At 45.7% G+C, this 46021-nt stretch carries 47 protein-coding genes; 8 read left to right on the plus strand and 39 right to left on the minus strand.

The window, feature by feature from the left end:
* On the plus strand, positions 1 to 1490 hold a 1490-nt coding region (locus Q0E49_RS01995), incomplete at its 5' end, for a sodium:proton antiporter (RefSeq protein ID WP_295746175.1).
* A 54-nt stretch (positions 1491 to 1544) separates the two neighbouring features.
* Here Q0E49_RS01995 and Q0E49_RS02000 read toward each other — a convergent pair.
* Positions 1545 to 2501: an alpha/beta hydrolase gene (locus Q0E49_RS02000; protein WP_295746177.1), complete on the minus strand. Its 957-nt coding sequence runs from the start codon at positions 2499 to 2501 to the stop codon at positions 1545 to 1547.
* Between the two features lie 87 nt (positions 2502 to 2588).
* Here Q0E49_RS02000 and Q0E49_RS02005 point away from each other — a divergent pair, with 87 nt between their 5' ends.
* From Q0E49_RS02005 to Q0E49_RS02015, 3 genes are all read left to right on the plus strand, one after another.
* Complete coding sequence (locus Q0E49_RS02005; protein WP_295746178.1) at positions 2589 to 3005, plus strand: helix-turn-helix transcriptional regulator; 417 nt, start codon at positions 2589 to 2591, stop codon at positions 3003 to 3005.
* 2 nt (positions 3006 to 3007) lie between these two features.
* The gene (locus Q0E49_RS02010) at positions 3008 to 3862 is read left to right on the plus strand and encodes an SAM-dependent methyltransferase (protein WP_295746180.1); all 855 of its coding nucleotides are present in this window, start codon (positions 3008 to 3010) and stop codon (positions 3860 to 3862) included.
* 315 nt (positions 3863 to 4177) lie between these two features.
* On the plus strand, positions 4178 to 5008 hold the full coding sequence (locus tag Q0E49_RS02015) for an Rpn family recombination-promoting nuclease/putative transposase (protein WP_295746182.1): 831 nt from the start codon (positions 4178 to 4180) through the stop codon (positions 5006 to 5008).
* Positions 5009 to 5314: 306 nt separating this feature from the next.
* On the opposite strand, the gene Q0E49_RS02020 is transcribed toward Q0E49_RS02015, so the two are convergent.
* Genes Q0E49_RS02020 through Q0E49_RS02030 form a run of 3 tightly spaced genes read right to left on the minus strand, consistent with a single transcriptional unit; the run spans position 5315 to position 7387 of the window.
* A complete protein-coding gene (locus tag Q0E49_RS02020; RefSeq protein ID WP_295746184.1) occupies positions 5315 to 5860 on the minus strand; it encodes a hypothetical protein in 546 nt (181 codons plus the stop codon).
* Positions 5841 to 6254: a hypothetical protein gene (locus Q0E49_RS02025; RefSeq protein ID WP_295746186.1), complete on the minus strand. Its 414-nt coding sequence runs from the start codon at positions 6252 to 6254 to the stop codon at positions 5841 to 5843. The genes Q0E49_RS02020 and Q0E49_RS02025 overlap by 20 nt, the downstream gene beginning before the upstream one ends.
* A gap of 11 nt (positions 6255 to 6265) precedes the next feature.
* Positions 6266 to 7387: a L,D-transpeptidase family protein gene (locus Q0E49_RS02030; protein WP_295746188.1), complete on the minus strand. Its 1122-nt coding sequence runs from the start codon at positions 7385 to 7387 to the stop codon at positions 6266 to 6268.
* A gap of 102 nt (positions 7388 to 7489) precedes the next feature.
* Between Q0E49_RS02030 and Q0E49_RS02035 the strand changes: the two genes are divergently transcribed.
* Entirely contained in the window at positions 7490 to 7939 is a 450-nt protein-coding gene (locus Q0E49_RS02035; protein WP_295746190.1) for a universal stress protein, read from the plus strand.
* A gap of 67 nt (positions 7940 to 8006) precedes the next feature.
* Here the strand turns inward: Q0E49_RS02035 and ptsP are convergent, their stop codons facing one another.
* The 8 genes from ptsP to ulaG all read right to left on the minus strand — a co-directional run bounded on the left by ptsP (position 8007) and on the right by ulaG (position 15689).
* Positions 8007 to 9728 carry a phosphoenolpyruvate--protein phosphotransferase gene (ptsP, locus tag Q0E49_RS02040; protein ID WP_295746192.1) on the minus strand — a complete coding sequence of 574 codons (1722 nt, stop codon included), beginning with the start codon at positions 9726 to 9728 and terminating at the stop codon, positions 8007 to 8009.
* Positions 9729 to 9824: 96 nt separating this feature from the next.
* On the minus strand, positions 9825 to 10556 hold the full coding sequence (locus Q0E49_RS02045; RefSeq protein WP_295746194.1) for an L-ribulose-5-phosphate 4-epimerase: 732 nt from the start codon (positions 10554 to 10556) through the stop codon (positions 9825 to 9827).
* A 13-nt stretch (positions 10557 to 10569) separates the two neighbouring features.
* The gene (locus Q0E49_RS02050; protein ID WP_295746195.1) at positions 10570 to 11454 is read right to left on the minus strand and encodes an L-ribulose-5-phosphate 3-epimerase; all 885 of its coding nucleotides are present in this window, start codon (positions 11452 to 11454) and stop codon (positions 10570 to 10572) included.
* A gap of 98 nt (positions 11455 to 11552) precedes the next feature.
* On the minus strand, positions 11553 to 12191 hold the full coding sequence (locus Q0E49_RS02055; RefSeq protein WP_295746197.1) for a 3-keto-L-gulonate-6-phosphate decarboxylase UlaD: 639 nt from the start codon (positions 12189 to 12191) through the stop codon (positions 11553 to 11555).
* A 31-nt stretch (positions 12192 to 12222) separates the two neighbouring features.
* Positions 12223 to 12525: a PTS sugar transporter subunit IIB gene (locus Q0E49_RS02060; protein WP_295746199.1), complete on the minus strand. Its 303-nt coding sequence runs from the start codon at positions 12523 to 12525 to the stop codon at positions 12223 to 12225.
* Between the two features lie 32 nt (positions 12526 to 12557).
* Complete coding sequence (locus Q0E49_RS02065; RefSeq protein WP_295746257.1) at positions 12558 to 14054, minus strand: PTS ascorbate transporter subunit IIC; 1497 nt, start codon at positions 14052 to 14054, stop codon at positions 12558 to 12560.
* Between the two features lie 25 nt (positions 14055 to 14079).
* Positions 14080 to 14538, minus strand: a complete 459-nt coding sequence (locus Q0E49_RS02070; RefSeq protein ID WP_295746201.1) for a PTS sugar transporter subunit IIA — start codon at positions 14536 to 14538, stop codon at positions 14080 to 14082.
* 77 nt (positions 14539 to 14615) lie between these two features.
* Entirely contained in the window at positions 14616 to 15689 is a 1074-nt protein-coding gene (gene ulaG, locus Q0E49_RS02075; protein WP_102281875.1) for an L-ascorbate 6-phosphate lactonase, read from the minus strand.
* A gap of 233 nt (positions 15690 to 15922) precedes the next feature.
* On the opposite strand from ulaG, the gene Q0E49_RS02080 reads away from it, so the two are divergent.
* Entirely contained in the window at positions 15923 to 16687 is a 765-nt protein-coding gene (locus Q0E49_RS02080) for a DeoR/GlpR family DNA-binding transcription regulator (RefSeq protein WP_295746204.1), read from the plus strand.
* A gap of 124 nt (positions 16688 to 16811) precedes the next feature.
* Here Q0E49_RS02080 and Q0E49_RS02085 read toward each other — a convergent pair whose 3' ends face one another.
* The 17 genes from Q0E49_RS02085 to Q0E49_RS02165 form a co-directional block, all read right to left on the minus strand.
* Positions 16812 to 17543, minus strand: coding sequence for an L-ribulose-5-phosphate 4-epimerase (locus Q0E49_RS02085; RefSeq protein ID WP_295746206.1), 732 nt, complete (start codon positions 17541 to 17543; stop codon positions 16812 to 16814).
* 35 nt (positions 17544 to 17578) lie between these two features.
* Entirely contained in the window at positions 17579 to 17848 is a 270-nt protein-coding gene (locus tag Q0E49_RS02090; protein ID WP_295746208.1) for a hypothetical protein, read from the minus strand.
* Entirely contained in the window at positions 17848 to 19971 is a 2124-nt protein-coding gene (locus tag Q0E49_RS02095) for a PTS sugar transporter subunit IIA (protein ID WP_295746210.1), read from the minus strand. The genes Q0E49_RS02090 and Q0E49_RS02095 overlap by 1 nt, the downstream gene beginning before the upstream one ends.
* A gap of 148 nt (positions 19972 to 20119) precedes the next feature.
* The gene (locus Q0E49_RS02100; protein WP_295746212.1) at positions 20120 to 20413 is read right to left on the minus strand and encodes a PTS sugar transporter subunit IIB; all 294 of its coding nucleotides are present in this window, start codon (positions 20411 to 20413) and stop codon (positions 20120 to 20122) included.
* Between the two features lie 36 nt (positions 20414 to 20449).
* Positions 20450 to 21847, minus strand: a complete 1398-nt coding sequence (locus tag Q0E49_RS02105; RefSeq protein ID WP_295746214.1) for a PTS transporter subunit IIC — start codon at positions 21845 to 21847, stop codon at positions 20450 to 20452.
* A gap of 13 nt (positions 21848 to 21860) precedes the next feature.
* Positions 21861 to 22316, minus strand: coding sequence for a PTS sugar transporter subunit IIA (locus Q0E49_RS02110; RefSeq protein WP_295746216.1), 456 nt, complete (start codon positions 22314 to 22316; stop codon positions 21861 to 21863).
* 308 nt (positions 22317 to 22624) lie between these two features.
* Complete coding sequence (locus Q0E49_RS02115; protein ID WP_295746217.1) at positions 22625 to 23869, minus strand: NADH-dependent oxidoreductase; 1245 nt, start codon at positions 23867 to 23869, stop codon at positions 22625 to 22627.
* A 265-nt stretch (positions 23870 to 24134) separates the two neighbouring features.
* Complete coding sequence (locus Q0E49_RS02120; RefSeq protein ID WP_295746218.1) at positions 24135 to 24968, minus strand: PTS system mannose/fructose/sorbose family transporter subunit IID; 834 nt, start codon at positions 24966 to 24968, stop codon at positions 24135 to 24137.
* Complete coding sequence (locus tag Q0E49_RS02125; protein ID WP_295746219.1) at positions 24965 to 25783, minus strand: PTS sugar transporter subunit IIC; 819 nt, start codon at positions 25781 to 25783, stop codon at positions 24965 to 24967. The genes Q0E49_RS02120 and Q0E49_RS02125 overlap by 4 nt, the downstream gene beginning before the upstream one ends.
* Positions 25784 to 25797: 14 nt before the next feature.
* The gene (locus Q0E49_RS02130; protein WP_295746221.1) at positions 25798 to 26298 is read right to left on the minus strand and encodes a PTS sugar transporter subunit IIB; all 501 of its coding nucleotides are present in this window, start codon (positions 26296 to 26298) and stop codon (positions 25798 to 25800) included.
* Positions 26299 to 26316: 18 nt separating this feature from the next.
* On the minus strand, positions 26317 to 26742 hold the full coding sequence (locus tag Q0E49_RS02135) for a PTS sugar transporter subunit IIA (RefSeq protein WP_295746222.1): 426 nt from the start codon (positions 26740 to 26742) through the stop codon (positions 26317 to 26319).
* A gap of 179 nt (positions 26743 to 26921) precedes the next feature.
* Positions 26922 to 27593, minus strand: coding sequence for a histidine phosphatase family protein (locus tag Q0E49_RS02140; protein ID WP_295746224.1), 672 nt, complete (start codon positions 27591 to 27593; stop codon positions 26922 to 26924).
* Positions 27594 to 27711: 118 nt separating this feature from the next.
* Positions 27712 to 28686 (minus strand): type I phosphomannose isomerase catalytic subunit, encoded by a 975-nt coding sequence (locus Q0E49_RS02145; protein WP_295746225.1) that lies wholly within the window; start codon positions 28684 to 28686, stop codon positions 27712 to 27714.
* Positions 28687 to 28749: 63 nt separating this feature from the next.
* Positions 28750 to 30741: a transketolase gene (gene tkt / locus Q0E49_RS02150; RefSeq protein WP_295746227.1), complete on the minus strand. Its 1992-nt coding sequence runs from the start codon at positions 30739 to 30741 to the stop codon at positions 28750 to 28752.
* Between the two features lie 34 nt (positions 30742 to 30775).
* The gene (locus Q0E49_RS02155; RefSeq protein ID WP_295746229.1) at positions 30776 to 32143 is read right to left on the minus strand and encodes a PTS ascorbate transporter subunit IIC; all 1368 of its coding nucleotides are present in this window, start codon (positions 32141 to 32143) and stop codon (positions 30776 to 30778) included.
* Positions 32144 to 32160: 17 nt separating this feature from the next.
* Positions 32161 to 32451 carry a PTS sugar transporter subunit IIB gene (locus Q0E49_RS02160; RefSeq protein WP_295746231.1) on the minus strand — a complete coding sequence of 97 codons (291 nt, stop codon included), beginning with the start codon at positions 32449 to 32451 and terminating at the stop codon, positions 32161 to 32163.
* 1 nt (position 32452) lies between these two features.
* A complete protein-coding gene (locus Q0E49_RS02165) occupies positions 32453 to 34519 on the minus strand; it encodes a BglG family transcription antiterminator (RefSeq protein WP_295746233.1) in 2067 nt (688 codons plus the stop codon).
* Between the two features lie 290 nt (positions 34520 to 34809).
* Between Q0E49_RS02165 and deoC the strand changes: the two genes are divergently transcribed.
* A complete protein-coding gene (gene deoC / locus Q0E49_RS02170) occupies positions 34810 to 35463 on the plus strand; it encodes a deoxyribose-phosphate aldolase (protein ID WP_295746234.1) in 654 nt (217 codons plus the stop codon).
* 171 nt (positions 35464 to 35634) lie between these two features.
* Here the strand turns inward: deoC and Q0E49_RS02175 are convergent, their stop codons facing one another.
* From Q0E49_RS02175 to Q0E49_RS02190, 4 genes are read right to left on the minus strand one after another with little or no spacing between them, the layout of a single operon-like run.
* A complete protein-coding gene (locus Q0E49_RS02175) occupies positions 35635 to 36267 on the minus strand; it encodes a ketohydroxyglutarate aldolase (protein WP_295746236.1) in 633 nt (210 codons plus the stop codon).
* A 16-nt stretch (positions 36268 to 36283) separates the two neighbouring features.
* Positions 36284 to 37543 (minus strand): PTS ascorbate transporter subunit IIC, encoded by a 1260-nt coding sequence (locus tag Q0E49_RS02180; protein ID WP_295746237.1) that lies wholly within the window; start codon positions 37541 to 37543, stop codon positions 36284 to 36286.
* A gap of 15 nt (positions 37544 to 37558) precedes the next feature.
* Complete coding sequence (locus Q0E49_RS02185) at positions 37559 to 37837, minus strand: PTS sugar transporter subunit IIB (RefSeq protein ID WP_102279865.1); 279 nt, start codon at positions 37835 to 37837, stop codon at positions 37559 to 37561.
* A 17-nt stretch (positions 37838 to 37854) separates the two neighbouring features.
* A complete protein-coding gene (locus Q0E49_RS02190; RefSeq protein ID WP_295746241.1) occupies positions 37855 to 38289 on the minus strand; it encodes a PTS sugar transporter subunit IIA in 435 nt (144 codons plus the stop codon).
* A 125-nt stretch (positions 38290 to 38414) separates the two neighbouring features.
* Between Q0E49_RS02190 and Q0E49_RS02195 the strand changes: the two genes are divergently transcribed.
* A complete protein-coding gene (locus tag Q0E49_RS02195; protein ID WP_295746243.1) occupies positions 38415 to 40481 on the plus strand; it encodes a PRD domain-containing protein in 2067 nt (688 codons plus the stop codon).
* Positions 40482 to 40535: 54 nt separating this feature from the next.
* Here the strand turns inward: Q0E49_RS02195 and Q0E49_RS02200 are convergent, their stop codons facing one another.
* The 6 genes from Q0E49_RS02200 to Q0E49_RS02225 all read right to left on the minus strand — a co-directional run bounded on the left by Q0E49_RS02200 (position 40536) and on the right by Q0E49_RS02225 (position 45822).
* The gene (locus tag Q0E49_RS02200) at positions 40536 to 41837 is read right to left on the minus strand and encodes a class II D-tagatose-bisphosphate aldolase, non-catalytic subunit (protein ID WP_295746245.1); all 1302 of its coding nucleotides are present in this window, start codon (positions 41835 to 41837) and stop codon (positions 40536 to 40538) included.
* A 25-nt stretch (positions 41838 to 41862) separates the two neighbouring features.
* A complete protein-coding gene (locus tag Q0E49_RS02205) occupies positions 41863 to 42171 on the minus strand; it encodes a PTS fructose-like transporter subunit IIB (protein WP_295746247.1) in 309 nt (102 codons plus the stop codon).
* 13 nt (positions 42172 to 42184) lie between these two features.
* Entirely contained in the window at positions 42185 to 43255 is a 1071-nt protein-coding gene (locus Q0E49_RS02210; protein ID WP_295746249.1) for a fructose-specific PTS transporter subunit EIIC, read from the minus strand.
* Entirely contained in the window at positions 43248 to 43721 is a 474-nt protein-coding gene (locus tag Q0E49_RS02215) for a PTS sugar transporter subunit IIA (protein ID WP_295746251.1), read from the minus strand. Before Q0E49_RS02215 ends, Q0E49_RS02210 begins: the two co-directional genes overlap by 8 nt.
* Complete coding sequence (locus Q0E49_RS02220) at positions 43702 to 44157, minus strand: PTS sugar transporter subunit IIA (RefSeq protein ID WP_295746253.1); 456 nt, start codon at positions 44155 to 44157, stop codon at positions 43702 to 43704. The genes Q0E49_RS02215 and Q0E49_RS02220 overlap by 20 nt, the downstream gene beginning before the upstream one ends.
* A gap of 165 nt (positions 44158 to 44322) precedes the next feature.
* The gene (locus tag Q0E49_RS02225; RefSeq protein WP_295746255.1) at positions 44323 to 45822 is read right to left on the minus strand and encodes a PRD domain-containing protein; all 1500 of its coding nucleotides are present in this window, start codon (positions 45820 to 45822) and stop codon (positions 44323 to 44325) included.
* Positions 45823 to 46021: the final 199 nt, after the last annotated feature.

Below are 46021 nucleotides of genomic sequence, written 5' to 3' on the forward strand. Positions count from 1 at the left end.
CCTCTGGGCTAGTCCTCTTCAACCTGGCAGTGGCGACGCTGGTTAACGGTGACTTCTCCCTGGTTAACGGAGTAGCAACCTTTCTCTACGTCTTCTTTGGGGGAATCGTCGTGGGACTCCTCTTGGGAGCACTGATCGTCAATCTCCGGTTATGGATGCTGCAAGAACACGCCGCCATCTCCAATGTCGACTTACCAATCAACCTCCTGACCCCGATCGTTGTCTACTTTGCCGCCGAAGAAGTTCACGTTTCCGGCATCATCGCCGTCGTCGCCGCCGGGATTGCCCACAGTATCTGGTACGAACGTCTCCACCTGACATCGTCGGAACTACAAATTGCCAGTCACAGTACCTGGCACCTGGTCACTGATATCCTCAACGGATTAGTCTTTGCCCTACTAGGGGTGACCCTGCCGGACATCTTTCATGGTGTCTCAGCTGCGTCATTCATGCGGGTATTGGTCATTGCCGTCCTGGTTTACGCAGTCATGACCCTCCTCCGTTACCTCTGGGCCCGGACAAACATCGTTCAGCTGCGCTCGGATAACGATCAGGCGAGGAAGGAAGCCCTCCTGCTGGCTATCGGTGGGGTCCACGGAACAATTGCGCTGGCGATGGCCTTTTCAATGCCAGCCACAATTAGCGGCACCCCCCTGCCCTACCGTAACCAGTACATTTTGATCACCACCGTGGTGATCTTTATCAGTCTCCTCGTCGGAACCTTCTGTTTTCCAGTGCTGCTCCCACAAAAAAAGCTCGGTTACAGCCAAGGCGATTTCAACGCCCACCTCGTGGCCAGCGTCTCTGCTGCGATGGATTACGTCCAACACTACGCAGCTGATTACAGCGGCGAGGTTGCGCTGGTTCAAAACAACCTCAGCAGCCAGCTGCGCGACCACGTCCACATTGACCACCGCAAGTTTGAAGAGCTAATGGATGGGGCCCAAAAAGTAGAGTTAGCAACCGTTGACCAACTTCATGACCAGCAAGAAATTGATGACGAGCAAGCGGAACTATATAACCACTACTTCGCCAAAATGATTGCCTTCAACCACCGTAACGTGATGCGCAATTACTTTGCCTTCCTCTGGCACGGCATTCAACGACGACGGAAAAGACGAGAAATCAAGAAAAAAATTCCCGAAGGGGAGTTGAAAGCCCACCTGCTCGATAATCGGGAGGCCTTCTGCATGATCGTCCAACAGGTTAACAAAGCCGTTGACGACTACCTCGACCAGCAGGCTACCGCTGACAACCGCGACGAAATCCGTAACATCAAGCAGGTCTATGCCAACCGCATTCAGATGTTCAACCGGCAACGTAACATCAACGCTGACGTCCTCAACCGGCTCTTCCTTGATTCTTTCCGGGAGGAACACGACTACGTCAACGAGCAACTGGCTGCCGGTAAGATCAACCGCGACCTCGCCAACGCCTTAAATAAGCAAATCTCTACCGACGAACTTGTCTTCATGCAGTCAACGGAATAAACTACCTTCCTTCTGGATAACAAAAGCGAGCCAAAATACTGGCTCGCTTTTTTGTTAATGAACGTAGCGGTCAAGGAACCGTTGAATGTGCTGGCGGTACTGCCGCGGCTGAGTTTGGAAGGACTTCGCGTGCTGGGCACCCTTAACCACCCACAGTTGTTTAGGACCGCGCGTTGCCCGGTAATTCTGGTAGACCATCCTGGTCGGGACAAAGGTATCATCGGCCCCGTGGATAAAGAGCATCGGTCGCCGGTTATGGTGCAGTGACTCGACTGCGCTGGCTTCACCAAGATAAAAGCCGTTGAGAACACGGTTATAGAGACTCATTGTCTTCTCCAGCGGCCAGGACACCACTCCTGGCAGGTGGTACAGGTCACGGGCCTCATGGGTGATCTCGTTCATCACGGTATCGTACCCGCAGTCTTCAATAAAGGCTTTCACCTGTGGTGGTAGCTTGGTGCCGCTGGTCATCATCGTCGTCGCCCCACCCATGCTGACACCAAACATGACAATTTGTGAACCCTTGCCGTTATGTTGAATAATCTGCCGAATCCAACGCTGCTGGTCGCGCCGCTCTGGCCAACCATAGCCGATCAAGCGGCCCTCACTTTGCCCGTGCGCCCGGGCATCAGGTAAGAGCACGTTGTATCCCATTTGGTGAAACATCGCCGCATAGGCGCCCATCGATTCCTTCCGGTTCATAAAGCCATGACAGATCAGCGCCGTTTTGTTCGTTGGTCGTGCTGCGGGAACGTAGTCGGCTACCAGCCGGTCCCGGTCGTTGGCCGCCATGATGGTCCAGTCCTGCTTATGGGCATCTTGAAACCACTTTTCTTCGCGGTAGAGCCGGTCATGCTTGCTGATTGGCCGGTTTTTGATAAAAGTTTTCGGGCTGCGAACGATCGCCACGTGGAAAAAGTAGGCAGCACCGCCTAAGTCTGCAACCAAGAGGATTCTCACCACCCACAGCAGCAGGTTGCGCCAAAAATGACTTTTCTTCCCTTGTTTCATTAACAATTCCCCGTTCTCTCAATGATGGTTGATATTTTAACACGTTTAATTAAATGGTAAAATAATAGTTATAAGGAAGGTGAGGACATGTTTCCTGAAAGATTACGGGCACTGCGCCGCGGAGAAAGGATTACCCTCAAAGAGCTGGCAACAGCCTTAAACGAAAATTTAGGACCAGGAGAGCGTCCCAACACCGCCTCCCAGATTGGCAACTGGGAGCGTGGCATTCGGACCCCCAACTACATTGAGGCGCGCAAGCTCGCTGAGTACTTTGATGTCAGCCTTGACTACCTAACGGGTAAGTCGGACCGTGATGACTATGACCTCGGTAAACTCTTTTTCTCCGGTAAGGACCTTTCGTTTAATGGCAAAAACCTCACCAGTGAAGACCGTTACGAAATTTTCCAGTTAATCGATGGCTACATGAAAGGCCGCGAAAACCGCAAGGATACTGACAAGTTCTATGGCCGTCAGGGCGAATTGAACCTGAATTTTAAGAACTAATCATGAAGCTACAAAAGAAAAAACAACTCGCAAAACGCCTAAAAAAAAGCCACCGCCAAACTCGGCAGGCACCTTATATCGAAAAACTAACCAGCTACGGTCAACTCTTCGCGGACGTTCCGGAAGTCAAGTTTCTGATTAACAACGTCCTGGAAAGCGACCACCTGATTAAAAACGGCCTCTTACCCCAGCAATTGCCACAACTATTACTACCAGATGACATCCAGGACCGTCTTTACCGGCAGCTGGCCAGTAAATACCCGGCGGGTAATCCAGCTGGCGACAAACTCTGGGACCGGTACACCGCGGCCTTGCCGAAAGTGGACCGTCTCCTGCGCAATTACCGCGACTACCTCGAAGAAACCTACGGAATGTGGTCGTACACCAACGCCCCCTTTATCGCTGCCTTAAGTGATTACCTGGCGGGTCAGCCAGTCCTTGAGATCATGGCTGGCAATGGCTACATTTCTCGTGGTCTCCGCCAACATAACCCCCACCAGCACGTTATCACCACCGATAGCAAGGCCTGGGTCGACGAAAACCAGACTGGCCGTCACCCGGTAACAACGGTCGAAAAGTGTGATGCCCTGGCTGCTATTAAAAGGTACGGTCACGAAGTCCGCTTTGTTATCATGTCCTGGTCGCCAGACAAGGTTGAAATCGACTGGCAGGTTCTTCAGCTGATCAGGCAGGGCTTTCCCCACCCGCAGTTGCTGGTAGTTGGTGAAAAGAATGGCGCCACTAACTCCGCTCGCTTCTGGAAGGAAGCAACTCTCAGCCAAGCGGGTCTGGAAAAGGTCAACCAGCACTTGCAAACATTTGATCTGATTGACGAACAAGTTTATCTTGCTAAATGATCAACAGTTACCACCCCCATTTGGTCCTATCAGAGAGTAATAATCGGCTCCTAGCGTTCGGCTTTACCAGAACGTTAGGAGCTATTATTATACTGCCTGTTAACTTTTAGCATAAATACGGGGGCTTATGTCACAGACCCTTTTTATTAAGTTAAAAGTTGTCAAAATAAACCCGACCTATTCCCGTATTTGTCGGGTAGTTTGCCCAAGTAACAAGGTTCGTCAAAAAGGCCGCGGTCAACTAATTCAATTAATAGGTACTATTGACCCCACCTTTGCGTATTTACATTGGTAAAGAGTTGACGGAGGTCCCCGATGAACACGACGAAGACAACCTATGGCTTTACTGAAGATAAGGTTTTTGGCTGGGTGATGGAAGATAAGGAGTTTTGCCGGTTTGTCCTCCAAACGATCTTACCCCAGTTGGACATTCGAGAAGTTCAGAACTTGTACCTGCAAAGGGAACTGAGTAATGCTGACCGGCAGACCAAGGATGTCCGCTTAGATATTCTGGTCCGTGACCAGCACAACCGCGTCTACAACGTGGAAATGCAGGTTGCCGACCAGGATAACCTGGGGCAGCGCATGCGATACTACTTATCCAAGGTCGATGCCCATTACACGTTAGAAAAAAGCAAGTCCTATAATGACCTACAAGCCACCTATATCATTTTCCTGTGTAACTTTGATTATCCCGGACAGGGCCGGATCCGCTACACCTATCACGAATATGAAGACCAGGATAAGTCACTAATGTTGCCAACCAACTCGGCGAAAGTTATCATTAATGCAAAGGGGCAGCTAGCTGGTAATAGCCAGGACCTACAAAACCTGGTGAAGCTAATGCGTGGCGAACCCATCAGCGGTAGCAAACACTTTGATTATGCGCAACAGAAGATCAAAGAAATTAATGACGACCCCAAAAGGAGGGCGCAGATCATGGATTACGAAACTAAATTGCTTGAACGTGAGCAGCTGGGTGAAAAACAAGGGAGACAGCAAGGTATCACCAAGATGATTGGCAACACCATTAAACAGTTGAAGGCTGCTGGCTATGACGAACTAGACGCTTATTCCTTCGTTAAAAAGTTGGGTGCCGGTCTCAGTGACAGCACCCTTCGCGACATGGTGGACCAATACTACTAATCAGCCTCATTTGCTACCATCTTCCCCCAAAAAAAGATGCTGCGCGGGACGCGTCGCTCCATTAATCTGCAAAATAAAAACACTGTGACAAAAAATCGTCACAGTGTTTTTGTGTCTTGATATTATCTCAGGAACGATCTCGCAGTTCACATACGACCCGCTCCGGGCACCCCGCAATCCGGCGGGTTAACGCGCCCCACTCTGAAATGTCATCCCGCTTTTCGCGGGTGCAACCAATTTGGGTTGGTTGCGGACCTCTCAGCTCATCGCAAGCTTAGCCTAACACCATCAATACCAACTTGCAAGCTACTTGCTAGCCTTTTTCGTCCGGCGCCGGCGCGTAGCCGTCTTCTTGTGGGTCGTTTTTCTGGTCTTCTTCGGCTTTTTAGCAGCTTCCGTTGCCTTTTCCTGGTTTTCCTTGACTGCCGCCAGGTGCTGACTGACCCACTGCTGGGCCTTCATCACCGACTGGTCTGGCTGCTCAGCAAACTCATCTGCCGTGTTCAACAGGTCAATCCGCAGGTGGGAAGCGTTGACGTGTTCCGCTTCCATTACCAGGTAAACGTTAACTGGCTGGGGGTCATCCCCGGCAATCAGCTTTGGATCCAGTCGTCCAGCTTCCGCCATTGGCACGTTAATCAAGTTGGTCTCCAAACGGACAGCAACCTCTTCGTCCTCCCCACTGACGTTCCACTGGTAAGCAGCAAGAAACCCGGCATCTAACTGGTCAGCAATAAAGGCCAACCCGTCATGAAGGCTGGCTAGTTGTTGAATCTCCACCGTCGTTGCCGCAACTTCCTTAACTTTCGCATTTGCTAACTGCTCAAGATAATCACTTACGCTTAGTTTCATGAGCTATTTTCTCCCTTACTTTCTCCCGATCATAGTCTAATCGCTGTTGAATACCATACCACACTCCGATGAGACTGACGACGATGCCAATTACACAGAGTATTTCAATCGCCAGTCCGTAAGCCGATGCCCGGGGGCGAACGGTGATTAAGCCGCCATAATCAGCAAAGGCGTAGTAAATCATCACCAAAATAGTGACGTAACCACAAAAGCGCATCCGCAGGGCAGCGAGGGCCACCACGACCACCCACAGGATAATAATCAACAGAACCCGCCACAGGACTTCCCCACTGAGCAGGGGCGTTCCGTGTTGGTGAAACATCGCTAAGTCAACAATGGCCGCAATAATCATTGCGATTAGCGAAAAGGCGATTAATTTTGAAACGTTCTTCATAAAAACTCCCCTTAATTAAAAATGGCAATTGGCTCGTCCTTCGACACATTGTTCCAGATGGAATCAATCTGGCTCGGCCGGACATTCAGACAACCGTGCGAGCCGTTTTGCTGCCACTCACTGGCGCCCCAGCGGGTCCGCCAGCTGGCGTCATGAATGCCGCAACCCTCTTCGGTAAACGGCATCCAACGGCTAACCTTGCTAGCGTAATCTGTCCCGTTACTATTCTTGCCACGCAAGACGCTCGGGCTTTGCTTGTAGCCAATGTAAAAGACCCCCGTTGGCGTGTTGTCGTGGCCGTTATTGGTTCCCGACACGATGTCAACACTGGCGACCACTTTGTTATCCTTGTAAACCCACAGGTGCTGCTGACCCAGCGAAACAGCAATGTAGTCCTTGCCCAGACCATCGTTAGCGGTTACCCCGTAGCCGGTCCCGTGCGGGTTGAAACCAACACCTTTCAGGTAGTCCTTCCCATTAACGTGCTGGTCACCCTCGGTCAGGGCCTTCGCCACCCCGCTTGCTGCTTGGGAAACGTTTAGCTGCCAGCCGTAGGTATTGCCCTTCACCGCAACCCGTCCAGTCGGGGTAGTGACCTGATAATCCTTTAGAAGGGTCATCTGCTGGTGGTTAATGGTGGTTAAACGACGGGTAATAGCTCCATTATCGACCTGGTACTGACCATTGGCATAAGTCGTACCGTTCAGCATTTCATCCGCCTTAAAGGTGTACCGGTGACCATTAATAGCAAAGATCGTCGACCGGCCCACTAACTGCTGAAGGTGCTTCTTGGCTGCAACCGCGCCCTCATTATACTTTTGAAAGTGCTGTTGGTAGCTGCCGAAAAAGCGATGACGCTGCTGGTTAAACATCTGTTGGACGTCGGCAGTCGACAACAACTTGGCCGACCCACCATGCTGGCGGACGACCTTCCCATTTTCAAAGATATAGGTTTTACCCTGCTCCTGGTTAACCTTTTGTTTAGCCTGTTCAACCGTGAGTCCACCGACCTTGACGTTGTTAATCGTCACCGCCCGGCGAAAGTATTTAGCAGCGTGTGCTTCGTACAAACCAAGCACACCAATCACAATCAATACTGCTAAACCCACGATCATTGTCTTCTTGGGTTTCATTTTTCCTCCAGAACCAACTTTTTAAGTGTTGATAACGTTATTTTATCATGTCTCATTGTATAATTGACTTGTACAACTTAGCAAGTTTGGAGGGATAGAAGAATGGAAAAGTATCAACATCAAAAATTCCTGGTACCAATTGATGGGTCCAAAATAACCCCGCACTTGGTTGACCGGGCGATTGAATTGGCCAAGCAAAATAACGCGACGATCGACCTCTTAAACGTCATGCAAATCGACCAATTAACTGACGGCTTCGCTTCCACGATGGAAATCGATGAGGACGGCACATACACCCTTGTCAAGACGATTGAAGAACGGCTGGACGACCTCAAACAACGCGCCATCAAGAGTGGTGTCAAGGACGTCCACATCCACATTCGTTTTGGCAGCCCGAAGGAAGTCATTGCGCGCGAATTCCCGGCTGACCACCACACCGACCTAACAATTATCGGTGCTACCGGCTTGTCACGGGTCGAACGGGTCCTCGTTGGTTCAACCACCGCCTACGTCGTTCGCTACTCGCCGTGCGATGTGATGGTCATTCACTAATAACGCAAAAAGAAAGGGACGCTGGCACGTCAAATGCCAGCGTCCTTTTCACTTTAGTGAAAAACGGTTAGTTCAGGTGGTCCTTAACCAGCTTTTCAACATCTTCTTGGGTGTCCATGGCGAGTGCCTTGTCAACCAGGGCTGCACAGTCCTTGGTATCCAGCTTGCTCATCATGCTCCGGGTCCGCAGGATGGAAGTTGCACTCATTGAGTACTCATCCAAGCCCATCCCCATCAGCAATGGCAATGCCAGTTCATCACCGGCCATTTCGCCACACATTGCTGCCTTGGTGTTGTGACGGTGAGCAGCCTTGATAACATGGTTGATTAAACCAAGGAAGGCCGGGTTCAGTGGCTGGTAAAGGTAGGAAACAGCATCGTTACCACGGTCAGCAGCGAAATTGTATTGAATCAGGTCGTTAGTCCCGATGGAGAAGAAGTCAACTTCTTCAGCCATCTTGTCAGCGTTAATTGCTGCCAGTGGCACTTCAATCATCATCCCAATCTTGACGTTCTTGCCAATGCCCGGGTGATCCTTTTGTAATTCTTCAACACATTCGTTGTAAACCTTCTTGGCAGCCAGCAGTTCAGCCAGCGTCCCGATCATTGGGAACATGATCGAAATGGGGCCGAATTCAGAAGCACGGATCAAAGCACGCAGTTGCGGCTTGAAGATCTTTTCTGGGTCGTGCAGGCTAATCCGGATAGCACGGTAACCCAAGAACGGGTTCATTTCCTTCGGCAGTGGCAAGTAGTCCAGCGGCTTGTCCCCACCAATGTCCAGGGTCCGGACAACTACCGGCTTGCCCTTCATGCCGACAACGGCCTTCTTGTAGGCTTCAAATTGTTCATCCTCAGTTGGCATGTGGTCACTGCCCATGTAGAGGAATTCTGAGCGGAAGAGTCCAACACCGTCAGCACCCTGCTTGACGGCATCGACAACGTCATCCGGCGTCCCAATGTTAGCAGCAATTTCAAAGTCCTTGCCGTCCTTGGACTTGGAAGGAGCATCGACCATCTTAGCCCATTCAGCCCGTTCCTTTTCAAAGTCAGCAGCCTTCTTTTGGTATTCATCCACTTCATCATCACTCGGGTCAACGATGGCATCACCATTCAAACCGTCAACGATGATCTGCTGGCCAGACTTAACACTGGAAGTAATGTTTTCTGAACCAACGATTGCCGGAATCCGCAGTGTCCGTGACATGATAGCGGCGTGGCTAGTCCGGCCACCGAGGTCGGTAACCATCCCCTTGACGAACTTCTTGTCCATCTGTGAAGTGTCAGACGGGGTAATTTCGTGGGCAACGATAACCACTGGCTTGTCAATAGCAGCAATGTTTGGCAGTTGCTTGCCCAGCAGGTGGCTTAACGCCCGCTTTTCAACGTCCTTCACGTCAGCCGCACGTTCTTGCATGTACTGGTTATCCTTCATGGCAGCCAGTGTGTCTGAGAACATATCCATGACGTCAGTCGTTGCCTGTTCAGCAGTAACCTTTTGATCTTCGATTTCCTGCTGAATCTGCTTCTTCATTTCAGGGTCAGACAAAATCGCAATGTGCGCATCGAAAACGGCCAGTTCCTCGTCCCCCAGACGGTCCTTGGCGTTTTCCTTAATCTTGTTTAACTCGTCGATTGAGTCAGCAAACGCCTTATCAACCCGCTGGTATTCGGCATCAGTATCTTCAATCTTCTTCTTATCAAAACTCAGGTCCGGGTCAACCAGCAGGTAGGCTTCGGCAATCCCGATACCATCACTAGCAGCAATCCCTTTAACAACTTTAGACATTACAAATTCTCCCTTCAGCTTATGAGCGCTTACATCAAAGCTGATATTATTATACAACGAATTGGTCCATTTGTGACTGACCAACTATCGTTCTTACTAGTTTTCCCGCTTAGCGTGGTCCTTGCTGTGAGCGTTGTTCTGGCCGTAGTAAGCGTTCTTGCCGTGCTTACGGTAGTAATGCTTGTCCAGCAGGTACTGTGGCAAGTGAATGTCCGCCCGGTTGAGCATCATAGCGTGGTAGTCTTCTTCGGCAACGACTTCCAGCACCTTCGCGTTGTACACCGCCTTGGCTGGCGTCGGACCCCAGGTGAATGGGCCGTGTTGCATCACTAATGCTGCCGGAGTGGCTTCGTAGTCCAGATGACGTTCCTTAAACGACCGAATGATGACCTTCCCGGTGTTGCCCTCGTAGTCTTCTTCGATTTCTTCCTTAGTCAACGCATCGGCCGCCGGTACGTCGGTGTAGAAAGTATCCGCGTGGGTGGTGTTTAGTGCCGGGATGTCCATCCGGGCTGCGGCGAAGGAAACGGCCCACGGTGAGTGGGTGTGGACAATCCCGCCGATCTTGGGGAAGTGGTTGTACAAGTAAGTGTGGGTTGGCGTATCGGATGACGGGTTGAGGTCACCTTCCACCACTTCCCCCTTCAGGTTAACCACTACCATGTCATCAGGCGTCAGTTCGTCGTACGGGACCCCGGACGGCTTGATTACGTAAAGCCCTTTTTCGCGATCAATCCCGGAGACATTCCCCCAGGTAAAGGTTACCAGACCGAGTTTCGGCAACTGCATATTGGCATCATAAACTTCTTTTTTCAGTTCTTCTAACATCGTTCTCTTCTCCTTACTTTTCTACTGGTTCCTGGTGAATGCCGACGCGGGCAAAGATATCGTCAAAATAGGCTTTGGCCGCCTTTACTTCGCGAGTTGGGTCCGCGTCTCCGTTGTCGCCAGCCCACATTTCAATCGTGTAACTACCGTTGTAGTTCAGCCGGACTAACTCCTTGAGCAGGCCTTCAAAGTCAACACAGCCCTCGCCAAATGGAACGTTCTTGAACTGCCCCTTAAAGGTTGGCGTGACGGCCTTGGTATCCTTCAAGTGAATGGCAGCGATGTTACCAGTGAACTTTTCCAGCTGGGCTGGCACATCGTTATCCGGCCAGGCCGACAGGTTCCCCAGGTCTGGGTAAGCCTGAAGCCATGGACTGTGAATCTGGGTCTTGTAGTGGGCAATCTTAGTCATCGAGTTAATGAAGGGATCGTCCATCGTTTCAATTGACAACATGACCATCTTTTCGGCAGCCATGTGCACACACTTGGCCAGGTTTTCCACGTATAGTTCCCGGGACAGGTCCGACTTCGTCTCATAAAAGACGTCGTAACCAGCCATTTGGATATTGTGGATTCCAAGGTCCACGGCCAAGTCAATCGCTTTTTGCATCATTTCCAGCGACTTTTGACGGATCTGCGGATCCTTAGAACCCAACGGGTAGCGGCGGTGACCCGAGAGCATCATCGTGTTAATCCGGCTGTGGGTAGCCCACATGGCTTGGCGAAAACTCTCCCGTTCTTCTGCCGTCCAGTCCAGCCGCGCCAAGCGTTCATCACTTTCGTCAATGGAAAATTCCAGGAAGTTAAAACCGAGGTCGTGGACCAGCTGGAACTTCTCTTGCCACGACATGTCCTGCGGCAGGGCCTTTTCGTAAATTCCCAATGCGTTTGTTGTCATAAATACGTCCTTTCCTGTGCATTAAAAAAGCAATGGTCAACGAGGGCTAAATACCTCGTCAACCATTGCTGTAAGAGAGATTGTCGAATTGGATCTCATTAGCCCCAAATCCGGTTGATTTCATCCTTGAATGACTGAGCGGCCTGGCGTGGGTCATCGGCACCGTGGATAGCACGGCCGGCAATGAAGCAGTAGACTGGCACACCCTTGAAGAGCTTCAGCACTTCCGGCTTAACTCCACCGGTAACTGAAACCTTAAAGCCCATGTCGATCAGCTTTTTCACGGAGTTCAGGTCTTGTTCGCCCCATACCTGACCGGCAGCCTTGGCGTCACGGCTCTGGTGGTAAACCACCTGGTCAACACCGTTGTCGAGCCATTCTTGGGCCCGCTTCTCGTTGTCCCAGCCTTCGTATAATTCAACTTGGACTTCGATTTCCTTTTGGGCGGCAGCCATCGTTGGCACCGTCGCGGCGTTGATGCAGGTCATCCAGTCGGCACCGTGTTCAGCGGCAACCTTAGCCACGTGACCACCAGCATCGGCCACCTTGGCATCGGCCAAGATGATCTTGTTTGGTGCAATGGCCCGCAGGTCACTAACAGCGTCCATGCCTTCTTGGTAAATCAACAGGGTCCCGGCTTCGACAACGTCAACGATGTCGCCAACCTGGTGAGCAACTTTGAGTGCAGCAGCCGTCGTGTCAGTATCGAGGGCTACTTGTAACAGTGGTTTTGACATAATTTGTTACTCCTTCGTTTATGTTACTAAACTACTTGCTAAACTTTTCGGAGAGCTGTGATGCCTTAACAGCGTCTTCAACTTCCTTCTTTGACATAACGTTCTTGATGCCGATTACCACGCCACCGCGGTCTTCAACATCCTTGAACATCTTGACAAATGGCAGTGAAGTAAAGACAACGTCGTAGTTACGGGCAGTCCCCTTAGCTTCAGAAACTGAAGTGTGGTCAGACTGGGTAACCTTGAACCCCATGTCCTTAAGGGCTTTCGTTGCCGTCCGCATTAACATCAAACTAGTACCTGAACCGTTAGCACATGCAGTCAAAACTTTCATGATATATCCTCCTAAGATTTAAATCAGTTTAATTACTTAGCACTGTCAGCCTGAGCCTTGTGGCTTTCCTTCCAAGCATCGTAGTCCTTAACAATTTGGAAGTAGCCATCTGGGTCGTGGCGGTATTCCAGCTGTGGAATCAAAATCAATACCAGAACAACAATGGCAATACCAATGTAGCCTAAGTACTTCATAACAACCGTAAATGCTGGCCATAACGTTGCCCAGTCGAACATTCCCAGGTAACCACCGTATGTTGCCATGCCAACCCAAGTTGCGATAAAGGCAGAACCAGCAACCTGAATAACACCACAAATGAACGGTGCAATCATTGCGTACTTGAAACCACCACGGTTGTTGGCGAAGACACCAATTGCGGCGTTGTCAAAGAACATCGGAATAAATCCGGCGATAACAATCGTTGGTGAGTGGAAGACTAACAGTAAACCAATCATTACGAACTGACCAAGAGCACCAAACATAAAACCAATCGTTGCGGCATTTGGTGAACCGAAACCTAAAGTAGCGGCAACGTCGATGCCTGGCACAGAACCTGGCAGCCAACGTTCGGAAATCCCGGTAAATGATTCAGTCAGTTCGTTAACGAATGTCCGAACCCCCAGCTGCAAGATGGCCAGGTAAACGGCAAACATCAATGAAGTCTGAATAATGTAGAAGATGAAACTCTGTCCTGGCTTCATAAACTTAGCGTGAACCAGGTAGGATGGTCCGAGGACGATCAGGATAATCCCGAAGAAGAAGATCATCAGGATTGAAGTGGAAACCATGTTGTCGTTAAACATTGACAGCCAACCTGGCAGTTCAATGTCTTCCAGACGACGGCTTTCGGTCTTACCCTTAGCCTTCGCACGCTTTTCCATCCATTCAGCCCACTTAGCAAAGATGAAAATCCCAAACATTTGCTGGTGAGCAATCCCGAAGCCGGCACCATCAGTTAATTCCTGGGTGATACCAACGGTTAAGTTTGAACCAACGGCCCAGTAAAGCCCCAGGACAATCGACATGATGACCAGGATTTCGATCCGGCCCATCTTTGGGAAACAGAAGAGGAAGAGCCAGAAAGCAGTTGCGGCTTGCTGAACCTGAACGTTACCAGTCGTAAAGACGGCACGCAGTTTCGTGTACTTTTGGAAACGAACCAACAAGATGTTGATAATGTAGGCAAACAGCAACAAGAGCATCGTATCAGCAAATGACCGGCCAAACCGCTTCATAATCCCGACAGTCACGGCGTTTTGTCCGAAGTACGGGTCAGTAACCATGGCGTGAAGATGGAAACGTTCACGCAGACCAACCAGAATTGGCCGGAATGAGTTAACCAGCCCAGCGGAACCAACCGTCAAAATAAAGTAACCAACAGTCGCCTTCAAAAATCCAGAAATGGTATCGTACCATGGCTTCTTTTCCAGAATGTAACCAATCAGGACAATGAAACCAATCATGAAGGCTGGCTGTTCAAGAATGTTTGTGGCGAAGTATGTCCAGATCGCCATTAACACATTAAGAATAGCTTGCATAATAGATCACCTTTTATTACATATTGTGTTTCTTCATAACGTCACGGTAGTCATTCATATTCTTGACCTTCATCAGATCTTCAACCATCCCGTCTTCCATTAACATGTCAGACAAGTTGGCAATGTTCTTAACGTGAGCGTCATGATCTTTAGCAGCCAGCATGAAGAACAGCTTTGCATCCTTTTCTGGGTTACCATCTTCAAAGGAAACCGTCTCTGGCATGATTGTAAAGCCGATCCCTGTACCTAAAACCCCACTGTTTTCGGCAGAGGAATGTGGCATTGCCACGCCGGGAACGATCACAATGTAAGGGCCGTATTCCTTCACGTCAGAGATAACTTGATCAACATATTGGTCGGTCACTAACTTGTTCTTTTTCATTACCTCGGCACTAACCCTAATAGCTTCTTCCCAATTCTTAGGGTGCTGGTCAGTAATGTTTACCAAACCATTCTCTAAAAAGTAACGTAACATTATTAACTCCTCCCGCCCTTTCAGTGAGGGCTGCTTCACCGATTATCAGACACTACAAAACCTCACTCACTACTTCATTACAGCAGTTCTGGGAATGGCAGGTCTGGCTTGTTCTTGAACGCATCGTGGAAACCACGGTCGTACATATATTCAAACTTGTCCTTGTCTTGTGGGTAGTTGAATTCGCCACCAACCTGAAGGATGTATGGCTTAAACTTATATTGCAGACGGTACTTCTTACGGTTCCAAAGAGCAATGATGTCCTTCGGGTCAGTGAAGAAGTTTGACCAGATGTCCCAGTGCATTGGGATAACAACGTTGGTCTTCAGATCTTCTGACATCCGCAGAACTTGTGAGTCGTCCAGCTTGTCGGTAATCCCACGTGGGTTTTCGCCGTAAGCACAAAGGGCAACGTCAATGTCGTTTTCGTTACCATGCTTAGTGAAGGTGTTGGACATGTGTGAGTCACCGGCATCATACAGGTTCCCACCAGTCGTTTCGAACAGGTAGTTAACGGCAACTTCGCTCATCTTACGAGGCATCTTGCCTTCCAACTTAACACTTGGGTCGTCTTCGGTAACCAGTTCAGTCCGGTCAAATGATTCAAGAGCCTTAACGTTAACGGCGCCAACCTTTACTTCATCGCCGGGCTTAACAACAATGGTCTTTTCCTTTGGAATACCCCATTCAACCCATTCATCAACAACGCCTTGTGGGCCGATGAACTTAGCCTTTGGACAGTTCTTGTTGATGCATGCAGCAGTGTAGATGTCCAGGTGGTCGTGGTGAGTGTGGGTAACGCAAAGCGCGTCAACGTCCTTGACAGCAAATGGGTCGATAACGTACGGACGGTTACGCAGGTTTGGTTGTTGTGCTTCCACACCAGCCATCCTCATCATTTGGTGACCCTTACGCATCTTGCCATCACCATGGGTGTGCTTACCAGTACCGTTCCACATATCAACCACGATGTTCGTGCCTTCGTGAGTCTTCAGCCAGAAGCCCATGCAACCGGTCCACCAAATTGAGAATGAACCTTCAGGAACCTTCTTATCAGCGATCGTTTCGTTAAGGTAAGTTCCCCATTCTGGGAAGTTGTTCTTAGCGAACGTTTCAGGTGTTACATCATTAATATTCTTTGGCGAAGCCATCAGAATTCCTCCTTCAAGAATCAACAATTTGTTTACGGTTACAATGTACCGTTTGAAGAAACCCTTTTCAACACCCGCTTATGTTAATTCGCAATCATATATGTTATTTAAATGTTAATTAACATATATTATAAGTTAATTGTTATTCATTAAAGTGAATAACGTGATATTGTGTTTTAAGTATATTTGAATTAACATATAACCGAATAAAACAACAAATGAGGTTAACAATCATGCGAAACTCATACAAAAACATCGAGGATCGGCGTAAGCACATCCTCGATATCCTCAGTAAAGAAAAGACTGTCCAGATTAATCAACTTAGCCAGCGCTTGGACGTGTCCCAGATGACTATTCGTCGTGACTGCAACAAACTTGCTTCAATGGGGCGTCTAACTCAACACCTCGGGGTTCTTCACTACGTATCGCCGGAAAAGGCTAGCAAGAGTATCACCCGTGAGCGAATTAAAAAGAACCTAGGGATAGAAGCGGCCAAACGGATTAACGACAATAAGATTGTCTTTATCAACTCCAGCTCGACAGCAATTTATGCTATCCCTGACCTACTCAAAAAGAACGTTACCATCATCACTAATAACGGTAACGCTATGAAGTTTTTAACCGATAAAGATAATGCCACCTTGATACTTTCGGGTGGGTCGGTTAAGAAAAATAATGTTATGAAAGGTGACATTGCTAACCGGTCATTTCTCAGTATGCGATCCGATTGGGGAATCATTGGTTGTGCCGGTTTAAGCCTTGAACACGGTATCTCTACACCTTTCATTGATGAAGCAACCGTTAACCGCAATATCGTTAAGAATTCACGTCACCTAATCGTCTGTGCCGATTACAGCAAGTTCGACAGCTTTTCTAACTTCACCATCGGTAGCATTTCTGATATTGATATTCTCATCACCGATACCTTTGTTGATGGTAAAATCCTCGAAAACTTCCGTCATCATGGTGTCGAAGTCGTTCAGGTTCCCCAATTTTAACGATGGTAAAAAGCAGTAAACAACAAAATAATGGTCACCAACGTCTGACAGAAGACGTTAGTGACCATTTTTTACATTAGTTATTGGAGTCTTGAGCGGCTCGCCTGCTATTTTATGCTTTCTATTAGTTTTCCCGCTTAGCGTGGTCTTGGCTGTGGGCGTTGTTCTGTCCATAGTAGGCGTTCTTACCGTGCTTGCGGTAGTAGTGCTTGTCGAGCAGATACTGTGGCAAGTGGATGTTAGAGCGGTTAAGCATCATTGAATGGTAGTCTTCCTCAGCGACAACTTCCAACACCTTCGCGTTGTAAACTGCCTTGGCTGGTGTTGGACCCCAAGTAAATGGTCCGTGCTGCATTACCAACGCCGCCGGAGTGGCCTCGTAGTCGAGGTGGCGTTCCTTAAAGGAACGGATGATGACCTTCCCGGTGTTACCTTCGTAGTCTTCCTCGATTTCTTCCTTGGTCAACGCATCGGCGGCTGGCACGTCGGTGTAGAAGGTGTCGGCATGCGTCGTGTTCAAAGCCGGGATGTCCATCCGGGCAGCAGCAAAGGAAACAGCCCACGGTGAGTGGGTGTGGACAATCCCGCCAATCTTCGGGAAGTGATTGTAAAGGTAGGTGTGAGTCGGCGTGTCTGAGGACGGGTTGAGGTCACCTTCCACAACTTCCCCCTGCAGGTTAACGACCACCATGTCGTCAGGAGTCAGTTCGTCGTACGGAACACCCGATGGCTTGATGACAAACAAACCTTTTCCCCGGTCAATCCCGGAAACGTTCCCCCAAGTAAAAGTTACCAGACCAAGCTTTGGCAACTGCATATTAGCATCGTATACTTCTTTTTTCAGTTCTTCTAACATACTCTTTCTCCCTCTCAATCATTACTTTCCCGTCATCACTTATACAACCAGCCGCCTTCAGCCGCGATACAAATAAAAATGAAGAACAAGATGGCCCAGTTCAGGTAGTGAATAATCCGTCCGAATTCCCGGTCAACCGAAATTTGACGGAACAAGATCAAAATGACCATCAAAGCGGCAATCGCGTTCGTTGTCCCCGCATGGGTGTTTCCGCTAAGAAACTCCCATACCGAAATGGCCGCGGTAGCTAGTAGGCAAAGCGACATGATGACATAAAACGGAATGTTGTATTTTTTCTCCTTCATTAAGCCTTTTCCTCCTGTTGATAACTGTATTCACTAATGGTGTGGTAGGCTGTCTTAGCGTCCTTCGCAGCTAATAACGTCTTGAAAACTTGACGGTTAGTAACCAACCCCATCACTTCAGCTAAGGCGCGGTCATGCTCGTGATTTTCACCCGGCGCCAAAACAATCAAGCAACGGATCGTTTCCTGCCCCTGACCTGTTTCAATGACTAACGGCTGCCTAAAGATTCCCAGCGCCATTCCAACCTGGTTAACGTGCTCACTAGGTGCCGCGTGTGCCAGGAATGTATCGGCTGAAACCATCATGTATGGGCCAAAACGGTCAATTAGGCTCAGGATGTCGTCATAGTATTTCGTGTCCGCAATTCCCTGGTCCGTTAAAATCCAGCACAGCTGCTTAATCGTCTCCTTCAAGTCACGAGGCCGGTCGATTAACTTAATTGACGCCGGCTTCAGTAAGTCAGCCAGTCGTTTTTTCGTCGGTACAACGCTATTTTCCTGCCCGTTGAGCGGATAAAGATAGGACGTTAACTCAGCTCTTAATCCCTCTTCGTCAGTCAGGCGGGCGTGGCGTTTAACGATTGCCATCAGCTTATCTAACGACCGTTCTTGCCCAATTGACAACTGAGGGAAGTACTGGTGGAGTGCCCGTTCAATCCGGTAATTATCCTTATACTCCAGTACCGGCTGAACACTGATCACCGGAATATTAAATTCATCCGGATTGAGGTTCGCTGTCGAAATAATCAACTTAGCCCGGTTCGGCATCCGCATAATCCGTTCAAGGTTTTCAATTCCCAATGAACGAGAAAAGTTAATCAATGGGTACTGACGATGCAAAGTGGCGTACAGGATCGCAGAGGTCGAAATCCCACTGGTGCAAACCAGCAGTACATCGGCATTTAAGTAGTCCTGAATGTTGTCCGACTTGGAAACAAAACGGGCAACGTCAGTTTGAGTGCTATCGTCAACTGAAATGAAGTACAGACAAATCAAGGCAATCTCGCTCGTTGGAATTGGCGAACCCACCACTATTTCCAGCGGTCGACAGGCGATCTGGACGAACTTAATCATCTCTGGAAACTTCGAGTGAATCGCATCCAGCAGTGGCATTTCAAAAGTGAAACGGTAACGGCACCGGAAATAAGTGGCGTATAAGTGGATGCTCAAGGCATTCACAAAAGCATTGTCGTTAATCTTGGTCCCGGCAATTTGGTCGTAGCGCAACATTATTGCCCGGGCAATATGGTGCATTTTTCGCTTAAACTCGTCCTTGACGTAGTTCAAAACGTCAACTTGCGAACACAAAACAATTTCGGTAAAGAATACCAGCTCCTGGGTATCCTGAATCCCGTTACGGGCCAATAGTCTCCCCACTTCGGGGATAACACCGCTCGTCACAGCAGCGATCTCCTCGCTAGTTGTATCGGGGTTCGTCACCCGATGACCAAGCGAGATCCGGAACATCCGAAACTTCAGACAACGGATAATAGTCTGGGCGGCATTTTCAGTAAAGCGGGCATTAATCCCTTTTTCCAACTTACTCAGCTGCTGGTAGGCAATGTCCATATCAATCGCCGGAAAAGTCAAGTGGTCAATCCCGGTAGCAATCACGCCCTGGTTATCCTGTGACAGTTGACGGAAGACGTAGCGGCAAATTGCCTCCTCACTTCCCGCCAGTACATGGCCTTTCGGGGTACTGGTTAATTGAAGTCGTGGATACTCCGTTTCGATCCGTTTAAAGTCAGCAATAATGGTGTTGCGGCTAACGCCTAACTTATCACCAAGGTTGTTAATTGATTGTGGCTGAACCCGCGTCAGCAAAGACCAGATCATGGCATCCAACCGCTTCTGCGGGCTAACCGCTGGTTGATTCTGCTCCGGTTGCGCTTGCTGCCGTTTTTGCCAGGCCGTCACCGTTTCTTCCGGCAGGAGGTAGCCAACACCACGTTCGTTTTGGATGCTGGTCATCCCCAACTTGGCCAGCAACTGGTTCGCCTGGTCAATGCGGTAAAAGACGGTGCGGCGAGAAATGTTGAACTGCTTTTCAATTTTGGCTGCCGAAACGTAGTCGTGGGCCGCAGCCAGGTAGTCAATTAACTTTTCGGCGTTCTTTACTGCCATGTCTGCACCCCTCCCTTACATCTTCTTCGACAGTTATTAATTACGATAAGGGCCTCCAGTTTCGGAAATCCGAACACTGGAGGCCTTTTTTCCACCAATGAAGTAGTTCATGGTCGTCATTGGTGGAAATCCTAACTAGGTAAGCTGATTAACCCTTAATCAGTTCTTCAACCTTGTCAATTACTGAATCAGCACCGATCCCAGTCAGCAGTGGCAGACCGTTGATTACCGGAATCTTGATTTCATCGTTGTCGTACTGAGTGGTCGTGATGGCCATGTCAGCTTCGTCGGCCATTGAAGCAACTGATTGAACTGAAGTTTGGATCAGCTTGTAATCTTGGTTTTCTTCGTAACCACGAGCTTGCAGTTCTTCGTTCAGCTTGTTCATGGCAGTAGTACTAGTAACAACACCTGCACCGCAGGCAACAATAATCTTTTTCATCTTGAAAAGCCTCCTAGTTAATTACAAATGACAGCTTTAGTTCTTAGCAGCCTGTGCAGCTTCACTCTTCTTTTCGTCGCGGATAATGCAACGGTGGTTCCAGTAAAGCATGATGGCACAAATAACAATCCCAAAGATGTACAGGACAATCTTGTTGTGGGCCAGTTGGAACATCAGCCATGGGTACGGGTTAGATTCGTAGTCGATTGAACCAATCAGCGTTGAACCCTTCGGAATTGCGAAGTGGGCAGCCCGTGCGGCCTTGGTGAAGAATGGTGACAAGTTAGTCCCAATGTACAGACCTAAGATCACGTTAATGGCACCGATGATGAATGAACGGAAGAAGTCACCATGAACAACTGAAACAATCAGAGGGAACATGAAGACGAACCCGGTCAAACCAATGGTTGGCAGGAATTTGTTACCTGGCAGGATGAAGGCAAAGATCAGTGACAATGGAATCATCAGCGTAGCACAAGCCAGGACAACTGGGTTCCCGATACCAACAGCAGTATCCATCCCGATGTAGAACTTCCGACCACCGAAATGCTTCTGGGTCAGCTTTTGAATAGCGTTTGAAACCGGAACAACACCTTGCAGCAGCAATGCGGCCATCTTTGGCGTAATGATCATGATGGCTGACAGAGTAACGGCCATCAGCAGAATCTTACCGATTTTTGTTGGCCAGTCCATCCCTGGAACAGCACAGTAAGCGAGGAAACCAACCAAGATACCAATGATGAACCCTAACAGGGTTGGTTCACCCCAGCTACCAAACTTCTTGTTGAAGTCCTTAGCATCCAGGTGAATCTTGTTGACACCCGGAATCTTGTCGATAATCCAGTTAATAACAACGGCAAACGGAACGAATGAACCCGCGTACCCGTGTGGGATTGAAATCCCTGGCAGACCCAGGTACTTTTCAGAAAGTGGTGCGGTCCGGTCAGCAGTGACCATGATAACGATCATGATGACACTGGCAGCAAACAGACTCAGGAACATGTCACTGGTCAAGGCGTAAATCAAACCACCAGTGAAGGCGAAGTGCCAGAAGTCCCAAATGTCGACGTCGATCGTTTGCGTGGTTTTAGTAACCAGCATGATAACGTTAATAGCGATCCCCAGTGGAATCATCGTGACCCCAACCAGTGAACCGTAGGCGATGGCTGAAGCTGATGGCCAACCAACGTCGATAACTGACAGGTTCATGTGCAGAACCTTAATAATTTCCTTAACGGCTGGGTTCATAACACTGGTCAGAATCGACACGGTGGCGTTCAAACCAATGAACCCAATACCAACCATCAGGCCCCCACGAAGAGCCTTTGCAAAAGGTACTCGTAATACAAGTCCGAAAATCAGGAAGATAATCGGAATCATAACCGTTGGCCCCAAATCAACAATGTATTGAATGACATCAATAACTGCTTTCAACGTTTACACTCCCTTACTTGAAGTAATCCTTCAATTTCCCATACAACTTCTCGGAATCATCAATCTTGATCAGCTTTTCCAAATATTCTTGATTTTGGAATAATTGCATTAAGTTTTGTAAAAGCGTGACCTGACTGTGTGGTTCCTTCATCGCTAACATTGCAACAAAGCGGACGCTGACCGTCTGCGACTTATCTGCCATGTTGGCAAAATCAACTGCCTTCTTCAGTGAGGCAAAGACAATCGCTGGTTTTTTCACGTACTTAACATCCGTGTGTGGCACGGCAACGCAAATCTCCCCACTTGGTAATCCAGTTGGATAAACCTTTTCGCGATCAAGAACCGCCTGCTTGTAATCAGCATTAACATTGCCGCGTTTGTACAGGGCGTCTGCTAGTTGGCTGATGACATCAGTTGAATCCTTGGCGTCAAGTTGTGAAAAGACCAGTTGACTATCGATGTAGTTCACTTTCTATTCCCCCTCTCTCTTACAATTTAAATGATATCTGACCAAAGAAAGCGCTAATAGTGCAAAAGACCGTTTTCTAAACTGCACCGACTGCACTAGTGATTGCACCGAGGATTGCAGTTAACGCTTGTACCCGTTATTTTGCGGCGTTCGACGATCATTCGGTAAGGGAGCTAATTGACCCAAATTCGTTGAATATTTTTCAGTAAGTTTCATTACTTTTGGATAAACATACTTCAATTAACTAAAAAACCACCCTGGTTCAGTTGAACCGGGTGGTTTGATATCAGGCACTGCTCAAGCAGTATTTATTTCATTTCGGGATTGTCCGGATATTTCATTTCTGACCAAGAACCAAAGCCGTCGTGTAAGTGGCGTAACGAATCAGAGCCAGGAAGTGGCATGACGGTGTTAGCCGACGAGAAGACGTCGATCAACCCCCGTGTCCAACGGGTCTTTTCAACTTGTTCTGGTGTAATCTTAGTCAGTACTTCGTCACCATCGCCTTCTAAGATCCGTTCAGCAAAAGTCGGGTCAATCAAGTTTTCCCTCCCAACGGCAACCAGGTCAGCTAGCGTGGCGGCATTTTTTGCTGCTTCTTCACTGTTTATACCGCCGACAATAATTTCCTTGGCCCCATTTAAGAACGGTTTGAAAAGAATCGCAAATGGTTCGTCGGAATCACAATACTTGGCGGCCGCCTTACCATCCTGGTCCATCAAGAGTGCATCCCCTGGCTTAGCATCATATTCCAGCATCGACAAGTGAAGGTAGTCCAGGTCGCAATCCTTAGTCAATTTATCAACCAGCTTGGTTGAATCATGCCAAGTGTAGCCAACATTTTGCCCGTGAATTTCTTCAGGTGAAATCCGGTAGCCAACGATAAAGTCCGTTGGAGCGTACTTCTTAACCGTTTCGGTAACTTCCCTGGCTACTGCCAGTGGGAAGTTCATCCGTTTTTCTAGGCTGCCGCCCCAGTGGTCAGTCCGCCGGTTAGAGTATTCCGAGAAGAACTGCTGGAGCAAGTAGTGGTTAGCCCCGTGAATTTCGACTCCATCAAAGCCGGCGTCAATTGCCCGCTTGGTAGCATCGCCAAACTCCTTAATCAGTTTTTCGATCTGTTCTTCGCTAAAGGCGTGCACCTTATATGGTAAGAACGGAAAGTCAATGGCACTTGGCGCGTAAACCGGCTTGCCATTCATTGCCCGGAAATTAGCTTCCCGGCCAACGTGGCATAACTGCAGAATCGCCTTATTACCTGAGTGCTTAATGGCAGCAGCAACTTTCGTCAGTTGTGGAACAAACTTATCATCATAAACCGCCAGTTGTTCACGACCGCGACGCCAAGTCAGGGCAGGCCCACCATTTTCATCAACGTACATGTACTCAGTGACAATCATTCCACCAGCGTGGGACCGCGCGTGATAATAATCAATCGTATCCTGAGTAGCAAAACCGTCTTCACCGCTGTTAGTCAGCATCGGTGCCTGAACAAAACGGTTGACTACCGTCGCACCATGCCGAAAAGTTAGAGATTCATTCAAGTTTGACATTATTGTCTCCTCCTTATTGGTTAAAAGACCTTACCTTCTTATCGTAAATTGAAAACGCATTCTTTGCAAGGAAAACGAAAGGGGTTGTGACACAATCCCTCTTATTCACACTAAAAGTTAACAGGCGGTACAACAATGGCCTCTAACGTTCTCGTAAAACCGAACGCTAGAGGCCTATTGTTGCTCGCTGGGGCGTGACTACGAAGTCATAAATGACTTCTGTCACGCTCCCTAATATACATTGATTAAAATATGCAGTTCAGCATTAGCAAATACCGCAAAGACCGAGAACAATCCCTAACACCATGATCCCGAGCATGACCCAGTTGATGTTAACGTGCTTCTTGTAAAGCAGCCAGAAGGCAATCAGGGTAACTGCCAGTGGCACAATGCCGACAAACAGTTGGTCCAGATAAGTCTGGATCTTCATAACTTGCTTACTTCCTTGAACAGCAACTTGCAGGATCGTCTTGAACTTAACGTTGGAAGCCGTCATCGACCCCATCATCATCAGCCCCAGCAAGCTGGAAACCTTGGTCAGGATCTTCATACCACCGGATTCGTACAATCGTTCAATGAACGTTGTCCCGACGGAGTAACCACCGTACAGTGAGTAATATTGAATAATCATTGCAGGAATGTTGTACAGCAGTAAGAAGACGATTGCTCCCATTGCCGAGCCGGCACTAGCTAATGAAATCCCAATCCCGGCAGCAACAACCCGGAGGATCCCCCAGAAGAACGAGTCACCAATCCCGGACAGCGGTCCCATCAGTGAGGCCTTCACGGCGGTAATAGAACTGTCATCGAAGTTATCATTTTGACTGTTTTGCTTTTCCATGGAAGCAACCAGCCCAACGATAAAGTCGTTCAAGTGCAGGGTAGCGTTGAACCAAGCCGTGTGACGAACCATGGCCTTCTTCCGGCCTTCAGGATCGTCCTTGTAGAACAAGTCTATGATCGGCATGATACTCCACAGGAAACCACAGGCGTGGTACTGAGTAGCACCGGTCCGTGAAGCATTCATCGCATATGACCGCCAAAAGACCCGGCGCATTGCTTTTCTTTCAGCAGGTTCTAGATTTTTAGTTAATTTCATGAGAAGAAGTCCTCCTCTTCATCTTCCTTACTTTCGTGAGCATTGGCAGTGTGGCCAGTGTTGACTCCTTCAGCAGCCATCTTGTTCAACCGCATTTCGTTTTGGGCCACGACAACACAGATCACGACCCCGATAACGGCAACGGCAACGGCTGGCAGCTTCACGTAAGCCGTCAAAACGAAGCCCAGCAGGTAGTAAACCGCCAGTTTGTTGTCCCACAGTAATTTCATCAGCATGGCGAACCCAACGGCCGGTAGAAGACCACCAGCGGCGTTCAACCCGTTCATGACTGGTTGTGGAATGTTCTTAACAAAGGCGTTCACTGGACCACTCCCGGCTAAAATCCCGGCAAAAGTGACTGATGAAATAATGAAGTAGTAGAAGACCCAGGTCCCCCACTGAAGGACGTTCAGCTTGGCTTCGCTCCCCTCAGCAGTAACCTTGTCCATTACTGGCGCAAAAATGTTGAAGAAGACGTTCTTCAAGAACATAACCATAAAGGCGGCCAGCATCCCGATTGGAATTGCCAGTGTCAGGGCAGCACCCTTGCTGACCCCGGCAGTAATGGCAAAAGTGGTCGAAATAGCGGTGGCAGTCACCGGTTCAGCGGAAATAACACCACCAATGTTAACGTTCCCCAGGAAAATAGCTTCCAGTGAAGCCCCCATTAAAATCCCCTGGCGCATGTCGCCCATCAGCAAACCGGTAACCAAACCGACGACTAACGGACGCTCCAACATACTTTGCCCGGTCAGGTAGTTCCCACCGAAACAAATGAAAACTGCTAATGCAGCTAATAGCGCATGTGTAAACATATAATTGTCTCCCCTTAGTTCAGCTTCTTAAGTGCTTCGGCGAGGTCGAGGCGGGCATTGCTTGGCAAAACCTGGTTATAAGTGTCAACCCGGTCCAGGGCAGCTAACTCCTTGGCGGCCTTTAATTCATCAGGGTTCAATTGAACACTGTGGAAAACTTCAACCTTGCTCTTTGGGTCAGACTTGTCAAACCGGCCGGCGTTAGCAACGTTGACCGCTTCGATATCCTGAACATTTTGAGCAATCTTATTAGCGTCTGAGACACAGTTGCAAATCCCGAAAATCCGCTTGTTCTTACCCCGCGGGTCGTTAAAAATCCGAATAGCGTCGTCCACGGAACGGATGAGAAGCTTCATTCCATCAGGAACGGCCATCTTCAGGGTCATCTGCATCACTTTATCCTTAGCTGCATGGTCGTTTGCTACTACCAGCAGGGGAGTATTTAATTCCTTGGTCCAAACCACTGCGACCTGGCCGTGAATTAACCGGTCGTCAACTCTTAGCTGTGCTAACATTCAAATTCCTCCCATACATTAATCAAAGAAATCGTCATCATCATCGTCATTAGCCTGGGTGTTCCACTGAACCGGCTTAATGGCACTCTCGTCAATCAGTTGGTTGATCTTGTCATCACTGAGATTTGTTCCTTCAGGCAGAAGTAAAATCGAAAGAATAATAGCTAAATTGGAATTGGCAATCAGGAAGACATTGCCCTTGCCCTTTGGAACCAGCCGTGTAACAACCTTCTGGTTAACGGAACCACCGAACAGGTCAGTAAAAATTACCGCTTGTTCATCGTCAGCTACGCTATCAATGAACTCATCAATTTTTGGCGTGTAGTCAGAATTATCAAGGTAGGCATCAATGACTTTTACGGAATCTCCCTTACCGGTCAAGATATTGATGGAACTTTGAAAACCACTGGCAAGTTTGCCGTGCGTCGCAATCAAATATTTCATTTTTTATCCTCCTCTTTTCTGGTATGGTCCAATACTACCATAATCAGCTGATTAATGAAAGCGCTCTCGGCAATAGATATCACTATTAAGGATTAAAAAAATTAAAATATAAAAAAATACATCTAACTAATCCCAACAAACGGTAAGTTAGGTGTATCGTTTACTATAGCGCTTTCATTTTAAAATTTTTTCTGAATTTCTAAAGTCTTCTGATTATAGAAATCTACTTTTACTTCTTCAGGGCTTAGTGACAATTTCATGATGGCACCATTGCCCGGTCCCTCGTAGTCATCACGCTCGCCATAGCGACAAGCAATGTAGCGGATAATTGAGCCGTGCGAAGCAACGACAACGTTGCTGTTGTCCGGCAATTGGCGCAAAAAGTTCATCGCTTGATCACAACGCTCATCTAATTGTTGACTGTCTTCTGCCAGGTGGGCCGGGTCCGCTTCATGCAGCAGGTCATGCAGTTTGGGCATCCCATACTTGTCAATTACCTGGGAAAGTCGGCGCATCCGATCACCTGCTAAGTGACTCGCCCAAATTGCCCCTTCTTCATTACTGTGACCTTCGAACGAACCATAAAAAACTTCGCGGAAGAGTTTGCTTTGCGTCGGTTCTGTCATTGTTGATTTTGGGTGATTCTTAATGAGAATCCGCGCAGTATCAACCGCCCGTTTGAGATCACTTGAAAACAAGTAGTCAATCTGAAGCGGTGCTAGCTCACGACCAACCTTCGCGGCGTCTTCTTCACCCTTCGCCGTCAATGGCGTATCTGACCAGCCCTGAAGCCGGGCAAACATATTGAAGTAAGTCTCGCCATGCCGAACCATATAAACATTAATTGCCATGATGTCCCTCCTTAGTCATAACAACATCATACCATGCAAACGGTTACGTGAAAGGGTATTTTGACAATCAAATATTTAGTAATGCTACATTATTCCTAATGACGTTAAATATTTCTTATCAATATTTCCCCGCATTTGGCCAGGAAACGATTAGTGTCATCTCCCCTAGCCACTGCCAGTGTGCAATCGACGTTGGCAGAATAAAGTGATCACCTTTGATAAGGTTATAACTGTAGTCTCCTATAGCCAACGCTCCGGAGCCGTCAATGACGGAACAAACCAAAAATGGTCTAGTTCCCAGTCTTTCGGATAACGGTGTTTTAATCGCCAACTTTTGAACAGTGAAGTAAGATGAATCCTTTGCTCCGACTAAAGTGTTGACTGTTGATTCTTCTTCATGTCGAACTATAGGTATAAGATGAGGAGCTACAAAGGGTACTGTAATGACATCTTCAGACTTTTTAATGTCTAATCGACGCTTTTTTCCATTTTGACCAATCCGATCATAGTCGTACAACCGATAAGTTACGTCTGAACTTTGCTGTGTTTCCAGGACTTCAATCCCACTTGTCAAAGCATGAATCGTTCCACTAGGGGTATAGATAAAGTCTCCCTTCTGGACTGGTACCTTTCTCAGTAGTTTATCCCATTCACTATTCTCAATATCCTTAACTAGTTCAGTACGGCTATTTGCGGTATGACCATAAATCAAGTATGCCCCTGGCTTAGCTTTGAGAACATACCAACACTCTGTTTTTCCTAACGAGTTCTCATGTTGTTGTGCATAAAAATCATCTGGATGAACTTGAATAGATAAATTATCGTTAGCATCAAGAATCTTCGTCAAAATAGGAAACTCAGACCGTCGAGGACGACCAAACAATTCTGGATGTTGCCCATAAACCACATCCAGTGTTTCGCCAGCATAGGGATCATTTTTAATGGTACTTAACCCGTGTGGATGACCAGAAATTGCCCAACATTCACCAATTTTCCCCTCAGGGATTTGGTAGCCAAAATCACGTTCAAGGTTACGACCACCCCAAATTTTACGATGAAAAACTGGTTCTAAAAATAATGGTGTTATCTTCATTTTTATCTCCTTATAGAAAAAACAGTATTAGGGACAAACCATTCCCTAATACTGTTTGACATATTACTTAGTAAAATGGTCCACATATTGTTGAACAATATTTTCAACAGTGAATCCTGACTTAGTAATAAGATCATCACCATTACCACTTTCACCAAAGTGGTTGATGCCTAAAATAGTACCGCCAAGACCCGTAAATTGTGCCCAATCGTAGGTGGTTGCCATTTCCACAGCCATTCGGTTACGAAGCTTAGATGGTAAAACGGCTTCCCGATAATTGGTTGGCTGTTTCAGGAACAATTCGAAACTTGGCATGGAAACGACACGGACGGCAATTCCTTTACTTGCTAACTCTTTTTGTGCCGCCAGTAGCAAGCTAACCTCTGAACCACTGCCCATCAGGATTCCTGATGGGTTACCATTTGACGCTTCGGAAAGGATATAGCCACCTTTTGCAACTGAAGACTTGATGATGTCCCGGTATTCTTTCAGGGTTGGTAACTTCTGACGACCTAAAACCATCATTATTGGTGCATGGTGTTCGTTTAGCGTGTACTCCCATGCGTAAAGGGTTTCTAACGCATCCGCTGGGCGAAGAACAATGAGGTTTGGCATTGCCCGGTAACCCTCTAGTTGTTCAATTGGCTGGTGGGTAGGCCCATCCGGCCCAAGCGAAATGGAATCGTGTCCAAATAAATAGATTGTTGGAATCTGCATTAATGACGCTTGACGAATTGCACTCCTCATATATTCAGAGAAAATAAGGAATGTGTTCCCAAAGACCCGTGAACCACCATATAAGGTAATACCGTTCAACTCTGCACCCTCAGCAAATTCACGAATGCCAAACGCAACATTACGCTTTTCGTATTGTCTTGGTTGGAATCCTTCATCACCATCAAAGTACGTCTTATCAGAACTGCCTAAATCTGCTGAGCCACCCCATAGGTTGACATCAGTCTTACTAATTGTTGCTTGGAGAATTTGATGAATGGCATCACGTGTAGCTTCCTGGTCAGCAAACTCTTCGCGGAAGTCATCAACATTGATTTTTTCCTTGTTAGTTAGGTTATTAACTAACCTCTGGTAAAGTTCTGGATACTTGTCTTGATACTCCTGTAATAAATCATTCCATTGGGTACGAGCCTTTTGACCACCATCTTTGATCTCTTTAAATGTTGTATAAACATCGTCCGGAACATCAAACGGATCATGTTCATAACCCAATTGCTGTTTTGTTTCACGAACTTGCTCTTCGGTGAGGACAACACCGTGTGCCTTGTGACTGTCAGCAAATGGCGAAGCGTATCCTAATACCGTGTGAACTTCAATAATTGTTGGCCGACTTTGTTCATCTTTTGCAATCTGAATTGCACTATCCATAGCATTAAGGTCATTGCCATCTTCCACAGTTAAGTAATTCCAACCATAAGATTTAAAACGTTCCGCCACATTATCGTTGCATTCTGCACTTAGGGCTGAATCCATTGTGTTGCGGTTGGAATCATAGAGAACAATAAGATTATTCAAGTGAAGGTGACCAGCAAGGCTAGCAGTTTCATGGCTAATTCCTTCCATCAGGTCGCCATCACCCACTTCCACGAAAATATGATTATTGACAATGTCAAATCCTGGCCTGTTGTAAATGGCAGCAAGGTGCTTAGCTGCCATTGCCATTCCAACCGCCATCCCAAAACCTTGACCTAGCGGGCCAGTAGCAGCATCAACACCTGGGGTCGTAATCTCAGGGTGCCCCGGTGTCTTACTGCCCAAAGTCCGAAAGTGCTTTAAGTCATCTAATGAAATGTCATAGCCAATTAGGTGAAGGATGGCATACAACATTGCCGATCCATGACCACCTGATAAGACAAACCGGTCCCGGTTGAACCACTGCGGATCATGAACATCAATGTTCATATTCCGATAAATGGTATAAAGCAATGGGGCAGCGCTCAACGTAATCCCGGTATGGCCTGAGTTTGCGTTGGTAATCTCATCCATACTAAGAGCTCGAATTGCATTAACTGCTTGTTGGTCCTTATCTGTGTACTCCATATTGAACTCCTCTCTGCTTCATAACTAAATATGATTACTTGTTAGCGTTGGCATTAACTTTGTCGCGGTGATCCAGGACAATGGAGATAATGAAGAAGATAACCAGGCAGGCAACCAAAGCGCCAATAATCCCCATACGTCCAGCGTACATACCACTGTAACCAACAACTGAGCCAACAACCCCGAAGTCAGAGTCAGCAAAGCTGGCAGTCCCTAATCCTAAGTGACCAAGAACCGGAATCAGCATAATCGGAACCCACGAAATCATAAATCCGTGAACGAATGCACCGATTACGGCACCACGACGGCCACCAACAGCATTACCGATAACACCGGCAGTCGCACCGCACATAAAGTGAGCAACGACACCAGGGATCACGATGGTAGTGTGGAAGACAACCATTAGTGCAGTAGCAACCAAACCACCAATAAAGCTGCAGAAGAAACCAACAATCACGGCATTTGGTGCAAATGGGAATAGGATTGGAATATCCAGCCCAGCCTTGGCACCTGGTACCAGCTTGGCAGAGATCCCTTTAAATGCAGGAATTAATTCATTAAGAATCATCCGTACACCAGCCAGCATGATGTAAACACCAGCAGCAAATGAACCAGATTCAATGAAAGCGTAAATAATGTAGTTAATCCCACCGCTAAACTTGTCAACATACGTTGGACCAGCAGCAATGGCAACGATAATATATGCAACAGCCATCGTCAGCGTTACCGCAATGGTGTTATCACGAAGGAACGAAACCTTCTTTGGAACATGAAGGTCTTCAGTCGTCTTTGAAGGATCACCAACAACCTTAGCAACTAACCCGGAAATTAAGTAACCAAAGTCACCAGTGTGGGCAATAGCAATTTCGTCAGTATGCGTAACCTTACGAACAAATGGTTGGATTAATGCTGGCATAATCGTGTCAAACAGTCCTAGAAAAACCCCACCAATAACAATAGACGGAACTTCTGTGAAACCGGCAACTGCAAGCAGAACAGCCAGCATACAGGACATATTGATCATCACGTGACCAGAAAGGTAAATGTACTTGAAGTGTGACATTCGCGCCAGAATAACGTTAACAATCAATGCAACTAATAGAATCAACGCTGTCGCACTACCATACTTCCCAAGTGCCGTAGCTGTAAAAGCTTCGTTATTTGGAACGACCCCTTGAACGTGGAAAGCATGCATAAACATCTTTCCGAAAGGATCAAGAGCGTCAGTAATAACACCAGCACCACCAGTTAAAACAAGGAATCCAACGAAGGTCTTGATACCACCTTCGGCAATATCAGTGCCTTCCTTCTTTTGAAGTGCTAAACCCAGAATCGCAACTAACCCGACTAAAATTGATGGTGTTCGTGCGATACTAACAAGGAAGTTTAAAAAGCCATTCATGAAAAATCACCCTTTCCTTAATCTTCAACACTGTCCAAATATGCCTTGATCTTTTCCTTCAGCTCTTTTTTGTCAATAATCGAATTAAGAACGGTCACGTTCTCTTCCCCGACTACGTGGGCTACCGCATCGTACATATCGCGGCCAACAAAGAAATGATCAGCAGTATCACGGTTAACACCAGACAAATCGATGTGCAGCGTTTTTACATCTGGACGATTGAGCTGACTTAATACTTCCTGCATATTCATGTCGACCATGAACGAAGAACCAACACCTGTACTGCAACATGCTCCAATAGTAATCATGTTATTCACCATCCCTAATTAATTGCGTAATTGAATCGACTGACTTTGCATTTAGAATCTGTTTGACCTTATTTTCATCCCCAAGTATCTGAGTTAACTCTGCTAATGCCCTCAAATGAGAGCTGGAATCTTTAGCGGCTAAAACCACAATCAGCTGAATCTTATGTTTGTCGTCAACCAGGTTAACAGTACCATCCAGAAGTAACAACGACATCCCAACTTGAAGAACATCTGGGCTTGGTTGAGCGTGTGCCAACGCAATCTTATCGGCAATGTTGATGTAGGGGCCATTCTCGTGAACGTTAGAAATAATGTCATCAACGTAACGTTGTTTAACTTTCCCTAAATCAATCAAGGGCTGAGCAGCCTTTGTAATTGCTTGCTCCCAAGTCATGCCTGAACTAGAAACTCCGACTTGAATTGTCTTATCTGTAAGTAATTCGCTTAACAATGGTCCATACTCTCCTTTATGCCTAAATCGAACACTTGGTGTTAAAACTTCCTGAATTCCAGTAACCAAGTCCTGGTAATTAGTAATTTTTGTATTAGCTTGAACAACTTCCAATATTGCAGACAAATTTTGGCTAACGCCTGTGGGAATAATATGATTGCGAATCAATTTCTTCTTCAAAATTAATAAATCGTTATCTGACAATATGGAGTCAACCTTAATTACCGGTTTATTGAGTGTGGGAACCGGAACCGTCGAAATGACAATATCCTGCCCCACTTCTGATAATTCTTCATAATCACGTTTAGTTATTGGACCCACTTGCATCAGTTCAGGAATCATCGTCTCAAGTTGTGATTTCAAAAGGTAGGACGTTCCCAGCCCTGCAGAACAAACTAACAAAGCTGATTGTTTCTGTACTCGTTGGTGATAAAGTTCTGCACCAAAATACATACTGATTAACCCAACTTCGTCATCGTTTAATGGCTCAGAAAGTAAGTCCTCAAAAGGCTTTAACGAAAGCCTAGTGTATAGGTAAATTTGCCGATACTGCTTTTTCAACTTCCCTGCAACTTCATCTTTGTACTGACGGTGGTATTCCACACGATAAAATGTTGCAATCAAATGTTGGAATAACTTAGACTGGAGCTTTTGTTCATCTTGGAACTTAACTTGGTCCAAATTTTTGAATGTATCAATAACCTTGATGGTGGCTCGACGAATTTTCCGATCAATGTCATTTTCACCTTGGTGTTTGCGTGTTGAAACAGTTGGACTTCCTAGCAACAAGCCTTCGAGATAATATGTTTCTTCTGGGAAACTCCCTTGAATAATCTCGTGAATCAAATCGCGTGCAAACTCAAATTCAGGTTGGTCGTGCATTTGATTTTTAATAAAATCATTGCTCGGAAAACTGTTAGTGCTCAGTCGTAAGCCTTGTTGTAAGCGATTCGTAACGCCGCTATAGAAAAAACTAATATTTAAAAAGCTTTCATAAGAAAAATAGTGGTGAAGGAATTTCTGAACTAGTGTTAACCACTCAGAAGTCTTCTCGTATTGACGCCAAATCAATGAACCAGGATTGGTTTGTTGAAAAAAAGTTATTAGTCTTTGAAAATCAATATTTTTAAAAACATAATTTCTGATCGTCAGCTCGTCACCAACTAAGTCGTAGCCATTACGACTACCAGCCAGCTTAATCCCAACACCTTTAAGCAATGCTCTGACATGATGAATATCTTTCAATATCGTGCTACGGGAATGAGCCGTCTTTTGCTCTAAATAATGAATGGTGACTGGTCGATCTTTTAAAAATAGTTCCCAAATGATTAACTGCTCACGATCACCAGCTTTTAACCGTGGTTGATAATTATTCTGAAGATTCAATTTCACTAAGCGTGAACGACTATCATCTATTAGGTGGTACCCAACCCCTCTCACGTTTTGCAACGGTGCAATACCGTTAGCTAATAACTTTTTGTTAAGCTTTGCGATCACTGAATAAACGGACCTTTTGGAAATAGATAATTTTTCAGTCAATTCATCCACTGATAGCGCCTCTTCAGCGTTGAGCAATAATATAAGGACAGTTTTCTCTTTCTCTGATAGATCTATCATCGTTAAACCTCCTTACGGGTATAACAATACCAAGAAAACGCTTACTAATAAATTGCTAAAAAGTTATATTTAAAATTGCAAAAGTAACCCCATCGACCTTATCCGCTTACACCTAAAAAGTTATATACTATGAAAGTACAACGTTCTTCAGCGATTTACGTCAACACAAAAACGCCGGCAAGTACGCCGGCGCATTGCAAAATAAAAATATTATCACTATAACTGTATTTTCATTGCTTTTAATGAAGTGATTAAATCAGTTGTACAACATTCAAAGAGAAGGGAATAATATGCAATTTAATCAATATATTGACCATACGCTGTTGGCACCCGATGCCACTGAAAAACAGGTTGAAATAGTTGCTCAACAAGCAATTGACAATCACTTTCATACAGTAATGATTAATCCCTACTGGGTGTCCAAAGTTCACCAGATGTTAGCTGGCACTGATGTTAAAACGGCCTGTGTGATTGGTTTTCCGCTTGGTGCTAACACCACTAAAATTAAGGCAGCTGAAGCTGAAGACGCCATTTCTAACGGCGTTGACGAACTCGATATGGTGATGAACATCGGCGAGCTGAAATCTGCCCATGAAGACAAGGTAGAAGCAGATATTCAAGCAGTTGTGGATGCTGGCCACGCTGCAAACAAGGTAGTTAAAGTCATCATTGAAACTTGCCTGCTAACTGACGAGGAGATTACTAACGCAGCAAAAATTGTGGCCAAGACTGGTGCGGACTTTGTTAAAACTTCCACCGGCTTTTCAACCGGTGGTGCAACAGTGCACGCCGTCAAATTAATGGCAGCTGCTGTTCATGGGACATCAACTGCTGTGAAGGCTTCAGGCGGTATCCATACCGCTAAAGAAGCTCAAGCCATGATTGATGCTGGGGCAACTCGCCTAGGAGTTAGTCACAGTATGCAAATTATTGGTAAAGATTAACAACATAAAAGCTGACGAGTTTTGCTACTCGCCAGCTTTTTACGTCATTAGTTCTTAATTGCATAAAAAGCAGTCTTAACCAAATTACTCGGTTAGGACTGCTAGTTTCTGAGTTCAACGACATAAGCTACCTTGGGTGGAGAGGCCTAGTATCAAAACTGTGCCCCGTACTTAATGTCGATCGCGATAATCAGCCAACATTTGGCTTAACTTTGTTGCATGTTTCTTAATCGTTTCTGCATCACCATTCGCTAATAGACCACCAAAACAGGTAATATCAGCCCCGGCATCCAGAAAGTCATAGAAATTATCAAAGTTAATCCCACCAGATGCCAGCACAGGCATAAACGGCGTTGGCGTCACAGCTGTCTTGATCAATTTTGGTCCATCGACCGCGGATCCTGGGAAGAATTTGATATAAGATGCGCCGGCTTTTAATGCCGTGGTCATTTCTGTTACCGTATGACACCCCGGACAGTATGGGATTTGGTAAAGGTTCGCCAACTTTGCCACACCAGCATCAAACTGTGGTGACAAGATTGCATCTGCACCATGAAGAATGGCCAGTCGAGCAGTTGTCGCATCAAGAACTGTCCCGGCACAAATAATCACATCCGGTAATTCCCTTTTTACCAATTCAATGGACTTAATAGCAGTGGGAACAGTAAAGCTAATCTCAATCATCTTCACGCCACCATCATGACAGGCCCTAGCGATTTCTAGGGTACGTTCCGGCGTGGCACGGACCACAGACATGAGATTATAATCTGCCATTTTCTTTTCAGTATTAATTTTCTGAATCATAATAAACCTCTTTCAACTAGAATAGGTTCAAGACACCCTTCAAGAAGATCCCAATCACGTTGTAGTCCACATTTGGGAAAGTAGAACCATTGATTCCCATGTGTTGGAATGTTGGCATCAGAACAAGCGGCAGGAACGCTAACAGCAACCCCATTACAAACGAGCCAGCAATAGCTCCCCGCCAACCGCCGGTAGAGTTACCGAAAATTGCCGAAGCACCACCCGAGAAGAAACAAATGTGAGCAGCTGGAATAATAACAGTCGAGAAGTGCAACGCTAACATAATAACAATTGCAATCAACCCTGCAGTGTATGAGCTAATAAACCCTACAAGAATTGCAGTTGGTGCATATGGGAAAATGGTTGGTACGTCCAGCGCTGGACGAGAACCAGGAATAAACTTAGTTGAGATAGAAACAAAGGCATTTGTTAATTCTTCCAGGAACATCCCAACACCATACATCAGGATACTCATGCCGGCTGTAAAGGAAATAGCTTGTAGCAACGGGAAAACAAGCCACTGAATACCACCGGAAACCTTCATAGTATAAACCTCACCAGCGGCAAGCGTTGCGGCATAGAACAGAATCAGCATCAGGACGGCAACGCCAATAATAAAGTCTTTGAATAACGACAGAAACTTTGGAAAATGAATATTTTCGGTGGTTTCATCCGCATGCTTCTTGAACAATAAGCCAACACAACCGGCCAAAGCATAACCGATCATGTTAAAGTGACCGATCGCTTGCTGATCCCCGCCGGTAATCCTACGCATAAACGGCTGACAAAGCTCCGGAAGGGCTCCTGAGAAAAACCCTAGAATGGCACCACCTAAGAGACAAGCCCAAAAATCGTTCATACCATATGACTTTAAGATTAATCCTAAAACACAGGCAAAGAATAAACTATGTCCGCCGGTAAAGAAGATATTTTTAAATGGAGTAATACGCGCAAAAATCAGGTTAAAGACAAAGCCGAGAATTAATACAACGGAAACAACCAACCCATAATGGGTTTGGGCAGCCGCAGTCGCTGCCTCCGGAGCAGCAATAACCCCATGAATATGAAACCCCTTTTGAAACAGTTTGTTAAAGTTCTGAAGGGAAGCAGTGATCATCGCACCACCGCCTTGGAAAATAGCAAAACCAACAATCGTCTTGATAGTACCCTTTACAACGTCAGTTGCCGTTTTCCCTTTTTGAGCGATTAAACCGATACATGCAACTAAACCCAGTAAAATTGCCGGGTTGCTAAGTAATGCAACGACAAATTTCATGTCTACATCTCCCCCTTAGCCTTCCATAATTGGCTTAAGCTTTTCTTCAATCTCATTAGCATCCATCATATTAGTAATACCAATAACTTTCTTGTTAGGATATTCTTTCTTGAGATCGTCAGCCACGTCATTTAATGCAATTACAACGTCACCGTTAAAGCTGCCAACACCATCGAGGCTGGAGTGTGAAACATCAAGATCCCACCCATTCTTTGAGGCAACGTTCCGAACCTGCACCGTCATCATTGTGCTGGTCCCCATACCATTCCGACAAGTTACTAATGCGCTAGCCATAACTAAAACTTCCTTTCCTAATGATTTACAATGTTATCTACCTGTTGCGGGTCATTAGCTTGATCTAGTTGCTGATAAAGGTCTTTCTTTTGTAAAACCTTCACGAGCTCCGCCATTTGGTCTAAATGTCCCTCTGGTTTAACAGAGCTAAGAGTAAAGAGATACTTGACCGGATCATTAGCTTTGTTGCCAAATTCGACTGGTTCTTTAAGAACTGTTAAACCAATAGCATCTTCCAACACACCATCCTTTGAGCTGGCGTGAGGTAGTGCAACATGAGGGGCAATCACAATATAAGGACCCGTTTCCTTTGCGATTTCAATGATCCGTTTTGGATATTGATCCGTTACCTTGTTATGTTCCACAAGTGGTTGAACGGCTTTATTAACAGCATCTTCCCAACCATTTGCTTGAATATTGACTTGGATCAAATTCGGATCGATTAAAGACATCTCCGAATCACCTCATTCCCATGTCTTTTCGCCTTGCAGTATAGGTATTTACAAAAAAGTACACAAGCGCAATAATATCTTGTGGATGAGTGCAAAAAATGTGCACTTAATAAGGAGCTAATATGATGATCAATTTTAGCAAAAGTCGTCATGGCAACGACTTACTCACTGTCCTTTGTGAATCAGCAGTCAAGTTTACAGATTCACAATCTTTAGCAGATAAGTTAGAAATTTCGCGAAGATCCCTTTTTTATACAATTAAAAAGGTCAACAGCGAACTATCCGCTGCTGGCCTCGATCCCATTTCCTATATTCGTCCAACTGGTTATTTCCTGTCTGACAAAACAAGTCAGGTGTTGCAACACAACAATCCTACAGATGGACCTTTATCTAAAATTAGTATTCAGCTAAAAAAAACGCCACGAAATAATGAACGACAAATTATCGATACCTTCCTGATGATCAGCGATTATTTTCCTGTTATTTCCTCACTGCAGCAACTATATGGCGTAAGTAAAAATACAATTCTCAGCGACATTCGTTATGTAAAGGCCAACCTCCCAGAAGGTCTTACCATGATTAACACCCCACGTGGAAAAGCTATTGCTGGTTCTGAAATGCTCAAACGCAGCTGGGTACTATCTCATTTACCAACAGTCCTTAGATTTATCAACCTTCCCAACTTTGGCCAACATCATTCTTACATTGAACAACAGCTTAAACAATTTGAAAAAATTACGGGAAGCACCCTTACTGGTAATGCTTTTCGTTCGTTACTACATTATCTGGACTGGTATACGTTTAGACTAACCGTTAAACGATACCACTTACGTGTAACTGATAGTGATGTTGACATGACATATTCACTGTCTAATATGTGGGCTACGCGATTTTTGAAGGGTATCAAAATCAATAATTCAGCTGAAATAAATTATTTAAGCGAGATCGTCAACGCAAACCAATTTTCCTATATTGATCGTGATAACCCAATGATGAACAAGTTGCGTCCCATCGCTAAGCAGATTGTGCATCTCTGGATCCTCTCTGCTAATGCTTCCTTATCAATTAACATCAACAAACTTATTGAGAACTTAACGGTCCATTTAGTACCAACTTATTATCGGTGTAAATATCATATTCAATACCACAACCCGTTGCTTAACGAAATAACCACCAATTATCAGGAAACATTCCAACTAACTAAATTATCTGTCTCACCACTGGAAAAATATCTTGGTACCAAACTCTCAGATGATGAAGTTTCCCTTATCTCAATCTATTTCGGGAGCGCGCTCCGTAACCAGCACCACAAGATCGTCAAAAATGAAATTCTTGTAGTCTGCTCTAGTGGAATTGGTACCTCACACCTATTATTCAGTCAGCTTAAAAACGTTTATCCTTCTGTAAACTTTCGGCGACCATTTAATACACTCGAACTCGAAAATGTTAATTGGAGTAACGTGGCAGGTATTATTAGTACACTACCCATTAGATATGATCGAAAGGTCCCCCACATTCAAATCCAAGCAATGCCTTCAAAGGCTGATTGGCAGACCATTCAACGTTTTCTGATTGAAATTAATGTCTTATCTAAAGAAAACGCGTCGCGAATTAATATTGAATCTTTAATTGACGTTATCGCAGAATACGCACGAATTGAACATCCTCAGCAGCTGAAGCAGGCCCTGTCGGATTTTCTCCTCTCTGCAAAAAGTGTCAATATGAACTATCCCAATAAAGAAAAATTTCTTGGTATTAACCAGCAATATTTGCAACTATTTGCAAATTCAACTACCTGGCGCGCAGCAATTCAGCAATCATTTCAACCACTGGAGAATGACGATGCAATTAGCCATTCCTACACTAGCAAAATTATTCAATCCACGGTTAAGCACGGTGACTACATGATTATCGGCAATGGCATTATGCTCGCACACGGTGGTCCAGCAGACGGAGTAAATAGACTTGGAATCGGCTTTAACCTCTTCAAACAGCCATTCACTAGCGTTGGTGGCCAATTAATTCACATTGTTATTACATTAGCTCCTATTGATGCCAAACTGCAGGTTCCATTTCTCGAAGTCATGCTTAAATTTGCTTCTGATAAAAAGTGGTTAAAAATGATTATTGCTTCAACAACAAAAAATGAATTAAAAGATCTCTTGCATCAAAGTCACTTATTAGCTAATTAACAACTAAATCAAAAGGCTGGCGAGACAACATACTCACCAGCCTTTTAACGTACATTATTTATTTTCGGTAAAAACTTCCTTGCCCATTTCTCGTACAGCGGTCGTTAATCCTGTAAGATTTAACGACTGAATATACTGCCGAATTGGCCGCTTAATTGATTCGATAACAAAACCATGAACATCAATGTAGTTAGCTTCCAGATTCTTAGTCATCTTAGCAATTTCCTTCTTAACATCAGGATTATTGAAAGCATAGTGCCCACCAAGGTGAAGAATTTCTTCCTTCAGCTTGTCATTAGCCAAAACATCTTCAACCTTCAGGTTAACATCGTCACCTTCCATCCACTTGCGCCAACGTTCAGTACGCACGGCACGGTCAATCAAGACTGGCTTCAGGTTTGAAGGATCATCAACCAATCCATCTTTATGAAGACGTTGTTCAACATTGTAGAGGGTTACATAAGCCTCTGTTTCAGCTGTTCCGTATTGTGGAGCAACATTAGACGCCGTAATGTTAGCCGGATTATGAAGCAACAGCTGATAATCACTCAAGTAATCAGCATTGTGTTCCTTCAGACCAACACCATACTTCTTCGCCATCGCAGTCAATTCCAGAGTATTCTTCAGGTTCCAGTGACCAACCTGCTCACCAAGGCGAGTTAGCGTCCCCGTTTGTCCAACAATGAAAGTCGGCATTGGTAAACCATTTTCATCTAATTTTGCCTTCAACTTCTGTACGAAGGTCTCGTAACGATCAGTCGTGGTTAATCCACCATTAGTTTCCTCTGTACCAACTTCGTAACCAATTTCAGGAAGACCACGTTTCTTCCGTTCGTTTTCGCAATACTGAATTAGCTCAAAAGTCCACTTTAAGTTCTTGTCCATATCAATGACTTTACCCATTTCATAAGGGTTTTTAGTCGGATCAATCATTAATAGGTCAAACCCATTTTCAATGTCTGATAAGTATGATTCCTTGGCCTTTGCCATCGCTTCATCTACTGGCAAGTGAGCGTTCCGCTCTTCGTCACGTTGCCATGGACCACCATGATCACGACAAACATAGTACAAACCTTTAAATCCCGTCTTGTCAGCTACCGCTTTGATGTCGCGAGTAAAGGTTTCTTGGTTCCAACCATTGACGTAACCACCGCCAAGATCATCTTTATCAACTTGGTTCCGGCTAGCAATAAACATTAATGGAAAGTCATAGTCACGACCAAGTTCAAACGTTGCCTCCAGCAGGTTCGGAGACATTGGGCCAATCCCAATAAGGGTTGAACGACGCCCCTCATCCTGAAGTTTCAGCATATTAGTAACAGTTTGTTTAATCGATAAATCATTTGTCTCTGTCATTGTTCTTTTTCCCTCTTTAATGTGTTTACTTAGCCATTGATTGTAACTTCTTCATCAGTGCACCTGACTTGGCAATCATTTGCGTTGTACTCAACTGAACAACTTTCTTTCCCTTAAAACGATTGGTACCAGAAAGTTCAGTATCATTGGACAGAATCACAAAATCTGCTTTTTCGATATCAGCAGCACTAAGGGTGTTTTCTGTACCTCCGGAGCCCTGTGTTTCCACCTTAATGTTGAGGCCTTGTGCTTTGGCCGCTTGCTCTAAAGCTTCAGCAGCCATGTACGTGTGAGCAACGCCACTAGGGCATGATGTAATTCCGACAATATTCATTCAAATCACCTTTTTAGAATGTCGTAATATCCAAATCAATATCCTCATCGTCATCGGACTTCTTTGTTGGAACATAATCCTTCTTGGTTAGTCCAACAATCACAGCCGTGACGAGGGATCCAAGAATAACAGCAACTACGTACCAAACTCGTCCACCAACAACTGGCAATGTAATTAACCCACCCCATGGAGCGTGACTAACTACGCCCATGTAAGCTGAGAACGCACCAGCAACCAATGAACCAAGTGTGTTGGCTGGAATTACTCGCAATGGATCAGCCGTTGCAAACGGAATAGCCCCTTCAGTAATTCCACAGCAACCCATTAAAATTGCCGCTAAACCAGAGTTACGTTCTTCCGGTGCAAACTTCTTCCGGAAGAGCAGCGTTGCTAAACCAAGTCCAATCGGTGGAGTAGCAACTGCGGGACCCATAATCCCCATCAAGAACGGTAGGGTGTTGACTTGTGTTTGTGCAAAGGTACATGCGACCTTATTAATTGGGCCACCCATATCTACACCAATCATGGCACCCATGATTGCTCCCAATGGAGCCCGAGCCATACCACCCATAGACTTTAGCGTACTTGTTAACCAAGCCATAAAGGAGGCAACAGGATCACCGATTATAAGCAAAACAATGCATGCTGGAATTAGTGTCCCAACTAATGGGTAAAGGAAAATACTTCCTAAAACTTTATAATGCTCTGAAATCGGGATTTTCTTCAGGCACATTACCGTCCATCCGGCAAAAAGACCACCAAGAATCCCGCCGATAAATCCTGTATGAACCTGAACTGCTAGATAGGCGGTGATAAAGCCGGGACCAATTGCTGCCCGGCCTGCCATACTGTAAGCCAGATATCCACCAAGCGCTGGAATAAACAGTGCCAGGCCGGCGCTACCAATTAAACTAATTTGATAAATCCACCCATCGGACGGTTTTGGGGCAGCTGCCTGTCCGGTCATCATAACCGAAACGGCATAAATCACCCCATCGGCGACAACGAATGGAATCATGTATCCGGTCGCAGTCATTAAATGTTTCTGAACCGCGGCCCAGAACTTATGCTGTTTTTTAGCCATTTACATTACTCCTCACCATGTGACGATCCATCATCGCAACCACTTGCTCAGGTGAAGCTGTTGCGAGTGTTTCCCTAAAGTCGTCGTGAATCAGCATTCTTGAAAGGTTTGCCAAAATCTTTAGATGCAAATTTCCACGTGCTTCACGAGGAACGGCAATCATAAAAATCAGCGTCACTTGATCATCATTACTCCAAATAATTGGCTTATTAAGTCGCCCAACGACAACTGTAGGATGAGTGACATACTTACTTTGGGAGTGAGGCAATCCAATTTTATGGCCAATATATGTGGCCATCTCCTTCTCGCGGTGGTAAATATCTTTCTTGAAACCAACTTCATCAGTAATATAGTCTCGATGTTTGAGTGCCTTAATCATCTGTGTTATCGCTTCATCCTTATCACTCGCATCGATTCCAAAGACTGGTAAAATGCTAACGACATTTTTAACATCCGTTTGATCCATTATTGGAATCACCTCTTCCTCTTAAATAGTCTTTTAGATCTTTCTGACTGCCACGACTAAACAAATTGAGCACTTCACATTTACCTAAGTTTACAAAGAATTGCATACACTCACGTTGATCATTCGCTGACATCTTTAGTGGCACGAGGGCAAAAACCAAACGATTAATCCCCTGGTGTCCTTCCCAGTCTTTCAACGGCGCTGATAATTTCACCACTTCAATTCTGGGCTGAAGGACGTCTATCGAACGTATATGTGGAATTGCCAAGTTACTGGCTATTATTGTGGAGGCCATTTGTTCACGCTTAATAACCTCGTACACGAAACTTTTTTTATTGACAATAACCCTCGCTTTCTGCAAGCTATCAGCCAATTGAAAGAGCAGCACTTCCTGCTCATCCGTTTCGTACTGTTCCCAGCTAACGTGAATCTTCACCAGAAATACCTCTTTTTATGCAAATTACTCAATGGTAAGTAAGAAGACTTCAGCTGCAGCAACTATCTTGATAGTCATTAATGTTTCCTTCTTGCTTACAACTATATTGTATTTTTATTTTTTGATAACGCTTACAGTTGACTGACGATTGCAATGGCCATTTTACTAATATCCATTTTTAATTTGACTGATGAGTTTACTTAGCCGGTCTTGGTCTTCATCCGAAAATAAAGCACTGCATATCAATTCAGGAACACCAGCTATCTCTGGCAATTTCAAAGTTGAAATAATCAATTGGATATCTTTCTCGTTAGCTACCGTTTCAGAAAGGTCAGTCACTGCTGTTGTTTTGATAATATTGAGCTCCGGGAACCGATTGCTAATCTTGGTTTTCAGTAATTGGGCAGTGCCCAGCCCTGTAGTACAGACAATCACGGTGTTTATCGTCCGTTGCATTTGCTCTATTGCCTGTGCAAAGTACACCGTGATAAAGCCACTTTCATCTTCATCTATCGTTGATAAGCTAAATTTCTGACTTACCTTAGCAGATGCTTGACTCACACTGTTAAAAAGAGTTGGGTACTCCAACTTAATCTGCTCTAATAAAGAGTTCTTGATTTTAATCCCATTTGCTAAACGATTCAGTAACGGTTTCATATGTTTAACTAAACTGCAATACAACGCATCACGATTGATTTGTAAACGATGTGTGGCAGTGACTTCATCAATCAACATACGGGTAACTGCCATTTCCCTTTCATTAACAGTTCCTATCCCATGATTATTGTCGGTATTCTTTCCTTCTAGGCGAGATGAATTAAGGTATTGATAAAGATTGAAAATTTCTGAGTTCGGTATTTCAGTATGCAAATAATTGCTAACATTATTAATCACTTGTCGCAGAGCACTAATAATCTTTGGGCTTTCCTTTTCCGCCCGCTTTAATCTGTCCTCCACAACATTGCCACTAGAAATAAGCGAACCAACACGGTGATAACGCTCGACCAAAATATATAGGTGCGAAAAGAGATTGACATCGTATGGATAAGGAATAGTTGAATTTAGCTGGCTTTCGATAAGGTTAATTTGCCGAGTAATAAAAGAAGCATCAGTCTGATGGATGTTATCGTTACTCTTTAAAAAATGGCCAATACTAATATCATCATCGCCAATTAACAACTCATTAATTACCGTTCGGATATCTTTTTCATTGCCGGTTACCCATAAATAATCGCTTCGACGATGCAATACTAAGTGATACTTTTGAATCATCTGTCTGATAATTCGAATATCAGATGAAATCACTGATTCACTAATATAAAAACTGCCAAAAGTATCTTGAATCTTATGCTTTTCTGGTGAGGTCACCAACAGTTGTCTTAAAATGTGATACCGTCGTTCTACGGATGTTAACTCTCCTAATGATTCTTCTTTTAGATTCATATTTTGCGATAGGTAATTGGTATATCTCAGTCGGTACCCAAGCCCACGACGGGAACTAATCAATTCACCACCTGAACTACCAGCATTAATTTTCTTAATGAGCCGATACACAGTCTTTGGCGAGCTATGGATGGCATCCGCAATCTCTTTAGAAGGAATATAGTTTCGTTTATTAAGTAAGTAATTCATTAATTGCTGTTCTTTATTCGTTCTTTTTGCCACAGTAGCCAACCTCCCCTAATTTAATATTAGGAAGTACTATCGAAAGCGCTTACTTGGTTATGGCCATAGCAGTAGCCAAATTAAAAAGAAAGGGGGGTGAACATAATCCATCCCTCTCTCTTTTAGGCTCTACACTAAATCCTGTTGATGGATTATCCAAGTGGTAATCTATTAATGGGATTTTTGCATACAAAAAGGG

It is taken from the genome of uncultured Limosilactobacillus sp. (assembly GCF_934202235.1).
In the GTDB taxonomy this organism is placed as follows: Bacteria; Bacillota; Bacilli; order Lactobacillales; family Lactobacillaceae; genus Limosilactobacillus.

Coding starts and splice junctions, on each gene's coding strand:
- Q0E49_RS02175 (WP_295746236.1), bottom strand. CDS start 36,267: ATGATTCAGAAAATTAATACTGAAAAGAAAATGGCAGATTATAATCTC.
- Q0E49_RS02015 (WP_295746182.1), top strand. CDS start 4,178: ATGAACACGACGAAGACAACCTATGGCTTTACTGAAGATAAGGTTTTT.
- tkt (WP_295746227.1), bottom strand. CDS start 30,741: ATGGAGTACACAGATAAGGACCAACAAGCAGTTAATGCAATTCGAGCT.
- Q0E49_RS02200 (WP_295746245.1), bottom strand. CDS start 41,837: ATGACAGAGACAAATGATTTATCGATTAAACAAACTGTTACTAATATG.
- Q0E49_RS02210 (WP_295746249.1), bottom strand. CDS start 43,255: ATGGCTAAAAAACAGCATAAGTTCTGGGCCGCGGTTCAGAAACATTTA.
- Q0E49_RS02130 (WP_295746221.1), bottom strand. CDS start 26,298: ATGTTAGCACAGCTAAGAGTTGACGACCGGTTAATTCACGGCCAGGTC.
- Q0E49_RS02060 (WP_295746199.1), bottom strand. CDS start 12,525: ATGAAAGTTTTGACTGCATGTGCTAACGGTTCAGGTACTAGTTTGATG.
- Q0E49_RS02135 (WP_295746222.1), bottom strand. CDS start 26,742: ATGAAATATTTGATTGCGACGCACGGCAAACTTGCCAGTGGTTTTCAA.
- Q0E49_RS02030 (WP_295746188.1), bottom strand. CDS start 7,387: ATGAAACCCAAGAAGACAATGATCGTGGGTTTAGCAGTATTGATTGTG.
- Q0E49_RS02180 (WP_295746237.1), bottom strand. CDS start 37,543: ATGAAATTTGTCGTTGCATTACTTAGCAACCCGGCAATTTTACTGGGT.
- Q0E49_RS02140 (WP_295746224.1), bottom strand. CDS start 27,593: ATGGCAATTAATGTTTATATGGTTCGGCATGGCGAGACTTACTTCAAT.
- Q0E49_RS02050 (WP_295746195.1), bottom strand. CDS start 11,454: ATGACAACAAACGCATTGGGAATTTACGAAAAGGCCCTGCCGCAGGAC.
- Q0E49_RS02185 (WP_102279865.1), bottom strand. CDS start 37,837: ATGGCTAGCGCATTAGTAACTTGTCGGAATGGTATGGGGACCAGCACA.
- Q0E49_RS02010 (WP_295746180.1), top strand. CDS start 3,008: ATGAAGCTACAAAAGAAAAAACAACTCGCAAAACGCCTAAAAAAAAGC.
- Q0E49_RS02000 (WP_295746177.1), bottom strand. CDS start 2,501: ATGAAACAAGGGAAGAAAAGTCATTTTTGGCGCAACCTGCTGCTGTGG.
- Q0E49_RS02085 (WP_295746206.1), bottom strand. CDS start 17,543: ATGTTAGAAGAACTGAAAAAAGAAGTATACGATGCTAATATGCAGTTG.
- Q0E49_RS02165 (WP_295746233.1), bottom strand. CDS start 34,519: ATGATAGATCTATCAGAGAAAGAGAAAACTGTCCTTATATTATTGCTC.
- Q0E49_RS02020 (WP_295746184.1), bottom strand. CDS start 5,860: ATGAAACTAAGCGTAAGTGATTATCTTGAGCAGTTAGCAAATGCGAAA.
- Q0E49_RS02070 (WP_295746201.1), bottom strand. CDS start 14,538: ATGTTACGTTACTTTTTAGAGAATGGTTTGGTAAACATTACTGACCAG.
- Q0E49_RS02120 (WP_295746218.1), bottom strand. CDS start 24,968: ATGAAATTAACTAAAAATCTAGAACCTGCTGAAAGAAAAGCAATGCGC.
- Q0E49_RS02115 (WP_295746217.1), bottom strand. CDS start 23,869: ATGTCAAACTTGAATGAATCTCTAACTTTTCGGCATGGTGCGACGGTA.
- Q0E49_RS02195 (WP_295746243.1), top strand. CDS start 38,415: ATGATCAATTTTAGCAAAAGTCGTCATGGCAACGACTTACTCACTGTC.
- Q0E49_RS02145 (WP_295746225.1), bottom strand. CDS start 28,686: ATGAAGATAACACCATTATTTTTAGAACCAGTTTTTCATCGTAAAATT.
- Q0E49_RS02025 (WP_295746186.1), bottom strand. CDS start 6,254: ATGAAGAACGTTTCAAAATTAATCGCCTTTTCGCTAATCGCAATGATT.
- Q0E49_RS02190 (WP_295746241.1), bottom strand. CDS start 38,289: ATGTCTTTAATCGATCCGAATTTGATCCAAGTCAATATTCAAGCAAAT.
- Q0E49_RS02160 (WP_295746231.1), bottom strand. CDS start 32,451: ATGATTACTATTGGAGCATGTTGCAGTACAGGTGTTGGTTCTTCGTTC.
- Q0E49_RS02055 (WP_295746197.1), bottom strand. CDS start 12,191: ATGTCAAAACCACTGTTACAAGTAGCCCTCGATACTGACACGACGGCT.
- Q0E49_RS02045 (WP_295746194.1), bottom strand. CDS start 10,556: ATGTTAGAAGAACTGAAAAAAGAAGTTTATGATGCCAATATGCAGTTG.
- Q0E49_RS02035 (WP_295746190.1), top strand. CDS start 7,490: ATGGAAAAGTATCAACATCAAAAATTCCTGGTACCAATTGATGGGTCC.
- Q0E49_RS02155 (WP_295746229.1), bottom strand. CDS start 32,143: ATGAATGGCTTTTTAAACTTCCTTGTTAGTATCGCACGAACACCATCA.
- Q0E49_RS02215 (WP_295746251.1), bottom strand. CDS start 43,721: ATGGATCAAACGGATGTTAAAAATGTCGTTAGCATTTTACCAGTCTTT.
- ulaG (WP_102281875.1), bottom strand. CDS start 15,689: ATGGCTTCGCCAAAGAATATTAATGATGTAACACCTGAAACGTTCGCT.
- deoC (WP_295746234.1), top strand. CDS start 34,810: ATGCAATTTAATCAATATATTGACCATACGCTGTTGGCACCCGATGCC.
- Q0E49_RS02095 (WP_295746210.1), bottom strand. CDS start 19,971: ATGGCAGTAAAGAACGCCGAAAAGTTAATTGACTACCTGGCTGCGGCC.
- Q0E49_RS02080 (WP_295746204.1), top strand. CDS start 15,923: ATGCGAAACTCATACAAAAACATCGAGGATCGGCGTAAGCACATCCTC.
- Q0E49_RS02090 (WP_295746208.1), bottom strand. CDS start 17,848: ATGAAGGAGAAAAAATACAACATTCCGTTTTATGTCATCATGTCGCTT.
- Q0E49_RS02100 (WP_295746212.1), bottom strand. CDS start 20,413: ATGAAAAAGATTATTGTTGCCTGCGGTGCAGGTGTTGTTACTAGTACT.
- Q0E49_RS02205 (WP_295746247.1), bottom strand. CDS start 42,171: ATGAATATTGTCGGAATTACATCATGCCCTAGTGGCGTTGCTCACACG.
- Q0E49_RS02125 (WP_295746219.1), bottom strand. CDS start 25,783: ATGTTTACACATGCGCTATTAGCTGCATTAGCAGTTTTCATTTGTTTC.
- Q0E49_RS02005 (WP_295746178.1), top strand. CDS start 2,589: ATGTTTCCTGAAAGATTACGGGCACTGCGCCGCGGAGAAAGGATTACC.
- ptsP (WP_295746192.1), bottom strand. CDS start 9,728: ATGTCTAAAGTTGTTAAAGGGATTGCTGCTAGTGATGGTATCGGGATT.